This is a genomic window from Acrocarpospora macrocephala (assembly GCF_009687865.1).
Taxonomy (GTDB): Bacteria; Actinomycetota; Actinomycetes; order Streptosporangiales; family Streptosporangiaceae; genus Acrocarpospora; species Acrocarpospora macrocephala.
This window is the reverse complement of sequence record NZ_BLAE01000017.1, coordinates 114425-169286: the sequence shown is the minus strand read 5'-3', so window position 1 is coordinate 169286 and position 54862 is coordinate 114425. Positions and strand designations below refer to the sequence as shown.

Genomic DNA, 54862 nt, shown 5'->3' with positions numbered 1-54862 from the left:
GGGGGATGGTGTCGGGGGCGGTGGCCGCCGACTTCTCGGTGGTGAGGTACTGGTCGTCGGGGAGGGTGTCCCAGGGGTTGGGGAGGACGTCGGGGGTGACGTACATGTAGCCGGCGTTGCGTTGTTTGCCTAGGTTGATGGCCTCGGTGGGGGTGGGGGCGTCGTGGACGAGGTGCCAGAAGCGGCGGGGGTCCTGGGTGAGTTGCCAGGGTGGGGGTTGCCAGCCGCGGTAGGTGGCCAGGTCGCCTTCGAAGGAGAGGAGGATGTCGGCGGCGTCGGAGAAACATTCGGGCACGCCGGCGCCGGGGTTGGCGGCCGTGCGGGCGGCCGGGTCGTAGCGGCGGGTGAAGGTGCGCAGGTCGCGGTAGCCGGGGGCGGAGGGGCAGTCGTCGGCGACCTCGTCCAGGAAGATTCCGGCCAGGCCGTGAGCACCGTACAAGCGATACCAGGCGGCGATCTCCTGCTGGGTCTGGGCCAGCCAGGCGGCGGAATCGGTCTCGCCGAACCGGGTTGCCCGTCCGGTTCTGCCCAGGTATGCGGTTGTCACGTACCCGAGCACGGTGACGCCGCGCTCGTGCGCCGCGCGCATGGCGTTCGCGAGTTCCAGATCGACGGTACGCCCCGGTCCGGATACCGGATTGGCCACCGCGATTCCTGGGCCACTCAGGCGATCCCAGGTCTCGGGCGCGAAATACGCGGGAATTCCCAGCAACTGACCGATTTCCGCGCTAGGAATCGGCGGCAATAACAGGAAGAAGGATGCGATGACCCGCAGTAGCACCATGAGCACAGAAGGTTAGTGGCATAGGTCGCTCCACGAGCGAACAAACGAAAAGCCGATCGGGGACGGCATCATCAACTGGCCTCGGCTGGGGCGGTTGCTGTCCGTTGATTGGCCGCGAGGGCCGAAAGTGGTTCATATCGGCGCGACGAATTCCGATCGTCGGCTAACTTTGGCGCGTGCGCCCGACCATGGTGGCCTCCGTTGCCCTACTTCTTTCCGCTCCCGCTGTCGCCGGCTGCGCGCCCGAGGCGGAAGTTCCGGTCGCGAAGGCGGCCTCGTTCGTCTCCGCGGCCACGCCATCGCCCTCCCCGACCGCGCGCAAGCCCGTGCTCGTCCCCAAGGGAGTGACCGCCGGATACGTGGTGTTCGACCGCGAACTTCGCAAGGTGACCGTGTACCGGAACGTTCACAAACGGTTCCGCTCCGCCTCGGTGGTCAAACTTCTCATCGCCATCGACCACCTGGAAGACGTCGCCAAGCCCGACCTCGCCCTGCTCCAGCCGATGCTCCGGGTCAGCGACGACAACGCGGCCACCGCCCTCTGGCGCCGCGGCGGCCAAGGCAAGATCATCCTCCGGATGGCCAAGCGCATCGGCCTGACCGACACCAGCCCCCCGCCCGCCGACAAACCCGGCTTCTGGGGCTACACCGCCATCAGCGCCCTCGACATCGCCAAGGTCTACCGCTACATCCTCGAAAAAGCCGACCCCAAGGTCCGCACCACCATCCTCACCCAGCTCCGCAAAGCCGACCAATGCGGCAGCGACGGCTTCGACCAATATTTCGGCATCCCCCGAGCCGTCCCCAAGCCCTGGGCCATCAAGCAAGGCTGGTCCGGCTACGGCTCCGTCCCCCCCTCCAAATGCGTCCGCGCCAGAACATCCTCCGCCGACGTCGACTTCACCAACCCGGTCCTCCACACCACCGGCGTCCTCGGCAACCGCTACATCCTGGTCCTCCTCACCACCCAGACCACCCCCTGGCACGACGCAACCAAAAAGATCACCAAACTCACCAAGGACATCTACCGCGCAGCCGTTCCCTGAGTCTCAGTGTTTCTCAGCGATCCGGCCGAAACGATCTGGAACAGATGCGTGCCACCTCTCTCCCGCCCCAACCAAACAAACGCGGGCCGTCAACTTCCGAACGCGTACCGAAGCTCGTACAGGTGAGCGGCCTTTGCCATGATCGTTACCTCGATGGGTCGCTCGTCGTCGCTGTAAACGACGCGGAAGGTCCGCAGGATCGGCAGCTCACTGGGCAGTTGCAGGAGCTCGTATTGCTCCTGGGTGGGGACCCGCGCCGAGACCAGGTCCACGCACTGGCGGGGCGGATAGCCCAAACTCGCCAGCAGGGTCGGCGTGCCGCCTCGAATCTTGCGACGTTCCATCATGGCGGTGCCCCGGGCAAGCTCGACCGGGTAATACGACGTCACCAGTTCCGCCGACTCCCCATCGAGAGTGAGCAGTTGGCCACGCAGAAGCGCGGTGCCTCCGTCAGCTAGTTCCAGGGCCGATGCGACATCAGGCGGAGGTTCCACTTCGCCGACGTGCAGCAGCGTGCTGCTGGCCTGCCAGCCACGCTGCTCGGCATCGGCGATCCACCGGTACGGCTCACCAGCCGCCGTTGGAGCTATGTGGTCGGCTGGCCGCATCGTGCGCTGCCGGTGCGGCCGCACGCTGACGTTCGCCCCCGCCCGGCCTACTACCAGCCCTTCCTCTTTCAACGCCTTCAGAGCCTTCTGAATCGTGGCATTCGAGGCGCCAAAACGCGTTGTGAGCTGGAGAGTTGAGGGCAAATTCTCTCCTGGCGCGAGTTGCCCCGACAAGATCTCATCGCGAAGATCTGCAGCAATACGCTGATGTATCGGGCGCGGATCGACGAACCGAGCACTCATCCGATCACCATCTCGTACCGCAGACGCTGGGCACGCGCAGGGGCGATCATCACGTCGGCTTGGATCGGCTCGTCGTGGCTATCGAAGACAACACGGGTAAGCATCAAGATCGGATCACCGGTATCGATGGTAAGGACATGCCGCTCCTGCTCGGTGGGGAGCCGCGCTGCTACCTCCTCGACCACACGCCGACCAAGGTGTCCGAGGCTGGCTAGCAACGTGACCGCGCCTCCACGGATCGGCTGCGGGTCGGTCAACGCGGACCCGCGGGCGATGGCGGCCGGATAGTACGAGTCGGTCATTTCGATGGGGGTGTCATCGAGGTAGATCACTCGTCGCCGGACCACCGCTGCCTCACCGGAGCGGAGCCGGAGCAGCTCAGCTACAAGATCGGAAGGGGTGACCTCGCCCGCCTCCACGATGCGCTGAGTACCGCGACGACCAGCTGAAGCCGCCTGCTCGGCCCACGCCTCCCTCTGCTCAAGCGTTCGGGGGCGTAGGTAGGGCACCGAAGTGCTTACCCACTGGTCACTAGTCACAGTTCCCCACTCCTTTGGTGATCAGCACCGCTGAATACCTTACTGCTTTTCGCACCATGCGATCAGGATCCACTGCCTTCATATGCTTGATGCTATTCGCGAAAAGTAATACGGTCTAGCGAGTAGTGGAACGGGAGGCCCCACCAAGCCACGAATCCACTCGACCGCCTGTATGTCCGCGTTGCACCGTGCTCGCCTAGCCCTTGACAAGAATCGAGGTCCAGACCTATGGCAGAGACCAAATCCATCCAGGGATCACCCATCACCTTGCTGGGTGTCATCGACCTTCCCGGGCAACCGCACGCGGCGCCGAGCGCGCGGAAGTTCGCTCGCGCGCTGTTCGCCGGTGTGGCCGATGACCGGCTGGATGACCTGGCACTGGTCGTCACCGAACTGGTTTCTAATTCGGTGCGCCACTCGGACTCGGGCCGCAACCCGAACGGGGAGGTCACCGTCGCGGTCGCGAGCTACCAAGACACCATCTATGTCAACGTGACCGACGACGGGTCGGCCACCAGCGCCCCGCACCTACGGCTTCCCACCGACGTGGAACGCCTCGGCGGGCGCGGACTGCGCCTGGTCGACCAGATCGCCGACAACTGGGGCTACCGCGACCAGGACACGAGACGGGTGGTCTGGCTCCGCCTGAACGCGCGAGACCACAACCCCGACGACCCTCCGCCATGGCCGCCGCCCTGGTCACAAGCCATCCGCGAGATGTCGCAGGGACCGTCGTACGAGATCGTGCCGGGTCTGCACTTCGAGGTCCCGCCCGGGCTCATTCCCGATCTCGCGCCCGGGACGGCCGAGCCCGAACCCCGACGGCCGGTGCGGAGCGGCGGTCCTCGCGGAGCCGTGGTGAGGATGCGCTGCCAGGAGATCATCGAGCAGACGGCCGGGCAGATCGCCGGCGGTGAACTCGCTGAGGGCACACGCGTGGACAGCGTCCGGCAGTTGATGAGGGAGCACCGCATTCCCGGCTCAGCCGCCACCTACATCCAGCGCGCGCTTCGGGAGCGAGGGCTCATCCGCTTGGTCCCCGGCCTGGGCTATGTCGTCGGCGCCCCCGGCAACACTCCGGTGCCGTCACGGCCGCCCGTCCACGATCAGATCACGATGATCGCCATGGCCGTGGCCGAGAGGATCCGTACTGGAGAGATCGTCGCGCACCAGCGGCTGACCACCCGCCAACTGATGGCCGAACACGGCATCTCCCGAGGCAACGCCTGGTCGATCCTCCGGCGGCTCGTTTCCAAATGGTGGGCGTACGACACCGAACGCCAGGGCGTCCGGGCCGCGCCCTACCGCGACTGGCCTCGGCAGGGGGCCTCGATGGCCCTCATGCCGGTACCCGTCGACCACGTCCCCAACTCCCGCCACCCCACGCCGGAACAATCGCCCGGACAAGGCAACGAAGCGGCCGAACCTGGCGATGTTCGCCCACCGGTTCTGCAGACGGTCTCCTCAATCGCGGATGCCGATGGCCGTCGAGCCGACCGCGGCTGGGCGGTTCGATGACCGGCTGCGTTATGCGGTGCTGCTGGTTTCCGAGCTAGTGTCGAACGCGCTTCGTCACTCCGATTCCGGCCGGGATCCGGACGGGAAGATCACCGTACAGGTCGCCGACGTGGATGGTCATCTTCACATCAGCGTGCTTGACCAGGGGTCGGCCAGCAGCGTGCCCTACCTCGTCCCCGACTCCGGCGGAGGGCGCGGCAGCCGGTTCGGACTGCGCATCGTGGCGGAGTTCGCCTCCGAATGGGGCCACGAGTACTACGGCGAGGGCCGCCGCATGGTCTGGTTCGACCTGGCCCCGCCCCTGGTAGGCGGACAGGAGGCCGGCTGGATCGGCCGTGGTGAGCTCGTCGGCGGCGCGACCGCCACCCAGCGCGTGGCCACCTGCCCTCAGCTGATGCTGGGATACGGAATCTCCCGGTGGACCGCCGGGCGGGTGCTCTCCCGACTGACAGGCAAAGGGTACGCCTACAACGCGCACCGCAGGGGCACCCGGGCGGCGGCGTTCGACCGGTGGCCGCCCCCGGGCACCTCAATGGAACAGCCGCCTCCCCCCGACGACCACGTTCCTGCCTCCCGCCCCAGACTGGCGTCCGGTCCCGACGACCAGGGGGCACGGCTCGGTGCGGTAAGAGGCAGTGCCAGGTGAACGGCGGGCAGCCAGTCGAGCTTTCTATGGGTCGTTTCTGGTCAGGGCCTTTTCGATGCCGGAGACGTGGTCGGCGAGGAGGCCGATGGCGCCGACCGCGCGGGTCATCGGGTCGTCGGTGGTGCCGCCGAGGGCGCGTTCGCGGAGGTAGCCTGCCTTGACTTCGGTCCAGCGGGCGGCCTGGGCGGGGGTGAGGGTGCCGCGTAGTTCGGCGAGTTTCAGGAGGTTTGATTCGGCGCCGGAGGTGAGGGTCTGGGCCTCGCCCAGGTAGTGGTCGTCGATCATGGCGTTGAGTTCGGTCTCGTTCATGACGGGGACGACGCGTTGGGCGAGTTTGTTCATGTTGCGGTAGGAGCCCTGGAGCAGGAACGGCGGTTCGGTACGGCTCGCGTCAGATTGGGCCGCGGAGGCGATGTAGGCGCGGTTGACCGCGAGGACGATCTCCTGGACGCGTAGGAGGTTGCGCAGGACGCCGAGGATCTGTTCCAGTTCGGTGGCGCCGTACGGGTGGTCGAGTTGGTCGGCGTTGCCTTCGCCGCGCGCGAGCCGTACCAGCTGGGAGATGTCGCCGCGGTCGGCGCCGGGGGCGAGGATGTCGTTGGAGGTCAGGGCGTTCTCGATGTAGCTGAGAGCGAAGAGGTCCTCCTTGCCGGACAGGACCTCGCCAAGGTTCCAGACGTCGGCGCGGTTGGCCAGCATGTCGGGAATGCGGAACCGCTGCCCCGACTCGGTGTACGGGTTGCCCGCCATGCACACCGCGAAACGTTTGCCCCGCAGGTCATACGTCCGGGTGCGCCCGTTCCAGACGCCCTCCATGCGGCGCTGGGCGTCGCACAGCGAGATGAACTTCTGCAGCAGCTCCGGCGAGGTGTGCTGGATGTCGTCGAGGTAGAGCAGCACGTTGTTCCCGCATTCCAGCGCGAACGAGATCTTCTCGATCTCCTGCCGGGCGGTCGCGCCGGGTGCCTCGCCGGGATCCACCGAGGTCACCGCATGCCCCAGCGCGGGCCCGTTGACCTTCACGAACACCAGGCCGAGACGGCTGGCGACATACTCCATCAGGGTCGTCTTGCCGTATCCGGGCGGCGAGATGAGCAACAACATGCCCATCTGGTCGGTACGGTTCCCATCCCCCAGCTGCTTCGCCAGGTTGTCCCCGATCAACGGCAGGTACACCTCGTCGAGCAGCCGGTTGCGTACGAAGGCGTTCATGACGTTCGGCCGGAACTCCTCCAGCCGCAACCGCCGCCGCTCGGCCGCGACAAGCTCACCACGCTGCCGCTGATACGCCCGGTACGCGGGCATACGCTCATCCCGGAACCGCCGGGTCCGCGCGAGAATCTCGTCCAGCCGGATCTCCAGCCGCCGCCCTTCGATCCGGGGATGCGACCCCAGCAGCCCTTCGGCCGTCCCGCTCAACACCGCCGACGACTCCTGCCGCGGCAGGTCGCACAGCAGCACCGCCACCGCCTCCCGCAGCACGTCCCCCGATTCGATCGTCGCCGCGAACGACGTCAGCCAGGCCAGCGCGAGCTGGTACCGAGCCCGCAGGTCAAGCCCCGCCAGCTCGTCGGTGAGCGCTTTGACCCGCTCTGGCCCAAGCGAATTATGAAACTTGTCCAGGAATGAGCGGACTCCCGCGCTGGTAACGAACCCTTCCGCGGTGTCGGCCAGCTCCTCGAAGAGGTAATCGGCGGCGTCGATCCCCACAGCCGACGCTGCTGGAGGGCCGGCCGCACCCGGTGTCCCTGGTGCCGACGGGGCGGCCTGGCGGCTGGGAAGCCCAATAGAACCTGCGAGCCCGGAATCAACGTGTGTTTCGGTGAATGTGGTGATGGCCTGGGCGAGTTCCTTCTGGAGTTCCGCGATGGCCGAAGGGTTCCCGCCGAACATGTCCCGTGCCCGTGCGAGCGACCGCGCCCGCGTCGTCCACCGCCCGCGCGCCGCGTCATCCGTACCGAACGCCCAGAAGAACTGAGCGGCGGCGCGCGCCTCCGCCGGATACCGGAGCAGCCCGGCTCCGGCGTGCAGGCGCAGCACCACCTCCAGGATCGCGGCGGCGTCGTGGTCGTGCACCCCCCGCTCGTACCCTTCGTCGAAACGCTCTTCCGCGGCTCGCCGGACGGCAGCGAGCAGGTCGCCCTCATGCAGGTCGGCGGCCAAGACCGAAGTGGCCAGGTGTTCCGCGCGGTAGACCTCGGCGGTCTCGGAGACCAGCAGCTGGTTCCAGAACGGCCGGGTCGCCTCGAACGCCGGGTCGGCGACGGGCGATCGATAGTCGGTGCCGGTGATCGTGAACGACATGCCGCCTTCGTGCGGCACCAGGGTCAGGTCGGCGGGCTGGGTGTTGACGGCGAAACGGTGCCGCCCGAGCTTCACCGCATCGCCGTCGAACAGGTCAAGACGGTCACGCAGGGATCGCCCGGCCTCCTGGCGGGCGGCGCGGACGCGACCGTCGAGCTCCTCGGCCCGCACCTGGTCACCGAGCTCGCGCAACTCGTCCGCGACGGCGCGCAGTTTGGCCACCATCGGATCGGCGGCGAAGTAGGTGTTGACCTCGTCGAGCGTCCCCAGCCCGGCCGAGCGACGCCGTACGCTGCCAAGAACGCGGTCCGCGGACTCGACGAGACGATCAGCCCGCCGCGCCCGCTCGTCCAGCAGCGTCTGCTTGCGCGCCGAGAACGCCTCGTAGACGTCCTCCCGCTTCTGCTCCAGCTGGGCCAGGAAGTCATCGAAATCGGTGAACCGCGACTCCAGCCCCTCCAGCTGGAGCAGCAGCCGCCCGAGCTGCTCGTCGCAGCGTTCCGGCGTGTTCGCCCCGGCGAGCGCGGCGGCGACGGCCTGCCCGAGCAGCGCGAACTCGGCCGCGAAGGCCGCCCGCCCCTCACTCCCCAGCAGTTCGCGCCGGCGCGCCTCCAGCGTGGCCCGAGCCCGGTTGACCCCGGCCAGCACAGCCCCGATCTGCTCCAGGATCGCGGTCCGCACAGTGGCTTCGACAGTGAGCGTGCCGACGATTTCGACCAGCGTCTCCAGCCCGGTGGCCTGCCGGTCAAGCCGCTCGGTCACCGGCCCGGCCCCGGCCACGGTGGTGATCGCCTCCGCGTCGCCGGCCAGCCGGTTCACCTCGTCGTGATAGCCGGTGAACGCGTCGGCGCCCTTCAGCTGGTCGACAACCACCTGGGCGGTCCTGGCCAGCTCATCCGCGAGCCCCGCCGCCATGCCGTCCAGCCGGGCCAGATCGATGTGCCGCCGCTCCCGCAACGTCACCAGATGCCCCTGCGCCCGCCGCAACTCGGCCAGCCGGGTCACCCCGTCCCCTTCGATGCCCTTGATCCGCGCGGCGGCCTCGTCCAGCGCGAGCACAGCCTGCGCGGTCAGCTCCTGCACGTTCTCGAACTCGTCGAGCACCTGCTCCGCGGTGGCCCGCAACGCCGTCAGCGGCTCCCGCAGATCATGCTCACCCAGCCAGTGATAGGCGTCGAACGCCCGCTCACACGTCGCGATCAACGCCTCGAACACCGGCGCGGCGGGCGACATCTCCCGCACCATCCGGGTAATCGACAAACAATCGGAGATGCCCCGGACCAGCTCCCCGTTCCCGATCCGCTCCAGCTGCCCGGTCCCGGTCGGCGCGGCCGCCTCCGTCGTGTACGGCGTCTGCCACACCTGCATCGGATGAACCCGAGTCGGCTCATCCGACACCGCCTTGAACACCACCAGCGTGCCATCGTCGAACAACGAGTACCCATGACAGGAGATCGGCGTCGCCACTTCCTTACGGATCACGTTGTACGGCAGCAGCAGCGACCGCCCCTCTTCCCGGGCATGAAAGACGTAAAGCACATCCTCCTCAGCCCGGATAACCCGCTCATACTCCAGACTCGCCACATCGGTCTCAAAGGTCTTCACAACCCCGGTGGTCAGGTAATAACCCCCCGGAAAGATGATCCCCTGATCCTCCGGCAGCCGCCGGCACGCCTGCCCGATCCCGTCCAGCCGCACGACCTCCCTGGTCCTGGTGTTGAACACCAGATACCGCCAGTCGCTCTCCTTGTACGGCCTGATCTTCAGCAACACCAGCGGCCCCACCCGCGCATGCCACACATCCGCGTCGGCCAGGCTCTGCAACGGCTCCGCGACCGGCTCGGTGTAGATACCCTCCCCGGTCTCCGTATTGTTCTCGATCTTGATGGTGAGATCCCCGCCGACGGTCTCGACGAACAGCTCACCCCCGATCGAAATGTGCGGATGCCGCCCCAGCACATGATCGTCCCGCGTGGTCTCGACCCACTCGAAGTCATGCGCGGGCGGGAACACGTGATCGCGCTCCCCCCGGTTGTCCAGGTACGTGAGCGTCCCGTCGTTGCCCACCGCCCACCGCAGCACCCGGATATCCTGCGGCCCGGTCTGGAAGACCGCCAGCAGCCGCCCCTCGATCCGCCGCAACTGCAGCAGCCGCGTCCCCTTGTAATACCGGTACAGCTCGCTGAAGTCCCGCTCGAACTGCGGGTCGGTGAACAGCCCTGGCGCGTCGTCGAACCGGTACGCGTCCCCGTCCCGCGAGAACCGGTGGAACGCGAACACGTCCGCCACGGCCGTCTGCGGCTTGAGCCCGATGAACACGTTGTAGCCGAACACCATGGTGTCCCCGGCGGACACGATGTCCCTGGGCACGCAGTTGTTCTCGGTCCTGATCCGCTCGGTCCCGATCAGCCGCAACTCGGAGCTGCCGAACACGCCCAGCCGCCGCTCGTTGAGCGCCTCCGCCGCCGTGGCCAGCGCGCCGGCCTGCTCAGCCAGCCGGGCACGCAGGATCTCGTACGTGCCCGCGTCCAGATTGACGGTCACGACGTTGAGGAAATTGACTTCGCGGGGGCGAGCGCGGCCACCGGCGCCTCGGCAAGCCCGAGCCGCTGCGCGGTGCCGAGCAGCTCACGCAGCTTGTCGGCGTCCGCGCCGCCGGACTGGATGAGCTTGACCAGGAACGCCGACAACGTCAGATTCCGCACATCCGCGCTGTCCACCCCGCCGACGATCTTCGCCAGATCCTCGACCAGACTCCCAGACCCGTTCAGGTACGGCTCCGCGATCGCCCGCGCCGCCTCCGAGCCGTCCAGGAACCCGTCCACGCTCTTGCCCAGCGCCACCGACCCGACCAGCTTGTCCAGGAACATGGAGTCCCCGCCGACGATGTCGATGTTGGCCTTCTGCAGCCCGGCGGAGAGCACGGCCGCCTGCGCCTCGGCCACCTCGCGGTGCGCCTTGACCCCGGCCAGCCGGATCTCCTTCTCGGCCTCCAGCCGCAGCCGGTATTCCTCGTGCCCCCGGCTGGCGTCGGTCATGGCGGCCATCGCGGCGGCCTTCTCGGTCAGACCCTCGGCCTCGGCCTTCAGCTTCTCGCCCACCATCATGGCGGCCGACAGCGCCTTGGCCTGCTCGCCGTCCGCCTCGGCCTTCAGCCGCTCCCGGGTGCCCTCGGCGCTGGCCAGCGCCTTCTCCCGGTCCACCGCGGCCTGCGCCCGGCCCACCTTCTCGATGGCGACCGCGTCCCGCTCCTTGACCTGCACCTCGGCCAGACCGGTGGCGGCCGCCTCGGCCTGCACGCCCTCGGCCAGCCGGATCTTGGCGCGGGCGTCCAGCTCGGCGGCCTGCTGCCGGGCCTCGGCCAGCACCAGCTCCTCGCGGGCCCGGAACTTGGCGGCCTGCTCGGCGGCCTCGGCCGCCTTGATGTCCTTGACCAGGTTCTCCTGGGCTTCGGCCTCGGCGCCGATGATGACGGCCTGGCGGGTGCGCTCGGCCTCCTCCACCACGCGCAGCCGCTTGATGTTCTCCTCCTGCTCGGCCACCGTCTTGTCGACGGCGATGCGCTCCCGCATCACCTCCGCGATGGCCCGCTTCTCGACCTCCAGCTCCTTGTCCTTGGCGATCGTGGACAGCTCGGTCTCGCGGTCCCTGGCGATCACTTCCAGCAGGCGGTCCTTCTCGATCCGCTCGGTCTCGATGGCGATGACCCGCTCGCGGTTCTTCTGCGCGACCGCGATCTCCCGGTCCCGGTTCTCCCGCTGGATGCCCAGCTGCTCGTCGGTCTTCACGGCCGCGGCCTCGGCCTTGAGGCGTTCCTCGGCGCGGACCTTGGCGGTCTCCGCCTCCTCGCGGGCCTGCATGGTCTCGACCTCGCGCTTCTGCTTGGTCTCCGCGTCGGCCTGGCGGCGTTCCAGCTCCAGGATGGCCTCCCGGGCGTCCACGTTCTGCCGGGTGATCTCCTTCTCCTCGTTGCGCTGGAACTCGTTGGTGCGCACGTGCTCGATCGCGGTCAGCTCGGTGATCTTGCGGATGCCCTGGGCGTCCAGGATGTTGGCCGGGTCCAGCTTGGCCAGCGGGGTCTGCTCCAGGTAGTCGATGGCCGCGTCCTCCAGGCTGTAACCGTTGAGGTCGGTGCCGATGACGCGCAGGATCTGGTCGCGGAACTCGTCCCGCTTGGTGTAGAGGTCCACGAAGTCCAGGTGCTTGCCGACGGTCTTGAGCGCCTCGGAGAATTTGGCGTTGAACAGCGTCTGCAGGGTGCCCTCGTCGCTGGCCCGGGCGGTGCCGATGGCCTGGGCGACCTTCACCACGTCCTCGGCGGTCTTGTTGACCCGTACGAAGAAGGTGATCCGGATGTCGGCCCGGATGTTGTCCCGGCAGATCAGCCCCTCGTTGCCGGAGCGCTCGATCTCGATGGTCTTCACCGAGATGTCCATGACCTCGGCCTTGTGGACCACCGGTAGGACCACCGCGCCGGTGAACGTCACGTCCACCCGGCGCACCTTGGAGACGATCAGCGCCTTACCCTGCTCGACCTTGTGAAACAGGCGGCTGATGACGAACACCAGGCCGATGACGATCAGCAGGATGACGGCCAGTAAGATTCCGGCGCCTGCCGAGATGACATCCATCTACAGTTCCCCCTCGTAGGGCATGACCCAGAAGAACTCGCCTTCCGCGTCATAGTCGAAGATCAGTGCGGTTCCGCCCGCGCGGAAGGTGTCGGTGCCGGTCTGGCGGACCTGGATCACCGCCGAGGAGCCGTCCTCGGCGTGCACTTCGGCTTGGCCGAAATCCCGGGTGACCGTGCTGGTCCGCAGGACGCAGGTGCGGCCGACGAAGTCCGTACGGGAAGGTGCTGTGACCGCGGGCAGCGCTTTGCGCACGGCGGTCAGCAGCAGGCGCGCGCTCAGCCAGCCCCCGGCCAGCGCGACAGCGAGTGCGGCGGTCCTGGCCAGGCCGCCGGTGAACAGAGCTGTTCCGGCCAGGGTGACGAACCAGGCTACGGCGACGAAGAGCGAGACCGCGGCGGCCACCGGCACGCTCAGGAGCTCACCGTCGTCCAGCCCGACCACGCCGGTCACCACCAGCACCCAGAACACCAGTACGACCAGCAGCGCGAACGTGAAAAGGACGGCCGGAAACTCCAGCGCCGTCTGCACCAGTTCGCCCATCAAGCCTCCAGCCGCCACCAAGCCCCCTAGGCAGCTGAACGTGAAATCTAGCTATACAGGTTCCGGAGATCAATATTTCCGCACATATCCGCCCGAAAGCGGGCCGCGCGCGCCAGACAAGCACCCGCGAGCCCACCCCACCTACAGTTACCGCATGGGCATGGTGAGCACGGTCGGCATCGTCCTGCACCCGCGGCGGGACTCCAAGGAAGCCATCGAGACGATCATCGACTGGGCCCGCGCCCGCCAGGTGACCGTGCTCGGCCTGCGGGAGGAGGTCGACCGCATCGACTGCAGCGCGGTCGCCGTGGACGCGGCCTCGCTGGCCGGCCGGTCCAACCTCCTGGTCAGCCTGGGCGGCGACGGGACGATGCTGCGCGCGATGCGCCTCAACGCCGGCCGCAGCACCCCCGTCCTCGGCGTCAACCTCGGCAAGCTCGGCTTCCTCGCCGAGATCGACGTGCAGGAGCTGCCGCCCGCGCTCTCCGCCATCGACAACCGGCAGTACACGATCGAGCCGAGAATGGCCGTGCAGGCCATGCTGCCCGGCATCGGCGCGGTGCGCGCGTTCAACGACATCGCCCTGGTCCGCACCCCCGGCGACGGCCTGGCGGCCGTGTCGGTCTCGGTGGAGGGCAACCCGTTCGTCCGGCTCGCCGCCGACGCGGTGATCGTGGCCACCTCGACTGGCTCCACCGCGTACAGCTTCTCGGCAGGCGGCCCAATTGTCTCGCCAACGGTCGAGGGCTTCTTGGTGGTGCCCGCCGCCGCCCACTCCACCTTCAACCGGGCCCTGGTCCTGTCCATCGACGAGGAGGTCACCCTGGACGTGCTGCCCTCCAGCGGCCGCCTCGCCGTCGAGGTGGACGGCCAGATCGCGGGCCACCTGAACCCCGGCCAGTCGGTCACCGTCTCCGCCCAGCGTTCGGCCGCCCATGTCGTACGGCTCGGCACCACCACCTTCTACGAGCGCGCCCGCCGCAAGCTCCGGGTGAGCGGCAGCGCCGAAGCCGACTAGATTTTTCCGGAAAACGCCAGCACCCGCCCCAATCGTTTGGTTTCGTTATGGAGTGACATAGGCACACAGGGTGACAACGGAGGGCCGGATGGTCGAAGACCCGCGCACGCCGACCGTCCCCGGCGAGTTCACCGCTCTCGCCCACGACCACCGGTTCCACCTGCTCAAGGCCCGGTTCCGACGGCTGGCCACCACCCTCGTCGCCGCTTTCCTGGGCTGGTATTTCCTCTACATCGCGCTGTCGGCGTTCGCCCGCGATTTCATGGCCCGCCCGGCCTTCGGCCACATCAACATGGCGCTCCTGCTCGGCGTCCTGCAGTTCGTCTCCACCTTCGTCCTGGCCTGGCGCTACACCCGCTACGCCCGCCGCATGCTCGACCCCCTCTCCGCGCAACTCCGCGACGAGGCGCAACGCCGCCAGGCCGAACGCGAGCACATCGAACAGGTCATGGCCGAGCGCCGGCGCATCGAGAACTGGACGAGGGGCTGACATGCCGGGCGACGGGCGGTTCCTGACCTTCGGCCTGTTCCTGGTGTTCATCCTGATCACCCTCGGCATCACCATCTGGGCCCGGGCCAACACCCGCAACGCCGACGACTTCTACGCCGGCGGCCGGGCCTTCTCGGGACCGCAGAACGGCCTGGCCCTGGCCGGGGACTACATGTCCGCCGCGTCCTTCCTCGGCATCGCCGGCATCATCGCCCTGTCCGGCTACGACGGCTTCCTCTACTCCATCGGCTTCCTGGTCGCCTGGCTGCTCACCCTGCTGCTGGTCGAGCTGATGCGCAACGCGGGCCGCTTCACCATGGCCGACGTGCTCTCCTACCGGGCCAGGCGGCAGCCCCGGGTGCGCACCGCCGCCGCCGTCTCCACGGTCACCGTCTCGGTCTTCTACCTGCTGGCCCAGATGGTCGGCGCGGGCGCGCTGGTCTCGCTGCTGCTCGGCATCCACCCCGGCCAGAGCTTCCTCGGCCTGTCCGCCGGGGCCGCCAAGGTGCTCACCATCATCATCGTCGGCCTGATGATGGTCTTCTACGTCACCTACGGCGGGATGAAGGGCACCACCTGGGTGCAGATCATCAAAGCCGTGCTGCTGATGGCCGGCACGCTCGTGCTCACCGTGCTCGTGCTCGCCCGGTTCGGCTTCAACCTCAGCGACATGCTCGGCGCCGCCGCCAAGGCCAGCGGCCGTGCCGCCGACTTCCTCCAGCCCGGCCTCAAGTACGGCCGCGAGATCGAGGGCGACCCGCTGCGCACGCTGATCAACAAGCTGGACTTCATCAGCCTGGCCGTCGCCCTCGTGCTCGGCACCGCCGGGCTCCCCCACATCGTCAGCCGGTTCTTCACCGTCCCCGACGCCCGCGCCGCCCGCACCTCCGTCAACTGGGCGATCGGCCTGGTCGGCGTCTTCTACCTGATGACGCTGGCGCTCGGCTTCGGCGCCACCGCCGTGGTCGGCCAGGCCGCCATCGCCGCCCAGGACCCGGCGGGCAACACCGCCGCCCTGCAACTGGCGTACACCCTCGGCGAGTTCGCCGGCGGCCCGATCGGCGGCGACATCCTGCTCGCCTTCGTCGGCGCCGTCGCCTTCGCCACCATCCTGGCCGTGGTCTCCGGCCTGGTCCTGGCCTCCTCCACCTCGCTGGCGCACGACTACTTCGGGCACGTGCTGATGTTCGGCCGGCCGCGCGAGTCGCAGGAGGTCGCGGTGGCCCGGTTCTCCGCCTTCCTGGTCGGCGCGCTCGCCGTGGTGCTCGCGGTGGTGGCCCGCAACCTGAACGTGGCCTTCCTGGTGGCGCTCGCGTTCGCGATGGCCGCCTCCGCCAACCTGCCCGCCATCGTGCTGTCGCTGTTCTGGAAGCGGTTCAACTCCACCGGGGTGGTGGCCGGCATCTACGGCGGCCTGTCCGGCTCGCTGCTGCTGATGGCGCTGTCGCCGGTGGTCTCCGGCAAGGTCGACCCGGACACCGGGGCCAGCCTGTCGTTGCTGCCCGCGGGGATCGACTTCCACCTCTTCCCGCTGGAGAACCCCGGCCTGGTCTCGATCCCGTTCGGATTCCTGTGCGCGGTCGCGGGGACCCTGCTCAGCCGGGAACAGGCCGACCAGGAGCGCTACGACGAGCTCTCGGTCCGCGCGCTGACCGGCACCGGCTCACATCGCGCCGCCCGCCGGGCGGGGAAACGTCCGTCAGGGAGATAACCCCGCAAGCTGAACCAGCCGCGCTTGCGGTCCGTTGTGACCAACGAGAGTTCTGCTGCGCCGAGCCGACCTGGCAACAACCTGGCAACTACAGAACCTCACCCTGGTAGGGCGTTCCACTCCGTTCCATCACGTGTCACGGAGCTCGGTGTGAGCAAGCGGCCGTCAAGGAACGTGCAAGCGGTTCCCCTATCACTTGTCTCATACGGGAGGACCGAAATCGAGCTGCAGGATGAGAGGAAGCCGTGAGCTTGGTACAGGGGCTGGAGACCTACTCAGCTGACTTCGGCGACGGCATCGAATTCACACTCGTCGCCGGGGAACGAGCGCTGTATGTGGACGGCGACCTGCAGGCGGCACGGCGGTGGTTCGACGACGCCTACCGGATGGCCCAGGGCGAGAACAACGCCCCCGCGATGGCCCGCGCCGCCCTCGGACTCGGCGGGGTCTGGGTGCACGAGCACCGCACCACCGTGGAAGCCGGCCTGATCCGGATGCGCCAGCGGCACGCCCTGTCCGCCATCGACCCGCGCTCGACGCTGGCGCTGCGGCTGCGCGCCCGGCTCGCCGGCGAGGAGGACTACCGCACCGCGGAGCACGCCGCCATCATCAAGATCGTCGCAGAGGCCCGCCGCGCCGGGGACACGCAGGCCCTCGCCGAAGCGCTCAGCCTCGCCCACCACTGCCTGCTCGCGCCCGAGCACGGCATGCTCCGCGCCGACCTGGCCGAGGAGCTCGTCTCGACCGCCGGGAGCACCGGCCGCCGCGGCGACCTGCTGATGGGCCTGCTCTGGCAGACCGTGGACCGCTTCCTGGCCGCCGACCCGCACGCCGAGCGCGCCCTCGAGGAGCTGCGCTCCCGCCTCGACCTGCACGACAACCGCGCCGTCGGCTTCGTGGTGAGCGCCATCGACGTCATGCTCGCCGTCCGCACCGGCCGCTTCGGCCACGCCGAGAACCTCGCCAACGTGGCCGCCGAGCGCGGCGCCGTAGCCGGCGACGTCGACACCACCGGCTGGTACGGCGGCCAGCTCGGCACCATCCGCTGGTACCAGGGCCGGATCGCCGAACTCGTCCCGGTGCTGCTGGAGATGGTCAACTCGCCGATGCTGAGCGCCGTCGACAACTCCTACTTCGCGGCCCTCGCGGTCGCCTCCGCCGCCAAGGGCGACAAGCGCCTCGCCGCCGGCATGCTGGCCCGGCTGCGCGGCCGCGACCTGGCCGACCTGCCCCGCTCCAGCAGCTGGCTGTCCACCATGTACGGCATCGTGGAAGCCGCCCACCTGCTCGACGACGCCGAGACCTCGGCCGAGGCCTACCAGCTGCTGGCCCCGTTCGCCCGGCTGCCCATGATCGTCAGCCTGGGCGTCTCCTGCTTCGGCTCGACCCGGCACGCGCTCGGCGTGGCCAGCCTCACCACCGGCGACCTGGACCGGGCGGTGGATCATCTGCGCGGTGCCGTACAGGACAATCTGGCGCTCGGGCACTGGCCGGCGGCGGTCTTGTCGCGGTGGCGGCTCGGGCAGGCGCTGGCGCGGCGGAACGGCCCGACCGACGACGCCGCCCAGGAGATGGCGCAGGCGACCGAGGAGGCGGCCGAGCTCGGCATGGTGCTGCCCTCAGTGCCCGAGTCGCGCGTCCCGATCAAGTCCAAGGACGTCGGCAAGTGCCGCCGGCACGGGCGGCACTGGCAGATCGACCTGAACGGGCGGACCGTGCTCGTCGACCACAGCGTCGGCATGCGCCACCTGGCCACCCTGATCGCCAACCCCGGCTGCGAGATCCGGGCCACCGACCTGGCCGCCGGACCCGGCATGATCGACGGCGAGACCGAGACCGGGCAGCCCGTCCTGGACGAGCAGGCCAAGCGCACCTACAAGCAGCGGCTCGCCCAGCTGCAAGCCGAGATCGACGAGCTGGAGTCGCAGCACGACCTGGGCAGGACCGAAGCGCTGCGCGCCGAGCGGGACTGGCTGGTGGACGAGCTGGCCGCGGCCACCGGCATGAGCGGGCGGGTGCGCCGGTTCACCGGCAGCGAGGAGCGAGCCAGGATCGCGGTGGGCAAGGCCATCCGGCGCGCCCTGGCCCGGATCACCGAAGCCGACCCGGTCATCGGCGACGAACTACGCACCACCGTGCAAACGGGCTTGCGCTGCTGCTACCGCCCCGCAGACCGATGAGGTTCCACCGGATGGAACGGGATGTCACGCCTTCCTCATGAGGGGGCAGCCGATGAGGGCGGCCCACCGCCGTCATCGGCGCCACTTCGCGAACGGGGGGACAGGATGCGTAACCCGCAAGGACTACGCGTACCGATCCGAGTAGACCGGAGCCTGCCCACACCGCTCCACGACCAGGTGGCCCACCAGCTCCGGCAGGCCATCGACTCCGGCCAGCTGGCCGCGGGCACCCGGATGCCGTCCACCCGGACCATGGCGGAGGTGCTCCAGGTCTCCCGGGGCGTCGCGCTCGCCGCCTACGAGCTCCTGTTCGCCGACGGCTACGTCACCGGCAAGCACGGCTCCGGCACCTACGTCGCGATACGCACCCGCGCCGACGAGCACGGCACGCCCCGAGCCACCGCTCCGGCCCCCGCGCAGGGCCCGGTCGACCTGACCCCGGGCCAGCCCACCTCCGAGGCGTTCCCGATCGCCGCCTGGCGCGCCGCCTGGCGCCGCGCCAGCCACCACGCCCCGCCCATCGACGAGCCACCCGCCGCCGGCCTGCTAGACCTGCGCTTCGCCATCGCCGCCCTGCTCCGCGACACCCGCGGCCTCGTCCTCGACCACCACGAGGTCATCGTCGTCTCCGGGTACGCCGACGCGCTCCGGCTGGCCCTCCCCGGCGCCGGCGACCGCCCCGTGACCGTAGGCCTCGAAAACCCCGCACCCCCCGAGTTCCGCAACGCCATCGCCCGGCACGCCACCGTACTCCCCATCCCCGTCGACGGCGCCGGCGCCCGCGCCGACCTGATCCCACCCGGCTGCGACGCCGTCATCGTCACCCCCGAACGCAACGACCCACTCGGCGCCCGCATGTCCCTCGACCGGCGCCACGCCCTCTCGGCCTGGGCCGCCAACCACGACGCCCTGATCATCGAACCGGCCTTCGACGGCGTCTTCAACCCCAGCATCAACCCCCGCCCCAGCGTGCTGGCCACCGCGGACCCCGCCCGCACGATGATGTACGGCTCGTTCCGCGACCTGCTCACACCCTCGCTGCGCCTCGCCTTCCTGGTCGTCCCCCGGCCGCTCCTGGCCGGCATCGAGGCGCGACTGCCGTACGGCCCCGAGCCGCCGTCCCACATGTGCCAGCAGGTAGCCGCCGACCTGCTCAGATCCGGCTGCCCCACCCGCCGCGTGGACCGCCTCTCCAGCCTCTACGCCCAGCGCCGCACCCTGCTCCACCAGTCCCTCGGCGCCTACCCCGACACCAGCCTCCTCGGCTCCGACACCGGCTCCGCCGCCACCCTCCTCCTCCCTCCCGCCCTCCCCGCCACCCGCCTGACCCACACCCTCCGCGACCGCGGCGTAATCGTCACCACCCTCGCCGACTACTACCACCCCCACAGCCACCCCAAAAACGGCATCGTCCTCGGCTACGGCCACCTCGACGAAATGACCCTCCGCCGCGCCCTCCGCACCCTCACCACCACCCTCGACAACCAGGGCCTCACCCGCCGCACGGCGGGCCGCACCAGAACAGTGGCCTGACAGAGGTGGCCGTCAGGGCCGAGGTAGTCGATGTCGCGGGTGTAGAGCCAGCCGTCCTGGAGGCATCCGACCCTACGCTTACGGGGATGGTCTTTGGGCACCGTCTTTGAGACCAGTATTAGGTGTCGGCCCTGCGCTCATAGGGGGAGGGTTCGGGCGCACTCGCCCCGTGGGGCCGCTGTATCGTTCAATCCAGCTCTACCACGAAGACCGTTTCTGAAGGGCAGCATAGTTGGCAAGCGAGCACCCACCCGCTAGGCAACTAAAGAATTCCAAGACCTTCCGCCGCTAAGTTCCCAGGTCAGCAAGTGTCGGCCCCGCGCATGCGGGGATGGTTCCTTCTCCTGGGAGGCAGCTCCGGCCAAATACGCGTCGGCCCCGCGCATGCGGGGATGGTTCGAGGACGCGTTCGATGGCGGTGGGGTAGCAGACGTCGGCCCCGCGCATGCGGGGATGGTTCCTTCTTCCGTCATGGCCGCGATAAGCCGCCCGCGTCGGCCCCGCGCATGCGGGGATGGTTCCTCTCGACAGCCATGGACGCTGTGTTCGCCGGCGTCGGCCCCGCGCATGCGGGGATGGTTCACCTGACGATGTCGTTCGACGCGCCACGAAGGGGTCGGCCCCGCGCATGCGGGGATGGTTCCCGTTACTTCATGACCATGGACTCGACCTATCCGTCGGCCCCGCGCATGCGGGGATGGTTCCTGCTTCAGCTCCATGCCCATGATCTGCGCGGCGTCGGCCCCGCGCATGCGGGGATGGTTCTGCGGGAGTCTCCCGGGTCTCCGGGGGTACTGCGTCGGCCCCGCGCATGCGGGGATGATTCCGACGCGTCGGAGCTGCTGGCGTTCCTCGCGCCGTCGGCCCCGCGCATGCGGGGATGGTTCCCCCGGCATCGAGGTGCCCGAAGAAGCCACCAAGTCGGCCCCGCGCATGCGGGGATGGTTCTTTGGGGTATCACCCAAGACGGCACGTCGCGCGGTCGGCCCCGCGCATGCGGGGATGGTTCTCCCTACGGTCACCAGGGGGGCTGATCATTCCGGTCGGCCCCGCGCATGCGGGGATGGTTCCGCGACATCGACGACCTCCGCAAAGAAGTCGACGTCGGCCCCGCGCATGCGGGGATGGTTCTGCAGGGCCCCGACCCGACATCGGAGCCCCGCGGTCGGCCCCGCGCATGCGGGGATGGTTCTGCGCCGGGGACGATGATCCGCCGCTGGCAGGTGTCGGCCCCGCGCATGCGGGGATGGTTCCTGGACCGGCTCGTAAAGCCAGTGCGGGAGCCGGTCGGCCCCGCGCATGCGGGGATGGTTCGCGGTGCCAGGCCAGGAACCCCACCCCGGCGGCGTCGGCCCCGCGCATGCGGGGATGGTTCTCCGGCACCACCGGCGATGCCCGCGATTTCCGCGTCGGCCCCGCGCATGCGGGGATGGTTCCCCGGATCACCCGGCAGATCGCGTCCCTTGTCGGCGCCAGGAATGATCCCATTCTTTCGAGCCGGGGAACAATCTCACAAAGGCATCGGTCCAAGGTCTGCCAGGAGGGTGGTTCGGGACCGGGCAACCACGAATCATGGGCTGAGGAGCGGGAGAAGGGCTGCCAAGGCGCGCATGTCGGGCTTGCCAGCGGGGGTGGTGGGGACGGATGTGAGGACGGTGATCGTCTTGGGGGTGTGCGCTTTGCTCAGGGATGACTGGATGAGGGACTGGAGGACCGCGTTGTCTATTTGGTGGCCGGGGGTGGGGACGACGAAAGCGTGGATGGCGTCGCCGGTGGTGGGGTCGGGGGTGCTGGTGACGTAGGCGGCGGAGACGGAGGGGTGGGTGGTGAGGACGCGTTCGATGGCGGTGGGGTAGCAGACTTCGGCGTTGACGAGGATGACGTCGCGGCTGCGGCCGGTCAGGCGGAGGAGGCCGTCGGGGCCGACGTAGCCGATGTCGCGGGTGTGGAGCCAGCCGTCTTGCAGGACCTCGGCGGTCTGGTCGGGGTCGTTCCAGTAGCGGGTCATCATGTGAGGGCTCCGGACCCAGATCTCGCCGGGGGTGCCCGGGCGGTTGTCGTAGTTGCGGACGCTTAGTTCGACGGTGGGGAGGGGGCGGCCGACCGTGGTGAGGGCGTCGGGGCAGGTGGTGATGTCGGTCGGGGTGAGCATGGAGATTACGCCGCCTTCCGCCTGGCCGTACCCCTGCCAGATGATGGGGCCGAGGCGGTCCATGGCGGCGGTGAGGAGGCCGGGGTCGGCTGGGGAGCCGCCGAGGACGACGGCGCGCAGGGTGGAGAGGTCGGCGGGGCGTTGGTGGAGGGTGGCGAGGAGGACGTGCAGGCGGGGCGGGGGCATCATGGTGGCGGTGACGCGGTGGCGATCGATGAGGTCGGGGGTGAGGGGCTCGCTGGTCATGATGGCGGTGCCGCCGGTGACGAGGCAGCGGCCTAAATAGGTCATCATGACGGGGCTGGCCAGGCTCTCGTGGACGAGGCAGCGCTGGAAATGGGTCATCAGTGCGGCCAGCTGGGGTGGCCAGTCGTCGCGCTGGTAGGCGAGGCTGAAGGCGCGGTAGGTCTGGGCGCAGCCTTTGGGCTGGCCGGTGCTGCCACTGGTGAAGGTGAGCCGGGCGATGTCGCCGGGGCGGGCGTCGATGGTGAGCGGGTCGGCCGGGTGGTCAAGCAATTTAGCGGTGTCGAGGACAGGGACACGTAAATCGCCAAGGCGGGCGTCGAGGTCCGGGACTTTCAGGTCAGTGGAGCGGACGCCAGGGTCGCCCATGCGGGGACCGGAGTCGGGGCTCGGGACCTTCAAGTCAGTGGAGCGGACGCCAGGGTCGCCCATGCGGGGACCGGAGTCGGGATTCGGGACCTTCAGGTAGGCGGCGTGGGTGCCGGGGTCGACGATGAGGGCGTCGAATTGGTAGGCGAGGGCGTGGGCGATTTGGTCGGCGCTCCAGCGGGGGCGGAAGGCGGCGACGCGGCAGCCGAGGGCGTGGGCGGCCAGGTGGGCGGCGTAGGCGTCGGGAGAGGTGCTGGTCATCATGGCGACGCCCTTGCCGGGGCCGAGGCCGGCGGCGCGTAGGCCGGTGGCGATGCGCGCGACGGCGGTGAGCAGGTCACCGCGGGTGATCTCGCGCCCTCCGTGCTCGATGGCGGTACGGCTCGGCGATATCCGCAGCGCGTCAAGTACGGGGGCCGGGAACATCGATCTCCTCCTGAGGGGTCGTCGGTAATACGGCAGGGGAAAAGCCACGGGATTCAAGCCACGCCGGGGAATCTCACCGCCACCTATTTCCCGTACAACAGAGTGCCAAGGTAGACAATTACCAAGGAGACGCCGATGACGGCTATTCCGATCCGTGGAGGTAGGTGGCAGTCCCTCAACGCGGGGGGTCACCGCACAGCGCTCAATGTCTTCCTGTTCATCGTCATCGCCCACTGGGCCGAGCACATCGTCCAGGCCATCCAGATCTGGGGTCTGGGCTGGCCGGTCCCCGAATCGCGCGGCGTGCTGGGCCAGTTCTTCCCGTGGGTGATCAAGTCCGAGGCGCTGCACTACGGGTACGCGTTGATCATGCTCGTCGGTCTGATCGTGCTTCGCAAGGGGTTCACGGGAACGGCTCGAACGTGGTGGAACATCTCGCTCGGCATCCAGGTCTGGCATCACCTGGAGCATCTGCTTCTGCTCTTCCAGGCGCAGTCGGGGCTGTTCCTGGCGGGCAAGCCCGTGCCGACCAGCATCGTGCAGCTGATCGTGCCCCGGGTCGAGCTGCACCTGTTCTACAACACGCTGGTCTTCATCCCGATGGTGGTGGCGGTGATCCTGCACCGTAAGCCGTCCGACGACGCCGCGTGCACGTGCGCGCGCGCCTGAGCGGGCCGTCGGGGTTCACCGTCGCCGTGGCGACCGCGGCGGCGGTGCTCCTGCTGGCGCTGGCCGTGCCGGCCATCGGCCCGGCCTTGCGGGCGGCCCGGGCGGAGGGCGTTCAGGGCACGTTCACCGCCGGCTTCTCCCGGTGTGTCTCCCACCTCGGCCACGAGGCCTGCTCCTGGTACGGCACGTTCACGGCCGACGGCGAGAACCGCGACGTCTACCTGTACGGCAGCGCCGCCCTCACCCAGGGCCAGCGCGTGCCCGCGATCGACATCGGCCGCCGCGCCTACGTCTACGGCCCCGGCGGTTCCAACGAGTGGATCGTGACCTCGCTGCTGCTGCTCGCGGGGGTCGGCCTGCTGTGGCCGCTGGCGGCGAAGTGGCGCTCGCACAGCCGTTCCCGCCGGGCGTCCCAGACCATGTAGGTGCCCAGGCAGAGCTGGACGAGCCCGCGCCCGACGTCCTCCCAGCGATCCCTGACCCTGATGAACGCCAGGGCGAGCGGGGACGGCCGGGAGCCGCGCGGCAGGACGAGGCAGGGTCCGCGGTTGGGCAGCGAGCGGGTGTGGGCGGCTGTGCTGTGGAAGCGGTAGCGCCGGAGCAGCTCGGCGATCGCCGCGCGCAGGGCGATCGGGGAGAGCCGCCAGGCGGGGCAGGGGCGGTTGGCGGCGATCCCGTACGGGATGTGGTTGGCGTGCTTGACGGACAGGCGTTCCCACCGGCTGGGGTCGAACTCGTCGGGGCGCTCGAATCCGGCCCGGTGGAAGGCCGGGTAGTTGAAGCAGAGCACGGATCCGGCGGGCAGCACCGTGGTCTCGTCCACGGTGATGTCGGCGGAGGTGACGCGGTGGGCGATGCCGAACAGCGGGTAGAGCCGAAAGGTCTCCTCGATGATGTGGGCGAGGTCGCCGTGGGGATGCCTGGCCAGGGACATGAGGATGTGCGCGGACGCCTCCGACTGCTGCACGACGGCCGTGTTGAAGAACGTGCCCTGCAGGTAGAGGGCCTGCTCGTGGCGGGTGAGGCCGGCGGGGAGCGGATGCCGTACGTCGTCGAGGCGGGTTTCGAGGTAGGCGGTGAGGCGGTGGCGGCGGTCCATGTGGCGCAGGCCGCAGAATTTGAGCGCGGTGACCACATCGTCGGCGTTGGCGACGATCAGGTCGCGGGCGTGGCGGGGGCAGCGTTCGGCGAAGACGAGTTCGTAGAAGAACTCCGCCCAGACGGGCATCATCAGGTCGCGTAGCCGTACCGAGCGGCGGATCTGGGCGCGGCCGGCGCAGCGGACGGCGAGGGCGGTGACGTCGGCGGTGGGCAGGGAGAGGAAGCGGCGGGTGGCGCGGGCGACCTCGTCGTAGCGTTCGCCGGGTTCCAGGTGTTCCTGGTGGATTTCGGCACCCGGCGACAGCCAGTACCAGAACAGGTCGGACAGCTTGGCGCCGTGGCTTCGCCCATTGGCGGCCGGATCTGCGTAGACCTGGCGGAACCGCTCGATGGGGACGAGTTCCCCGGGGACCGGGATGCCTTCCTCGCCGTTGATCCTGGCGAAGATCCACATCCGCAGGGCGATCACCGCTCTCGGCACCCAGTACGGCAGGCTCGCCACCACCAGCACGCCCCCGATGAGCGGCACCATCAGCCCTCCTGGAGCGCTTCCGCCATCCGCGCCGCCACCCGCCCCCAGAACCGGTCGGGGTCGTTGAGATGCGGGTACGGTTCGACCGGCACCGGCAGCCCGAGGAAGTCGCACAGCGGCTGCCAGCCGTCGCCGGGCTGGACGACCAGCAGCCGGTCGGTGGGGACCTCGCGCCTGACGGCCGCGTTGTGCTGCTGGTAGACGGCGATGGCGTGGTCGCGGTCGGCGAACCTGCCGCCGAAGAAGCCGTTCCAGATCATGCGCCGGTGGAAGGCGGTGAACACGTCGAGTCCGGGCACGACGCGCAGGGCGTGCTGGGCGCGGGGGTCGGCGCCGCTGCCGAACATGGGGTAGATGGTGCGGTTGACGCTTTCGTACCAGCCGTCGGGTTCGCGGACGGTGAGGATGATCTTCGCGTCCGGGAAGGCGGCGCGCAGTTCCCGCCAGTAGGCCGCGCCGGGCCAGTCCACGGTGGAGCGGTAGCCGCGGAACACGGCCGTCCAGTCGACCGGCCGGCCCTCGGCCGCCGCTTCCCACAGGGGGAGCCGTTCCGGGTGGTCGAGCACGTGGCGGCCGTGGAAGCAGGGCCCGAGGCCGAGCACCTCCAGCGCCGACTTGAGCGAGAGTGTCCCGGTCCGGCCGACGCCGGCCCCAATGATCTTCACATGGCTCCTTGGCTGACGAGATCGCGTGGCACCGACTCGACCGAGTCGCAGCCGCATAGCGTGAGCGCGTTGAGCAGCTCGATTCGGAGCAGGTCGAGCACCCGGGCGACGCCTTCCTCGCCGCCCGCGGCCAGACCCCACAGCACGGGGCGGCCGATCGCGGCGGCGGTCGCGCCCAGGGCGAGCGTCTTGACCACATCGGTGCCCCGCCGGATGCCGCCGTCCACCAGCAGCGGGAGCTCACCGCCGACCACGTCCGCGATCACCCGCAGCCGGTCGACGGCGGGCGGGGTGCCGTCCAGCTGCCGCCCGCCGTGGTTGGACACGATGATCGCGTCGATGCCGCGGCGCTGGGCAAGCTCCGCGTCGGCCGGGTGCAGCACGCCTTTGAGCACGATCGGCAGCGTGGTGATGCCGCGCAGCCAGTCGAGGTGCCGCCAGGAGATCTCCGGGGAGAGCACCACGCCGCGCACGTCCCCGCCGGCCTCGCGGAGGTTCTCGCAGCGGATACCGGGCGGCAGGTCGTGGAAGTCGTTGCGGTCGCCGCGCTCGTTGCGGCCGAGGGCCGGGGAGTCCACGGTGACGACCAGCGCGGCGACACCCGCCGCTTCGGCGCGGCGGACGATCGCCTCGGTGAAGCCCAGGTCGGGCTGGAGGTAGAGCTGGAACCAGAGGGCGGGGTCGTCGGCGACCTTGCGGGCCTCGTCGGCCATGTCCTCGATCGCCACGGTGGCGAGCATGGCGGCGATCATGATGACCCCCGCCTCGGCCGCGGCCCTGACGCTGGCCCGCTCACCGTCGGGGTGGGCGAGCCGGTGGAATGCGGTGGGCGCGATCATGATCGGCATGGAGGCCTGGCTGCCGAGCACGGTGCGGCCGAGACGAGGGGGTTTGTGGCCGCGCAGGATCCGGGGCACCAGGGCGAGGCGCCGGAATGCCGCCTCGTTGGCCCGTACGGTGAGTTCGTCCTGCGCACCGGACGCGAAGTAGTCGAAATGCACGGGGTCGAGGACGGCTTTCGCCGCAGCCTCGAAGTCCCGCACGTTCACGTTGGCCTCCACGCCCGGTAATACGGCGAAAAATCAGTAAAAGATTCACTGAACCGGTTGGCTTCGGGATTCGTCGTAGGCGTGTGGCACTGTCGGATGAATCTCTCGTCGCGGGGATGGCTTCGGGCGACGCGGAGGCCGCCGCGGCCTTCGTCCGGAGGTTTCAGGCCCGGGTGTTCGGGCTGGCGTTGAGCGTGGTGGGCGATACCGGCCTGGCCGAGGAGGTGGCGCAGGAGGCGTTTGTCCGGGTGTGGCGGCATGCCGCGACCTACGATCCCCGGCGGGGGCGGGTGGCGACGTGGCTGCTCACGATCACCCGTAATCTGGCCGTGGACGCCATCCGGCTGCGCCACAAACATCGCGCCGACCCCGAACCGCTGCTGCGGGCGCTCCAGCCCGCCGCGACCGAGGATCCCTTCGAGACCGATCCGTACGGATCCGACCAGCTCCGCGCCGGATTACAGGCGCTGCCCTTGGAACAGAGCCGCCCCATCGTGATGTCAGTATTTTACGGATTGACCGCCAAGGAGATCGCCGACCGGGAGGGCATCCCGCTCGGCACCGTCAAGACCCGGATCAGGAGAGGCCTGGCGAAACTGCGGCACGAGCTGGGGGTGAGCGATGACTGAGACACCGGAGTGCGCGGCCGTCCGGGAGCTGATCCCCGAACTCGCCGCCGGGGTGGCCGCGGGCGACGAGCGGGCCCGCGCCCTCAGGCATCTGGCCACCTGCACCGACTGCCACCGCGAGCTCGAGGCCGCCGCGTTCGTGGTGGACGAGCTGCTGCCGCTGGCGCCCGCGGTGGAGCCGCCGCCGGGATTCGAGCTGAAGGTGCTGGCCGCGCTGAACCCGCCGCGCCGGCGCTGGCGGGGCAGGCTGCGGCTGGCGGCGGCGTTCATGGTGGCGGTGGTGCTGGGCGGGGTCGGGATGTGGCAGGTCACCGCCGACGACCGCCGGATGGCCGACAGCTATCGCCGTACGCTGGCGGCCGCCAACGGGCGTTACATGACGGCCAAGACCTTCGCCGCCCCGGACGGCAGCACCGCCGGGCGGATCTTCGCGTATCAGGGCAAGCCCTCGTGGATCTTCATTACCGTGCAGTACGGCACGACCGGCGGGCCGTACACGGTCCGGTTGACCACACGGGACGGGCGGAACGAGACACTGGGCACGATCATGGTGCAGGCGGGGACCGGGGCCTGGGGGCGCACGATCGATGTGCCCGTGTCGGGGATCGCTCAGGTCAGCCTGACCGGCGCGGATGACCTGAACTACTTGATCGCGGGGTTCGGCCCGCCGCGATCGACCTGACCACTTCGCCGCAATTTCGACCCAGAAGTGGAACTGTCGCGTCTTGCCGTTGCACCGGTCCAATGGGGACCGGAGGTGAGCCGATGTCGCGTCATCAGTCGAGTGTTTCCGCGCCGGCCAAACAGCACGGAACCGGTCGGCGTACGCGCGCGGCCGGAATGGTTTTCCTGATGGCCGCGACGGTCATCATGAGCACGGCGGCGGGTGCCCCGAAGCCGAACGCCCCGGGCGGGTGGACGCATGCCGCCGCGTGGGGTTTCGGCGCCTCGGGTCAGCTGGGCGACGGAGGCACGGTCAACCGGATGACTCCGGTCGGCGTGCGCGACCCTGGCCTGGGCTTCGTCGAGGTCGCCTCGGGCGGCAACCACAGCGCGGCCATCGCCGCCGATGGCACCGTCTGGACCTGGGGCGGCGGTTCGGTGGTGCCCGTCCAGGTGCCGGGCCTGACCGGCGTCACCAGGATCGCCGCGGGCAGGGACCACACGCTGGCCGTGCGATCCGACGGCACCGTCTGGGCCTGGGGCGCCAACGAGGAGGGCCAGCTCGGGGACGGCACCCAGGAAGCCCGGGACACGCCGGTTCAGGTGCCGGGCCTGGAGGCGATCGTGGAGGTCGCCGCGGGGACCTCGCACAGCCTTGCCGTACGGTCCGACGGCCGGGCTTTCGCGTGGGGCTGGAATCAGTTCGGGCAGCTCGGCGACGTGAGCGAGGTGACCAGGCTGAGCCCGGTCCCGGTGCACCTGCACGGGGGGCACGGAACCACCATCAAGGTGGTCAAGGTGGCGGCGGGCATGGCGCACAGCATGGCCCTGACGTCCGGTGGCTCCATCTACACCTGGGGCCAGAACGGCTCCGGGCAGCTCGGTGACGGCACGTCGGAGAACCGCAACGTGCCCGGCTACGTCTACGGCGGGAGCGGCACGGCGACCGCGGCCGACATCGCGGCCGGGGAGAACCACAGCATCGCCGCGCTCGCGAACGGCACCGTCCTGACTTGGGGTGACAATTTCGGCGGCCAGCTCGGCGACGGCACGACGACCGCGCGGAACGTGCCGGGCCCGGTGCCGGGGCTGACCGGCGTCACGCAGGTCACGGCCGGGTTCTGGTTCAGCGCCGCCCGGCGCGGCGACGGCACGGTGCGGTCGTGGGGCCTCAACTACCTGGGCCAGCTCGGCGACGGCACCACGACCAACCGGCTGACCCCGGTCCCGGTCCCCGGCCTCACCGGGGTGACGGAGATCGACGCCGGGCTACGCCCCGCGTTCGGCACCTCCTCGCACACCCTGGTCGTCCGCCCGGTCCCGCCGCCGGGATTCCGGCTGGAGGTCGAGCGGGATGCCATCGACCTGCCCGCCGGTGGTTCGGTCACCCTCAACGTGACCGTGGTTCCTGTCAACGGCTCGCATCAGGTGGTCAGCCTGGGCACGGCGCCGCCCTCCTCCGCCCTCGCGCTGCCGGCGGGTGTGACAGCGACCTTCGGCTCGGGGTCGATACCGGTCGGCGAGACCGTTAATGTGACATTTACCGCCGACCCGCAAACCATGCCATCACATGGCGAATCATCTACCGTTGCCCTCATCGGCACGGCCAGCCTCCCCGCTTCCACCGCCACCACGACTCTCGACATCCTTATCACCGATCCGGTGTCGTGAGCCTGCGGCGACTGGCCGTCCGTTGAGATGAGCGGGCGGCCGGTCGTCGAAAGGATCCACCCATGCCAGACCTCGACCCTCAGCTCCTGGCCGCGGCTCGGCGTGTCCGGCCCGTGGATCCCGGGCTTCGCGACTGCTGGAACCACGTGGTCTCCGCCATCGAGCACGGCTGGCTGGACAGCACGGGCGTGCACGATGTGATCACCCGGATCAGGGCCGGGCACGACATCGGGTTCCAGGAGCTCTCCTTCGATCGGCTGGGCAACCGGCTGCGGGTCAGCCTGGGCGACCAGGAGGCGTGGTGCGTGCCGGAGGAGCTGCTGGAGCAGCTGGCCGCGCTGGTCGAGGGCAGGTCGCCGCGTGACTACACGGCGACGGCGATCGGGTGGGCGCACACCGGGGACGGCGAGTTTCCGTACGAGGCGTCCGCCGGTGCGGACGCGCTGGTGATCCGGGTCAACGATTTCCCGGCGGAGCCGCTGTACACGCTGATCGTGAACGGGCACGAGCATCTCGACCTGGAGGACTGGCCGGCCGCGTGGGCCCGGCCGCCGGTGCCGCGGCATCTGGTGGAGCTGGCGGAGGCGCGGGGGCGGCGGCGGTCGGGGGTGCCGCTGGACGCCGGGCTGCTGCTGTCGTGGGCGCAGACGCTCTGCCGGTTGAGCATGGACGATCCCGTGCTGGTGGCGGGGTCGCTCGGGTTGCTGGGCGAGCTGGTGCCGCGCCGGGGCGAGGTCGCGGTGGAGCCGCCGCCGCCCGGGGCCGCGGAGCTGCTGATCAGCAGCCGGGGCGGGCGGTTCAAATACGTGAAGATCCAGCCGTCGTCCACGTCGCTGATCCGGGCTGATCTGGACGCGTTGCTGGGGGTGGGGTTCGTGCCGCCTCGGGTGCATTGGGACAGCCCGCATACCCGGGTCTATCGGGTGGAGGTGCCGGGCGCGCCGTACTGCTGCGACGTGACCGCCGAGTTCTACTTCACCGAGGAACCCAAGGCGACGGCGACCGTCCTGGAGGTCAGCCTGCACCGGATCCCGGTTTTCCCGACATTCTGAGACTCATGGGACTCAACGAGTCGTACTTCGACCAGCGGGCCAGCACATATGGCGATTTGAGCTGGCATGTCGGATATGCCGAGCGATTGGTGGAGCTGGCGGAGCTGCCGCCGGGGAGCTCCGTCCTGGACGCCGCCACCGGCACCGGGCTGGCCGCGCTCGCCGCCGCACGGGCGATCGGCCCGGTGGGCGAGGTGGTCGGTGTGGACATCTCCGCGGGCATGCTCCGCGAGGCCGAAGTCCTGCTGGCGAAGTCGGGGTTAGGCAACATCCGCTACCAGAAGGCGGACGCGACCGCTTTGGTGGAGTTCTCCCCCGAGTCGTTTGATGTGGTGTTGTGCTCGTCGAGCGTGCTCTACCTGGACGCCGGGCGGGCGCTGGCCGCCTGGCATCGGGTGCTCAAACCGGGGGGCATGCTGGCGTACTCGGCCATGCGAGCGGGCTTTCCTGTGTCGTCGCGGGTGTTTCGCGAATGCGCGGCCGAGGTGGGCGTGCCGGTCGCCGACCCGATGGCGGCGCTCGGCAGTGAACGTGCCAGCCGGGACGCGTGCGAGAAGGCCGGGTTCCGGGTCGATCGCATCGTCAGCGACGTGGTGCGCCGGCCGCCGCTGCCTGCGGCCGAGCTGTGGCGGAGCAACGCGCGCAATCCGCTCAATCCGGAGGTACCGGCGGCGGAGGCTCGCTACCTGGCCCGGATGGCCGAGTTCGCTGACGATCCGAGCATCTGCGACATGCCCGTTCTATTTGTCATAGCCAGGAAGAAATAGGTGTTATCGCTCACAAGAGAGTTTGTTCGGCGGCATTCGAGCGTTCTAAAGAGCCAATGTCGCGAACGGCGATCCGGTGAATGTTTCATTCGCGGCCGATAAAGCGGCTGGCGCGGCGAACGGGTAGTTCGGGGTCATTGACAGGCCATGGTTGCCGGGCCGACCATCCCAGGCAAAACATCGGAGCACTTTCCGGCGCATGAATGGTTGCGCTAACACAAGGAGGAGTGGTGATCCGAAAAAGCCTGGTCGTGCTGGCCGTGCTGCTTCTGGGGCTCGTCCCCGGGCTCCCCGCCTCGGCGGCCACGTCGTACACCAATCCCATCAAATCCCAGAAAGGGGCAGATCCCTGGCTGCGCTACTACAACGGCAACTACTACCTGATCACCACATCGTTCACGAACACGCTCGTGATCCGGAAATCTCCGACTTTGGGTGGGCTTGCTAATGCGCCCAGCGTGCAGGTCTGGCAGGACGGGACCGCGTCCCGGGGGACCAACATCTGGGCGCCCGAACTCCATATGTTCAACAACCGGTGGTATCTGTACTACTCAGCCGGGGCGATCGGGGCGGCCTGCTGTGACAGCCAGCGCACGCATGTCCTGGAAAGCGCGGGGAGCGACCCGCTCGGGCCGTACACATACCGGAATATCCTGACGGGTTCGAATCTCGCGCCCGGGGGATGGCTCATCGACGCCAGTCCGATGCAGCTCAACGGGTCGCTCTACCTGCTCGGCAGTGGCTTCGTGAACGGCAGCGCGCAGAGCCTGGTGATCGCGCCGATGAGCAATCCGTACACGATCAGCGGTAGCACGTTCAGCCTGATCTCCAGTCCGTCCTACAGCTGGGAGACCCAGGGCGGCACGGTCAACGAAGGCCCGGAAGCGCTGCAACGGAACGGGCAGACCTTCATCATCTACTCCGCCAGCGCGTGCTGGGGGCCCAACTATCGTCTGGGCCAGCTCACGTACAACGGCGGAAATCCGCTCAGCGCCGCGTCCTGGGCCAAGAAGTCCACGCCGGTGTTCCAGCAGTCCGGCAGCGTGTACGGCCCTGGCCACAACGGCTTCTTCACCTCCCCGAACGGCACCGAGAACTGGATCGTCTATCACGCCAACAGTTCCGCCAGTGGGGGTTGCGACAACGGCCGTACCACGCGGGCGCAGCGGTTCAGCTGGAACTCCGACGGCAGTCCGAACTTCGGCACGCCGGTCGGGACCGGGGTTTCGCTCGCCGCGCCGGCCGGTGAGACGGCGAGCACTCCCAGCGCGTACACGCTGGTCAACCGCAACAGCGGCAAGTGCCTGGATGTCAACGCGAGCTCCGGCGCGGACGGCGCGAACGTGCAGCAGTGGGCCTGCACGGGCGGCAACAACCAGCGCTGGCGGGTCGAGGACCAGGGCGACGACACCAGCAGGCTGGTCAACGTGGCCAGCGGCAAGGTCCTGGACGTGAGCAACTGCGGGTCCGCCGACGGCACCAACATCCAGCAGTGGAGCTGGCTCAACAACACCTGCCAGCGTTTCCGCCTCGTGCATACGACGGGGGGTTTCGTCAGGTTGGTCAATGCCGCGACCAACAAGGTCGCCGACGTCGCCGACTGCGGCACCGGCGACGGCGCCAACGTCCGCCTGTGGACCTGGCTGAACAACAACTGCCAGCAGTGGTCCCTCAACCCGGTCCAGTGAGGAACGACATGAAGACCATCGAATGGGGCGGAGCCCTCGTGGCCATCCTCCTGGCGTTCACCATCTTGCCCGTGAATTCCGCCACGGCGGCACCTCCGTACCCCGGGCCTGGAGTCGTCACCGGCAGCACCACCGCCCACGACCCCTCGGTCGTGAAAACCCCGACCGGCGGCTACCTCCTCGCGGCCACCGGCAACAACATCTCCCTGAAAACCTCCACAGACCGTACGGCCTGGCGGAACGCCGGCGTGGCCTTCCCCGGCGGAGCGTCCTGGACGCTGTCGTACACCGGCGGGAGTGCCACCCTCTGGGCGCCCGACATCTCCTACCGCAACGGCCGCTACTACATGTACTACTCGGCCTCCACGTTCGGCTCCCGCAACTCGGCCATCTTCCTGGCCACCAGCCCGACCGGCGCCTCCGGCACCTGGACCCACCAGGGCACGATCATCAGCACCACCTCGTCCAGCACCTACAACGCCATCGACCCCAACCTGATCGTCGACGGCTCCGGCGCCTGGTGGCTGAGCTTCGGCTCCTTCTGGACGGGCATCAAGCTCATCTCGCTCAATTCGACCACCGGCCTCCGGTCGGGCACCACGCTCCACTCGATCGCCCAGCGCACCGGCGGCTCCACCGCGATCGAAGCGCCCTTCATCGTCAAACGCGGTGCGTACTACTACCTGTGGGTGTCCTTCGACACCTGCTGCCAGGGCGCTTCCAGCACCTACCGGATCATGGTCGGCCGCTCCACCAGCATCACCGGCCCGTACGCCGACCGCAACGGAACCGTCATGACCTCCGGCGGCGGCACCCAGGTCCTGGCCGGTCACGACTCCATCCACGGCCCCGGCCACCAGGCGGTCATCGCCGACGTCGACGGTGACATCCTCTTCTACCACTACTACGACAACGCGGGCACCGCCCGCCTGGGCATCAACAAGATCGCGTACGACGCCTCGGCCTGGCCCTTCGTCTACTGACCCTTAAACAGGTCCGGGACGCCCTGACCACGCCCCGGCCCACCCGACTCCCGCCCCGCCCGCCGGGGCGGGACTCCACTTGCTGGTCGGGGGCGTAAATCCTTCCCGTCAAGTTCTTGAGGCTTCAAGTAACGTCCGATAGCTTGAAGCGTCAAGTTTCAAGGGAGCCTAATGTGAACGTTTTCCTGTGGGTCCTGCAGGGCCTGCTCGCCGCCCTCTTCGGAGGCGCCGGAGTCATGAAGATCACCCAACCCAAGGAGAAGCTCAAGGCGGGGTTGCCGTGGACCGAGGACTTCTCTCCCGGTGCCATCAAGACGATCGGCAGCCTCGAACTGCTGGCCGCGATCGGCCTCATCCTGCCCGCCGTCACCGGCATCCTGCCGATCCTCACCCCGCTCGCCGCCACCGGCCTCATCCTCGTCATGATCGGCGCCGCCCTCACCCACCTGCGCCGCAAGGAGCCCCCGGCGATCGTCATCAATCTGGTCCTCCTCGCCCTCGCCGCCGTCGTCGCGTGGGGAAGGTTCGGTACGTACGCTTTCTGATGTGGAACCACGGGGCGGATGGCTGGACGAAACAGAGCAACGGGCATGGCAGGGCCTTCTCGCCTTCGCCATGCTCGCGCTGCCCGAACTCGAACGCGCCCAGCGCCGCCACGGCCTCGTCCACATCGAGTACGGCCTGCTCGCCGCCCTCACCGAACGTCCCTTCCGGCTGAGCGACCTGGCCTCGATGCTCAACATGTCGCAGAGCCGCCTCAGCCACCGCATGAACAAGCTCCGCGACCGCGGCCTGGTCACCGTGCGCCCCTGCCTCGAAGACGGCCGGGTGACCATCGCCGAGATCACCCCCAGCGGCCGCTCCCTGGTCGAGAAGATCGCCCCAGAACACGTCGAAGACGTCCGCCGCCTCGTCTTCGACAGCCTCAACCCCGACCAGACCCACGCCCTCGCCGACGCCCTTCAAGCGGTGATGTCCGGCTTACGCATGTGCTCCCCGGACTGACTAGTGTTCTGAGCCGTGTACGTGAAGATCTGTGGCCTGCGGGAACCCGCCCATGTGACCGCTGCCGTCGAAGCGGGCGCCGACGCGATCGGCTTCGTGCTGACGACGAGCAAGCGCCGGGTCACTCCGGCCGAGGCCAGGGCTCTTGGGGAGGCGGTTCCACCGCATGTGCTCACGGTCGGGGTCTTCGCGGGCGAAGCGCCGGAGATCGTGCGGGCGGTGGCGGTTGAGGCGGGAGTGCGGGCCGTCCAGCTGCACGGGAATCACCCGCATAGCGACTTCATCGCTCTCAAGGGTCTCACCCTGGTGCGGGCGGTCGCAGCGGACGCCGATCTGCGGTGCGGCGCGTTCGACGAGGAAATGCTGATCGTGGACGCTCCCAAGCCCGGGTCCGGCGAGCCCTGGAACTGGGCGGCCATTCGCGGCCGACCCTCGGGTAAGTGGATGCTTGCGGGTGGCCTCGACTCGCGGAATGTGTCCCGGGCCATCTCCGAAGCGCGGCCGTGGGGGGTGGACGTGTCCAGCGGGGTCGAACGCGAGGGCAGGAAGGACCCTGACCTCATCCGCGAGTTCGTCACCGAGGCCCGTCGATGATCGTGGCCAGGTGGTTCTGGAGATCGGGATCCACCGCGTAGAGCAGCGTTCCGCGCATGCCTCTGGTCAGGAGGACCTTGTAGACGTTGCGGACGAGCTGGTCGAACTCGGTGTCGGGGACAGAGCGGCGGCTTTTGAAGGCGGGGTCCCTGTTCGCCTCGCGTACCGTGGCCAGGCGTCCGTCCCGGATGGTGAGGTCGGGGCCGAGGATGACGCCGTTCCAGTCGTACTCGAAACCTTGGGCCGTGTAGACGCAGCCGACCTGGCCGAAACCGCCGGGGTCGCTCGCCCACAGCATGCTGGGGGGCGCGTCGCCGACGGCGCGGTCCTTCTTGACGTTCCACGGGCGGGCCCAATCGCCGATGGTCACGTCGTCGACGAGGGTGTCGTCGGAGCGCGGGTTGCTCCAGGGCCAGCAGTATCCGGCGGTCATCCTGGCCGTGCCGGGCTTGGCGCGGAGGGCGGCTTCCAGTTCGTGCGGGGAACCGGCCAGGCGTACCTCGAAGTCGTCGTCGCCGTCCCAGATCTCCGGTCCGCCGTCGGCCAGGCCGAGCAGGCGCAGCACCCATTGCTCGTACTTCCGGCTGCCGCCGCAGCGGAACTGTTCGTCGAGGGAGACGCGGTGCACGTCGTAGCCCTTGGCTCTGGCGACGGTCTCGATTCGTTCGACGGTGCCGACTTCGCCGGGGCGTACCACTTGGTGCTGGTCGAGCAGGAAGACGGGGACGCGCGCGGCGGCCAGGAGTTCGTCGAGTTGGCTGCGGCCGTTTCGTTTCGCGGCGGGGGTGAAGCGGTTGGTGGAGGTCTCGCGAATTCGGTGGGCTTCGTCGCAGATCAGCACTTCCAGGTTGTTGGGTTCGGCGTCGATGAAGCTGTTGAAATAGGTGAACAGGTTCTTGATGCGGGTGCTGCCGCGGCCGGGGTAGCGGCGCAAGGTCTGGGTGAAGGACTGGGAGCCGGTGGCGTACAGCGCGGTGCGGCCTTGCCGGTGTGACTCGCCCAGCAGGGAAAGGGCGATGACGCTCTTGCCGCTGCCGGGGCCGCCGGTGACCACGACGACCTGCTTGGTGTCGGATCGGCGGGCTCTGGTGACGGCGCGCGTCACCAGCTCGAACGCGACCTGCTGCTCGTCCAGCAGGGTGAACTGCTCGCGGTCGCGGATCTCTTTCGCCGCGTACGTCATGAGTTGCTTGCTTGGCGCCACGGCACTGTGCAGCAGGCGGTCCGCGGCGTCGGCGCCGGATTTTCCGGATAAACGTTCGGCCAGGTAGCGCAGGAAGTCGCCGCGGCGTTGTTTGGTGAAGAGGCGGCTGTGCTCGTCGCGTACCTGGTCGGCCAGGCCGTCGATGTCGAGGTCCATGGCGTTGTGCAGGTAGGCGGCGCCGTGCAGGGCATCCGGTCTGTCCTTGAAGACGCCGAGGAAGTCACGCATGTATTCGCAGTAGCGGCGGACCTGCTCGGCCGGGTTGAGCTTCTCCCCGCCGGGGACGCCCTCCACGATGACCAGGTGTTCGCCCAGTTCGGACGGCTCGGCGCGGCTCCACTGCTTCAGTTCGACCACCACGTACGAATCCGCGCCCGTGCGCGGGTGGACTCCCGCGAGGACCACGTCGGCGCGCCTGCTGGTCAGCGGGAGTTTGTATTCCACCAGCATCTCGACCTTGTCCAAGCCCGCGTCGGCCAGGTCGCGCGCGAGCGCGGGCAGGCTTCGCTGCCAGGACCTGACCTCCGCCGGAGACGGCCCGCGCCCGGTGGTCATCCGCAAATGTTCCGCGATCGCCGCCGCCAGCGCGGCCTCGTTCGGTGACGCGAGCAGGTTCTCGACAGACAGCCGCAACGCCGTCACGGACTTCCCCCAGGCAGCACGAGAAGACTCGTGCGGGTGGGGGCCTATCCGCAGGTGCTACGCGGAAGCCCGTCGGGCCGCATCACATGGTCATCACGAGGGTAGCGGGGGCGCCTTCCTGGCGGAACCGCGATAACGCTCGGGATCGTAGCGGCGGGCGTTCTCGTCCAGCTTGGCGTGGGCGGCCTCGATCAGGTCCACGCCGAGGACGTCGGCCAGGCGGATCAGGTAGAGCGTCACGTCGCCGAGCTCGGCGCGTACGCGGGCGAGGGTAGGGCTATCGAGGTGCTGGGATTCGGCCGGGGTGAGCCATTGGAACTCGGCAAGCAGTTCCCCCGCCTCCCCGGACAGAGCCATGGCCAGATTCTTGGGCGTGTGAAACTGCTCCCAGTCCCGCGACCGCACGAATTCCCGCAACCGCACGGCCAACTCTTCCAGGTCGGTAGTCATGCTTGGTGACCTTATATTCCCGGCGTCGCCTGGTAGTCGCAGTGTCAACCGGTGTGCAAGTGGCGCGCAACCAGGTGGCCGTACAACTAACGCAGGGGAAATACGAAAGGAATAAATCATGCGGGGGAACCTGAGGATGCGGTGGATCATGCCGCAGGAAGACCAGCGGCACCGTGCCGACGTTCGTGAAGGCATCCAGGACACGGGGAACCGTGGCCCGAAGCGGTCATCGCACCGGCTCAGTGCGAACTGGACTGTCGATCGCTGAACAGTGGTTACGCGCTCCTGCGGGAAGTCCTCCAGGAGCGCGACCACGAGTGTTTGGGGACTTAGCGGCGATTGTCGTCGCTTGGTGCCGATATTCCGCCGCCTGTAGTGCCCTCAAGATCTGGATGGCGAGCCTCCTTGGCTCCTGGCCTGACTGCGATCACGGGACCAGTGCCGTGACGGCGGTGGCCAAGTAGAGGCAGCCGCCGATGGCTACCGCGACGCCTGCCAGCGCGGGCGTCCAGGCTGCGGCCGAGCGCAATAGGCGTAGGTCCGGGGCGCGGCGGCTCACCAGCGCGGCCCCGCGTACGGTTACGATCCCGACGGCGGTTAGCGTGATCGCCATTCCGGCGCCGAATACCAGGACCAGGACGACGGCGTCGAGCGCGCGGCCGGTGAGAAGGCCGCTGACCAGCACGATGAAGGCTGAGGGCGAAGGGACCAGGCCGCCAGAGAGCGCGAGAGCGATAAGTCCGCGCCGGGACCACGGATCTGCGGGCTCTTCATGCCCATTCTCATGACCCTGATCGTGCCCATTCACATGAGCGCGACCATGCCCGTCATCGTGAGCGTGCCCATGGCCATGGCCGTGACCGTGGCCGTGGCCGTGGCCGTGGCCGTATGCGTGTGTTTTCCGGTTGCGGAGGTGGCGATAGGTCAAATGCGCGCCGACGCCGATTACGACCACGCCCGCGATCACCTGTAGCCAGCTGGTGACGGCCTTGGTGCCGACGGCGGTGCTGGTCAGGCCTGCCCAGGTCAGTGCGAGGGCGAGCACCGAGACCGTGTGCATCAGGGCGACGACCACGCCGAGGCGGAGGGCGTCGCGGTAGCGGCCGTGTGTGCCGATGAGGTATGCCGCCGTCACGCTCTTGCCGTGGCCTGGTGCGACCGCGTGCAGCGCGCCGACGCCGAGAGCGACGGCCAGCGCCAGCCAGAACGCGCCCGCGCCGTCGAACAGCGTGATCAGGTAGTTCTCCTGGTCGGTGGTGCCGTTCATGCGCTAGTGCCCGCGTGCCGTCGGCCCCGTACCAGGAAGGCGGCCAGCGCGCCGAGTGCGGCCACCAGCGCTATGGCGGGCACGGCGAGGGAGACGCCGCCCGTCGCTGACGGGTCGAAGCGGAGGCGCTGGGTGGCGGTCGCCGCGGTGAGCATCGCTTGCGCAGGTGTGGCAGGGGTCTCGGCGGTGAGCACAGTGCGGTATGCCTCGTGCAGGTCGGTCAGCGCGTCGATCCGGACGTCGACATCGACGACCGGGTTCGCGCAGGCGAAGCTGAACCGGGCGCCCTCGGCGAGTAACCGCTCCAATGGAGCCAGTTCGGCCGCGCAGGGCTGCCCGGCCTGGGTCACCCCGACCCGGGCCAGCAGGTAGTCGCGCACGGCGGTGGAACGGGCGAGTTTCTGCTCGCCGGTCAGCGTGGTGTCGACGCCCGCGGACGGATCGCCGAACGCGCCGACCGAGCGGCCGAGCGCGACCCAGTCGTCCTCGGCGGCCAGCCAGGCGATGGCCACGTGCGAGCCGTCGACGCTGATCCGCGCGGTGGACGGCGGGCCGAAGGGATGAGCGGCGGCCGGCGCCGCCGGCACGGCGGCCACCGCCGCCCCGGCGAGCAGCGCGCCCGCCAGACGGGTACGGAAGGTCACGGGATCTCCTGTCGAGCCGGCCGGATGGCCGGCCTGGGGCGGCCGGGCCGGCGCGGTACGCCGGCCCGGCCCGCGGGCGCGGGCCGCGCCCCGGTACCCGTCCCGGAGGACCGGTACCGGGGCGGGCCCGCATCCGGTGGGGCTACTACTTGACCGTGATCACCGGGCTGGTGATCTTCTGGGTGGCGCTCTCCAGGTACACCCGGTAGGTGCTGTCCTTGTTGAGGTCGGCCGGCAGCGTGAAGCTGTAGCTCAGCTTGCCCAGCGCGTCGGCGGTCTGGGTGCCGACGTAGGTCCGGCTGTCGTAGTCGCGGTCGCCGTTGCCGGCGTTCGCGGCCGTGCCCTTGGTACGGAGGAGGTAGACCTTCACCTTCTCGGCCGGGTCGAAGCCGAACGCGGTGGCGGTGAGCTGCTCACCCGGCTCGACACTGGTCTTGTCCACGATGACCTGCTCGCCGGTGTTGCCGGTGACGAGCTCGGTGACGGTGCGCTCACCCGCGTCGTTCTTGCGGATCAGGAAGCCGTCGTGGTGCTCGCCGTTGGCGTAGCGGGCCTCGAAGCGCAGCTGGTCCTTGTCGACGTCGATCATCTGGTACAGCTGCGTGTTCTCGCTGCTGCTGATCACCTCGGCGCCGTTGCCGGTCCAGTTCACGCCGCCGTTGAGCTCGTACATCTTGCCGCCGGAGACGGACACCACGTACGAGACGCCGTTGTGCGTGGTCGCGGACTGGCGGGCGGACTTCAGGTTGCCCCGGCCGTAGGAGTGGTCGTGGCCCTGCAGCACCAGGTCGACGCCGTACTTCTCGAACAGCGGGGCCCACTGGGCGCGGACCACCGGGTTGTTGCGGGTGCCGGTGTTGGAGTAGACGGGGTGGTGGAAGGTCACCACGGTCCACTTGTTCGGGTTGTTCTTCAGCAGACCCTCCAGCCAGGTGGTCTGCGCGGCCATCAGCGTGGCGTTGCTCTGCAGGTTGCTGTCCAGGCCGATGAACCGTACGCCCTGGTAGTCAACGCTGTAGACGGTCTGCTTGAGCTCGGGGTTACCCGGCCCGTTGTCCGGGTACGGGAACTGCGGCCGCCAGAAGGTGGACAGGCCGCCGCTGTACTCGTGGTTGCCGGGGACCGAGATGTTGTTGACCTGGCCGTCGATGAAGCCGCCGGCCTGGAACCACTGGCCCCACTGCTCCTCGCTGTTGGCGGAGTCGATGAGGTCGCCCGCGTTGACGATCGCCTTGGCCTGCGGCCGGTCGGCGAACGCCTGGCGGAACACGCGCGGGACCGCGGAGTCGATGTAGTTCTGCGCGTCGCCGTAGTAGATGAAGGAGAACGGCTGGAAACCGGCGGCGGCGGTGGTGAAGTCGGTCCACGCACTCCAGTTGGTGCCGTCACCGACGCGGTAGGTGTAGCGGGTGTTGGGCTTCAGGCCGACGAACTCGACGGTGTGGTAGGTCGAGGCGTACCCGAGCGTGGTGTTGACCGGGACGCTCGCCATGGCCATGACGTTGGTCACCGCGCCCGCAGCCGGCGCGACCTCACCGAGCGCGCGGGGCGCCTCCAGGATCTGGGCCTGGGCGGTCTCGGCGGTGGCCTCGGCCCGCCAGGTCACGCGCTGGCTGGCGGCCGGGGTGTTGGTGGGGATGAGGATCAGACGGTCGGGAATGGGGGAAGGCTTGTGCACCTCGGCGGCCGGGTACTTGGGAGGCGCCGCCGCACTGATTGCGGCGGGGGCCAACGCCAGGCCACCGACGAGCAGTACACCAGCGCCGATCGACGCGAGCTTCGCCTGCCGGGACCTGATCGGCCACGGCTTTCTGGGCTCATTCACTTCTGGTTCTCTCCACAAGAAATGGACTCGTCCACCCGCGAGTGCGGGGTGGACGCCAGCGAATTCACCCAGGCACCACTGACGCTCACCTGTACCTTGCCTGTCAGGGAGATGAATTCATGATCGTCAATGTGGTGGTCATCCGGAGTTGGCCTGGTGTTCCTCCGGATCCCTCTACCATCGGCCACGGATTGCGGGCGAACGCGAAAGGGTGAATCGGATGGCTCGTTTGGGGCTGCTCCCGGCCGTCGTCGCGCTCGGCACGCTGTTCGTGGTGCCGCCCATGGTCAAGACGGAGACCTTCATCACCGCCGAGACGACCGGGATCCTGATGATCGAGGGTGGCGAGTGTTTCAGCGACCCGGCGTACTCACCGGGGGCGGCGGAGCGGATCGTGCTCTACACGCCTTGCGCCGACGGCGCGGACAACCAGTCGTATGGCTTCACCCACATGCCCGACGGGCCGTACGACCCGGCTGGGCTGTCCGCGTTCGCCTGGCGGAGTTGCGGCGAGCGCTACGCGGAGCTGTGGGGTGGCGGTCGCGATGACCTGGACTTCTATCCGATCATGCCGACCGCGGAGACCTGGGCCGACGGCGACCGGGACGTGATGTGCGCCGTCTACCACCCCACCGGGCGGCTCTCCGGCTCAGCGCTGAAGACGTCGTTCACCTGATGCTCCGGTATCCGCGCATGGCCAGCCACGCACGAGCGCGGCCCAGCGTGCGCCACGTCAATAGGCGCGTCACAGCGTCTCCCCTTCGCGCGACTGAAGCTGTCGGTGGCACTCCTCCGCCAGCCTGGGGTACGCGCCGGCGATGGCCGCATAGATCCGCCTTCTGAGCAGACGCGTTCCTTCCGCACGACCCACCCTTCCGAACAGCCCTTCTACCTCGACCTCGTAGCCGGTGAGCTCGTGCCGGAGATAGTTGACGACCCACCGTTGCAAGGTCAGCTCATCCACATCGGCCACGCGCGCCGGAGTGGCGACATGATCGAGCCGCTGCCACGACCGTTCCTCATCCCGCCGGTTACGGTGCACGACCGCTTCGCGAACCAGGACATGCCAGTCCACGACCGGCACCGCGATGGACACGCCCTCCACCCGCGCGACCGTCTCACCACGCCTGCGCTCCGCGACGGCGAGGGCCGCCCTGGATCTCCGCTCCGCCTTGTCCCGCAACACGGCGAACTGCTCCGACGCTTCGGCAAGGATCACCCTTTCGACCTCATAGAGCCGCATCGGTGCCATGGTTCTGAACACCGGATTAGGCGCCAGCCGATCGGGGGACCCGAGAACCGCCCGGATCATGGCCGGACTCCATCCCCGCTCCCGCAGCTCCCCCACCTTGAAATACTCGCTCACGACGCTCCTTCCCACGACGCGGGACAAGCGTGACGGAACTCGACCGGCCTCCCTCCAACCGAATCCCATTCTGTGGATAACCCCAACCTTGTGGAAACGCCCACGGCTACGAGACCGACATAGAGGCGGCGCTGCGCCTGCGATTGCGGCGAGGAGACCTCCTGCTACGGATGCCTGCGGATCCGCCGCGACGAGCACTACCATGATCAGCTCAGCCGAGGGTTCGGCCATGCGGGTCTTACGCTCCTCGGCGACTTGGCGTAACTGTCGGTCGCTTACTGCATCCTGGAAGAGATGGACGAGACAGCGGTGGACCCAGAGACGGGCGGCGTGACCCCTCATGCGCCCGAGTCCGGCGCGTTCGGGATCGACGCGTTCACCCTCGACGACCGGATGCGGCTGTTCCACTTCGCCGCGGCCGAGAAGCGGCACGACTACCTGTGGCTGCTGCGCGCCTTCGACCGCGGCCGGGCCAACTACCAGGTGCTGCTGCACGCCTCCCAGGCGCGCGACCTGCTCGCCGCGCTGCGCGCCGAGCATCCGGGCTGCCCCGAGATCGACGACGTGCAACCGCTGCTCGACTCGCTGACCGACTGGCGGCTGCTGGACCGCAGCTACGACGGCACCCGCGCGGCCAACCTGGCCGAATACCGCAACCGCCATTACATCTACCAGTTCACCCAGGCGGGATACCGGGCCTACCGGGCGGTGGAGGAGGTGCTGGGCGCGGGCCTGGAGGATGCTCAGCTGTCCCGGCTGATCTTCCCCGACATCCTGGCCGACCTCAGGGCCCTGGCCGAGGCCAACCGGATGGGCGACGGCGAGGAGGTCTACCGCAAGCTCGGCCGGCTGGACCAGGTCCTGTCCGACATGGCGATGCGGGCCGCCCGCTTCTACCTCATGCTGGGCGACCTGGCCAGGACCAACGACACCCGGCCGGAGGTGTTCCTGACCCACAAGGACACGCTCCTGTCCCACATGCGGGAGTTCACCGCCGAGCTGGCCCGCTACCAGCCGATGCTGGCCGCCGCCGTGGCGGAGGTGGCCGAGACCGGGGTGGAGCGGCTGATCGCCTTCGCGGCCGGCGCCGACGAGCGGCTGTTCCGCTCGGCGGCCGACCGCGAAGACGACTGGCGGCAGCGCTGGGCCGGTCTCAACCACTGGTTCACCGGCGTCGCCAGTGAGGCCGAGCGGCTGCAGTCCGCGACCGTCACCGCCATCGCGGGCGTGCTCGCGCTGCTGCGCCGGGTGACCGAGGCCAGGCGCGGCGGGGTGAGCAGGGAGAGCCAGTTGCGGCACCTGGCCCAGTGGTTCGCCTCCTGCCCGTCCGAGGACGACGCGCACGCGCTGTTCCAGGCGACCTTCGATCTCGGTTCGCCCCGGCATGTCGCCGTGCCGTATGAGGATCCCGAGCTGATTCCCAGCCGCCTGTCGTGGTGGGAGGCCGAGCCGGTGCGGGTCGCGCGCACCCTGGTGCAGTCAGGCCGCACCCCCGGCCTGCACGGTCCTGGCAGGATCCAGCGCAACGAGGAGCAGCGCCAGCGACTGCGCGCCGAACAGCTCAAGGCGCAGGCGCAGCGCCGGTCCGCCGCGGCCTCGCTGGCCTCCGAGGGGGTGTATGAGCGGGTGCTGGACGAGCCGGAAACCCAGACCCTGCTCGGCCTGCTCGATCTGGCCCTCACGGCGCGGGTCCCGGTCTCGCGCGCGGCGAGCGGTTCGGCCCACGGGGTCCGGCTCACGCTGCGCCCATGCGAGGGATCGACCGTGGTCAGGACCGTCCGCGGCCGGCTGCACCTGGACGGCGTGCGGCTGGAGGTGTCATGAGGGTCGCGCACGAGGTCGGGCCGCTGGAACTGGCCGACTACCAGCGCGCGGTGCGGCTGCTGCTGCGCCACCCGCTGATCACGGCCGCCTACCCGGACCGGAGCGCGTTGCCGCTGGTCCGGCGCTGGGCCACGCAGCTGCGCGCCGACCTGTTCGAGACGCTCGGCTACCGGCTGCTGACCACAGGCGACACCGCCCGGCTGCTCCGCGTGCAGGACGAGCTTGACGCCACCCGCCCCGCGCTCACCCGTACCGACCGGCCGTTCGACCGCAGGCGCTACGCCTACCTGATGCTGACCCTGGCCGCGCTGGGCCGCGCCGGAACCCAGATCGCGCTCGGCGAGCTGGCCGACGCCGTGGCCGCCGACGCCACCAGGATCGACGGTCTCGGCATGGACACCGAACGTAAGCCCGACCGCGACGCCTTCGTCGACGCGGTGGCCTGGCTGGAACGGCGCGGGGCGCTGGCCCTGGCCGACGGGTCGGCCGTCGACTGGGTCAACAATCCCGACCGTGCCGAGGCGCTTTACGACATCGACAGGGAGATCGTCGGCGCGATCTACCGGCCGAGCCGGGTCCTGCAGCACATGCGTTCGGTCACCGCTCTGCTGGAGGGCGACTCAAGTCTCGCGCAAGGGCGGGAGACCACGCGCAGGACGGCGGCCCGCAAGGCGCGGCGGCTGGTGCTGGAGCAGCCGGTCGTCTACTTCGCGGACGTGGCGGAGTCGCTGCGCGGCCAGCTCCGCTCCCCCGCGCTGGCCGAGGATCTGGAGCGGCTGACCGGCCTGGGTGTGGAACGCCGTGCCGAGGGCGTCGCGATCATCGACATCTCCGGCCGCCTGTCGGATGTCCGCTTTCCCGGCGGTGGCACGGTCGCGCAGGCGGCGCTGCTGCTGGCCGCGCGTATCGCCGTGTATTGCGGGCCGAACAATCGGGTCAGCAGACCGGCTCTGCTGCCTGTCCCGACCGCGGCGGAACGGCTGGCTGAGGCGGCGGCCAGGATCGACTCGGCGTTGCCGTACCGGACTGTGCTGGAGGAGCTGGCGGGTGACGTGCCGGCGTCCGGCGCGGAGCAGATCGAGCCGGCGACCTACCCGTTCCTTCCAGACGCCTGGCTGCGTAGGGCTATGAAGGAGCTGGTCGGCCAGTATGGTGCGGCGTTCGGGGCGCAGTGGCGGGCCGATCCCGACCGGCTGCTCGGCCAGGCCGTGGCGCTGCTGGCCGGGCTCCGGCTGGTCGCCACGGTGGAGGGCGGCGTGCTCGCGCTGCCGCTGCTGGCCCGCTATCGGGGCGTCACCGCCGAGGTGAAATCCCGTACCCAACCCACACTTTTCGAGGATGCATGAGCAGGTTCGTGCCTACGCGGGCTGGGATCGTCAACCTGTGGGACTACCGGGATGAGGAGTTCACGTTCGCCAACGGGTGGCTGGTCCTGCGCGGTCCCAACGGCTCGGGTAAGACCAAGGCCCTCGAAGTGCTGTTCCCGTTCGTGCTGGACGGCCGGATCGACCCCAAGCGGCTCAACCCGTTCGCCTCCGAGGACCGGACGATGAAGTCCAACCTGCTCTTCCGCGGGCAGGACACCGCACTCGGCTACGTCTGGCTGGAGTTCCGGCACCGGGACACCGGGCAGGCCGTCACGGTCGGCGTCGGCCTGCACGCCCAGCGGCACCGCGACACCCCGGTGCGCTGGCACTTCGTCGCCGATGGCCGGATCGGGGAGGACTTCTCCCTCCTCACGGCGGACGACCGGCCGATGACCCGCAAGCAGCTGGCCGGGGAACTCGGCGAGCACGCGCTGCTCGGCTCACCGTCGGACTACCGTGCCGCCATCGACCAGCGGCTGTTCGGCCTGGGCCGGGAGCGCTACGAGCAGCTGATCACGCTGATCCTCACGCTGCGGCGGCCGCAGCTGGCCAAGAACCTCGACCCGGTCAAGCTGTCGGACACCCTCACCGAGGGCCTGCGGCCGATCGACGACGACCTGGTGACCGAGGCGGCGCGCTCGTTCGACGACATGGAGGCGGTGCAGCGGACGCTGGAGGGCCTGGTCGCCGCCGACGAGGCGACGGCCGCGTTCCTGTCCAGCTACACCACCTACCTGCGAACCCACGCACGCTGGGCGGCCGACGCCCTGACCCGCCGCCGCGACGACGTGACCGCGCACCGCACCGGCCAGGACACCGCGGCCGACCAGCTCGCCACGGCCGAGCACGACCGGGCCGAGTCCGAGCGTCGGCTGGCCGCGGCCGAGGACGCGCTGGCCGGGCTGCGGGCCCGGCTGGAACAGCTCAAGGCGAGCACGGCGTACGAGGCGCTGCAGCAGCTGGCCGACCTGGAACGGCTGGTGCGGACCTGCGCCGACGCTGAAGCCACGGCGCGCGCGGAGCTGGCACGGCGCGCCGCCGCCCGAACCCGGGCCACCGCCGAGCTGGAGACGGTACGGCGCGGCCTGGCCGAATTGGAGGCGGCGGTCTCCAGGACCGCGACCGAGCTGGCCGACGCGGCTGCCGCCGCCGGGATCGGCTGGGGTCCCGCCGACGCCGGCGAAGACGGCTTCACCGACCGGGTCGGCGCCCGGGTCGCCGCCAGAGACGACGATGTCATGGCCGTACGGGCCGCGCTGGCGGCCATGGGCAGAGCCGAGCAGGCCCGTGACCTGGCCCGGCAGGCGCTGGACCGAGCCCTGGAGATCGTGACCGCGGCCGAGGCGGAGGCCACGGCGGCCGAATCCGAGGTCGAGCGGAGCAGGGCGGCCGCCCGCGCGGAACTGTCCGGTTGGGCGGTCTGGCACCGGGAGGTCGTGCCCGATCCCGCGGCGCTGGGTGAGGCGCTGGAGCAGGTGGGCGAGCCGGACGCCCCGGCCTTGGACGCGGTGTTCGCCGAGTTGGTGGCGCCTGCCGTACAGGAGTTGCGGGAGGAGCGGGCGCGGCTGCGCGGGGAGCGGCGGCAGGCCGAGCGGGAGCGGGCCGCCGTCGAGGAGGAGCGGCAGCTGATCGCCGCCGAGCGCGACGACGCGCCGGCCGCGCATCCCGCCCGCACCGCCTCGCGGGAAGGCCGGGCGGGAGCACCGCTGTGGCAGCTGGTCCGGTTCCACGACCGGGTCTCGGAGGAGGACGCCGCCGGGATCGAGGCCGCACTTGAGTCAGCCGGGATGCTCGACGCCTGGGTCACTCCGTCGCCCGAGCCGGTGCTCGCCGGGGACTCCGACGTCTATCTCGCCGAAGGTCCGCCGTTCCACCAGTCGCTGGCCGACCTGCTCCGGCCCGAGGACGACGTTGCCGTCCCCGCCGAGCGGATCACCGCGATCCTGCGGTCGATTTCCGTCACCCCCGACGACTGGCAGATCGTAGACGGCGAGGACTACGGGCCGTTCTCCGGCGAGCTCAATCTGGACGACCCGTTCCCCGCCCCGATGATCACCAAGAGCGGCCGGTTCTTCCAGGGCATCCAGCTCGGCGCGCACCGCAAGGACCACGCCGAGTACATCGGCGCGACCGCCAGGACTCGCCGCCGCGCCATCAGGCTGGCCGAGTGCGATGCCCGCCTGGCCGCGATCGTCGAACTGCTCGCCGCTCTAGACCGGCAGGCTGCCGACGTCGAGGCCGGGCTGGACGCGATCGAGGCCGCCCGCTCCACGCTGCCGATGACGGGCGCCATCACCGCCGCCCAACGCGCTCGCGAACAGGCGGCGGGACGGCTGCGCGCCACCCGGGACGGCGCCGACGTCGCGCGGCGTGGCTACGACGAAGCCGTGGCCGCGTACGGCGCGGCTGAGCGGGCGCTGCGCCGCACCGGGGCCGAGCGCGGGCTCTCCCCCGAGACGGTGGAGGAGGTGGCGGCTGCCGTACCACGCTTTGAGCGTACGGCGGGCGCGTTGACCGGGCGGCGGCGAGAGGCTGCCCGGCAGGCCGAGACGGCGCAGATCGCGACAGACCGGCTGACTGACGCGGCCGAGGACGAGGCCGCCGCCGCGGAGACCGAGCAGGCCGCGCGCCGCCGCCATACCGAGGAAGCCGCCAAGCTGACGGCCCTGAAATCGACGGTCGGCGCCGAGGCCGAGCAGGTGCTGGCCGAGGTGGGGCAGGCCGAGAGGGCGATCACCGAGGCCGAACGGGAGACCGGCGCCCTGCGGAACGCCGAGCGGGAAGCGCTGTCGGCCGCCGCCGGGGCCCGCGCCCGCCTGGACGCCGCCCGCGAGGCCCTCGCCGTGGCGCGGCGCGAGGAGCGGGAGACCGCCCGCGAGCTGGGCCCCTACGCCAGGAGGGAACTGCTCGACGTGCTGCGCTGCCCGCCGGACCTGGTCTGGCCCGCGCAGGAGGCCGACTGGCTCGGTCCCGAACTGCCCGCCGGGGTTCGCGCGGTCCACGAGGCGATCTTGGGGGTCACCAGGGACCTCACTCCCACCGAGATCTCCCTCAAGCAGTCCACCACCCGCCTGACCAAGGCCCTGGACGACCTGCAAGCCCAGCTCACCGCCGCCGACCAGGACTACCGCCCCGAATGGGACGGCGCCGACGGCGTGATCGTGGTCCGGATCGCCGACGAGGAAGGGCCGCTGCCCGTCGGCGCGTTCGCCGCGAAGATCTCCGCGAGCCGTCGCGACCAGCAGGACTTACTGTCGGAGTCCGAGCAGCGCATCCTGGAGGACGCGCTGCTGACCCGGCTCGCCCAGCAGATCCACGACCGCACCGTCGACGCCCGCGACCTGATCCGCCGGATGAACACCGAGATGCGCTCGCGCCGCATGTCCTCCGGCACCACGGTCGGGGTGAGCTGGCTTCTCGCCGACAACCTGGACGAGGGGCAGCGCGCCGTCTGCGCCCTGCTCGACGGCGACGCCGCCCGGCTGGGCCCCGACGACCTGGGCCGGATGCGCGGCCACTTCGCCACCCAGATCAAGAACGCCAGGGCCCGGCACCGCGACCGCCCCTACCGGGAGCTGCTGGCCGAGGTGCTCGACTACCGCCGCTGGCGGCAGTTCGCCTTCCAGCTGGTACGGCCCGGCGCCGGTTCCGGGAGCACCGAGGAGCGGCTGACCCGGGCTCGGCACAGCCGCCTGTCCGGCGGCGAGCAGTCGGTCTCGCTACACCTGCCGCTGTTCGCCGCCGCCCACGCGATGCTCAACTCGGCCCGGGCGGACGCGCCCCGGCTGCTCGCGCTGGACGAGGCCTTCGCCGGGGTGGACGACACCGGCCGCGGCGAGCTGCTGTCGCTGGCCGCGCAGTTCGATCTGGACCTGTTCATGACGGGCTACGATCTGTGGGCCACCCACGCGTCCGTGCCCGCGGCGGCGCACTACGACCTGGCCCACTCCCCGGTCGATCACACCGTCAGCGCCCTGCTGCTGGTGTGGGACGGCTCGGAACTGCTAGCCGACGACGCCGGGGAACTCGCCACCGCACTGGGCTCCCCCGGCACCCGCCGCGTCCTCACCTCCGTCGGAGCCCCGCACACACCCGACACCCTCTCCCTTCCCGACCCCCTCTCCACTCCTGACGCCCACTCCGTTCCTGACGTTCTCTCCATTCCTGACGTTCTCGACTGATGGGCCATGCCGGGATGGACGAACTGCGTGGCGAAGGCTGGACCCGACTGCTCGCCGCCGCCCGTCGCAAGTTGGAACGCGGCGGCGACACCGGCTCCATCGGGCTGAACGACCCCTCAGAGGCCGAACGCCGCGTCATCATCGGCCTCACCGGCAAATACCGCCCTGAGTCGGTCAAACGACTCGCGGTACCGCTCCCCCAACTCGACGCCGCACTGACCGCCCGCTACGGCATGGGCCTCCGGGAAACGCTGACCCGGCTGAGCGGCCCCCTCCAGAACCGCCCCGCCGAACGCACCGCCCTCAACCTGGAACGCGACCACCTCCTGGCCACCGCCAAATCATCAAGCTTGACGGCCGAGCCATGGTTCACAGCCTGGCTGGACAGCCTCACCTCAGACGGCACGCTAACCCGCCTGATCCGACGCGGAGACGCCCACCTGCTGAATTGGGCAACCAGCATCCTCGATCTACTCCCCAACCTCGACGAGCGACCCACATCACGTACCGCTGAGAATCCCCCCGCTTCCCGAACCACGGAAGCACCCACCTCCCCCACCGCCACACCTGGGCAAACCATTCCTTCCACGGCTTCCCAAACCGCCACTTCCAATCCCCCACCCGGAGAAACCATCCGTTCCACCGGTGCCCGGACCGAGGGAGCACCCGCCTCCTCCACAGTCGCGCCCGGGCAGGCCGTCCCCCTGCCGGTGTTGTCGGAGCGGGCCACCGGCGATACCAAGGCGCTGGCTCCCGGCTCTCCGCTGGCGCTGCTCGTACTGCGGGCGCTGGCGTCACGCGCGGGTCTGCCCACCGTGCCGGGGAGCAGAGCGGGGCAGCGGGAACTGTGGGAATCCGCAGGGGTGATCGTCGACGACCTGGCCAGCCAGGTGCTGGTACTCAACCTTCAGACCCGCTCCGCGGGCGTCGTCTCCGGCTGGCTCGACGAGGCCGCTCGGCACGGCCTTCCCTTCCGGCTCACGCTGCAGCAACAGGCCGTCTCCCCGGTGATCCCGGCCGCGGCTGAGATCTTCGTCTGTGAGAACCCCGCGGTCCTCCGCACCGCCGCAGCCGAACTGGGCTCCCGCGCCGCCACCCTGATCTGCACCGAGGGCGTCCCCTCGATGGCCTGCCACCGCCTGCTGGACGCGGCCGTCGCCGCGGGCGCCCGCCTACGCTGGCGCGCGGACTTCGACTGGACCGGCCTGCGCATCGTCGGCCGCGCCATCTCCCGTTACGGCGCGACCCCCTGGCGAATGTCCGCCACCGACTACACGACGGCCCTGACGCAGGGCGAATCCACCCCACTCACCGGCCCGCCCGCCCCCGATCCATGGGACCGCGAACTCGCCACCCTGATGACCTCCCACGGCCGCGCGGTCATGGAGGAACGCCTCATCCCCTTCCTGCTCACCGACCTGAAACTCCCACCAGTGTGAAACGCCCGCTCACGACGCTGCCACAGTCCGCGTTCGCGGCTGATCGTGGGGCATCGCAGGAAGCCGGGAACGTTCACTCAGCGGTTCTTGATCATCCGTTCTCCGCCGAGCGCGAGGAGAAGGAACATGTCGAACTCTTCTTTTATGGCGCTGGTGTCGGGCTCTTCGCTCGTGTCCTCGGGCTCGTTCCGGGACGCGAAGTCCTCCTCGGTGAGGGGCGTGACATACACGTAGTCGTCGAGACCATGTTCCACCGCGAGCTGATTCACCCGCTTACGGAGATCGTGCGTGAACCTAGCCGACCACCCGTCATCCTCGGGCGCGTCCGTGATGACCACCGCTCTGAGCGCCGACTCGCCCTCCGAGTCCACATAGGGCTCAACCAACACCTGGCGGATCGCGGGCCCGTCCGGCAAGACTATTTCCCTGATCGCAGCGACCAACTCGTTCAGGGCTTCGTCCCGACGGTTCACACTCATAATGACCATCTTCGCACTTCCCGGCACGATTGGGCTGGAGGGCAGTAGGGCTTGGCTATCGTGCCATGCCACGGTGGGGCTCGCGGGTGTTCTTCGCGACATCCTCAACGGACGGGTGAGAAATCTCCGCTTCAGAGGACTTCTCGACACCATGGGCCGCTTCGTGTGGTGACGAATCGCCATCGCGAGCCTGTGGCGATGTGATTACCCTGATCGTCGATCGAGGAGGCAGTTATCTGTGGACGAGGCACCTGTTCCAGGCTTGTACGACTCGCTGCTCACGAGTCGGCTCACTCGTCGTACGGATTCCTGGCGTGATTCAGGTCATCTCGTTGAGATCTCTCCGGTCGACAAAGAGGAGACCGCCCACCTGCTCGGCCGTTTCATCGGCGACACTGCTGCTCGGGCGTTCGCCGCGCTCAAGAGCCCCGAGGAACAGGTGGAGCTGGCCAACCGGCTGCTGCGTCAGCTCGCCGATCCCGAAGTCGTCGAGAAAGGGCCGCGGCGGCTGCTGTCGGTCGTGCGGAACATGCCGGGTGCTTCCTCGCCCGCCCGTCCGCTGACCTCGCTTTCCGAAGCGGCGCTGCTCACCAATGCCCGCGAGGATCCGAATCTGGCCCATGAGCTGGCGACTGAATTGGCCAGTGCCGACCGGGTGGACTTGTTGTGCGCGTTCGTCAAATGGTCTGGGCTGCGCATTCTGGAACGAGCGCTGATCGAGTTGCGCCGCCGGGGCGTGCCGCTGCGGGTCATCACCACCACGTATATGGGCGCGACCGAACGGCGTGCCCTTGATCGGCTGGTGCGCGAATTCGGGGCCGAGGTCCGGATCACGTACGAGCAGAATTCCACCCGCCTGCACGCCAAGGCGTGGTTGCTGCGCCGCCGTACCGGCTTCGACACCGCGTATGTGGGCAGCTCAAATCTGTCGCGGGCCGCGCTCCTCGATGGGCTGGAGTGGAATGTCCGGCTGTCGTCGGTGACGACTCCCCGGCTGCTGGACAAATTCGAGGGCACCTTCGACTCGTACTGGAACCGGCCCCAGTTCGAGCCCTATGACCCTTCGGCGGACGGCGATCGCCTGGATGAGGTGCTGTCGCGGTCGAAGGCCGGTCAGCGGCTGTTCGATATTCCGGAGTTGTTGCCCCACCCGTTCTCGCATCAGCTCGAAATGCTGGATGATCTCGACGTCGAACGGACCGTGCACGGGCGGCACCGCAATCTCGTGGTCGCCGCCACGGGGACCGGCAAGACCGTGGTCGCCGCTTTCGACTACCGCGCTTTGCGGCAACGTCTCGGGCCCCAGCCGTCGCTCCTGTTCGTCGCGCATCGTCGCGAGATTCTCGGTCAGGCGCTCCGCACGTACCGGCAGGTGCTGGCGGCGCCCGACTTCGGGGAGTTGCATGTCGACGAAAGCCGGTCCAAGCACTGGCGGCATGTGTTCGCCTCGGTCCAGTCGTTGACGAGCAAGGGCATCACGGCCTTCGAGCCCGATCACTTCGACGTCGTGGTCATCGACGAGTTCCACCACGCCGCCGCCCGTACCTACCGCCAAATAATCGACCACCTCAAGCCCAAAGAACTGCTCGGCCTCACCGCGACCCCCGAACGCGCGGACGGCACCTGGGTCCAGGACGAATTCTTCGACAAACGCATCGCCTCAGAACTCCGTCTCTGGGACGCTCTGGACGCCGACCTGCTGTGTCCCTTCCATTATTTCGGCATCAACGACGAGACCGACCTCACCAGCGTCAAATGGTCACGCGGCTCCTACAGCAGCGCCGCCCTGGAAAACGTGTTCACCGGCGACGACGTCCGCGCCCGGCTGATATTCAACGCGCTCCGCGACAAAGTCAGCGACCTCGCCGCGATACGCGGGCTCGGTTTCTGCGTGTCGGTACGGCATGCGCGTTTCATGGCCGATTTCTTCACCGCGATGGGCCTGCGCTCTCTTGCCGTGGACGCGTCCACCGACGACGGCCCGCGCAAGGCGGCGCTGAAGGACCTGCGCGACGGAAAGGTCGTCTTCCTGTTCGCGGTAGACCTGTTCAACGAGGGTCTCGACGTCCCCGATGTGAACACCCTGCTCATGCTCCGGCCCACGGAAAGCGCGACCGTGTTC

Annotated in this window: 42 protein-coding genes and 1 CRISPR repeat array (1 of these 43 only partly in view); of the genes, 25 read left to right on the top strand and 17 right to left on the bottom strand. The window is 69.3% G+C overall.

The window, feature by feature from the left end:
• Positions 1–646, bottom strand: a 646-nt coding sequence (locus tag Amac_RS16960) for a spherulation-specific family 4 protein (RefSeq protein ID WP_246268398.1), incomplete at its 3' end; no start/stop codon positions are given.
• 314 nt (positions 647–960) lie between these two features.
• Here Amac_RS16960 and Amac_RS16955 point away from each other — a divergent pair.
• Positions 961–1830, top strand: a complete 870-nt coding sequence (locus Amac_RS16955; protein ID WP_246268397.1) for a serine hydrolase — start codon at positions 961–963, stop codon at positions 1828–1830.
• An 89-nt stretch (positions 1831–1919) separates the two neighbouring features.
• Here the strand turns inward: Amac_RS16955 and Amac_RS16950 are convergent, their stop codons facing one another.
• Positions 1920–2681: a GntR family transcriptional regulator gene (locus Amac_RS16950; protein WP_155355351.1), complete on the bottom strand. Its 762-nt coding sequence runs from the start codon at positions 2679–2681 to the stop codon at positions 1920–1922.
• The gene (locus Amac_RS16945) at positions 2678–3190 is read right to left on the bottom strand and encodes a GntR family transcriptional regulator (RefSeq protein WP_281356307.1); all 513 of its coding nucleotides are present in this window, start codon (positions 3188–3190) and stop codon (positions 2678–2680) included. The genes Amac_RS16950 and Amac_RS16945 overlap by 4 nt, the downstream gene beginning before the upstream one ends.
• 258 nt (positions 3191–3448) lie before the next feature.
• On the opposite strand from Amac_RS16945, the gene Amac_RS16940 reads away from it, so the two are divergent.
• Together Amac_RS16940 and Amac_RS16935 are read left to right on the top strand one after the other, a co-directional pair.
• On the top strand, positions 3449–4738 hold the full coding sequence (locus Amac_RS16940; protein WP_155355349.1) for an ATP-binding protein: 1290 nt from the start codon (positions 3449–3451) through the stop codon (positions 4736–4738).
• The gene (locus Amac_RS16935; RefSeq protein WP_170322523.1) at positions 4701–5384 is read left to right on the top strand and encodes an ATP-binding protein; all 684 of its coding nucleotides are present in this window, start codon (positions 4701–4703) and stop codon (positions 5382–5384) included. Before Amac_RS16940 ends, Amac_RS16935 begins: the two co-directional genes overlap by 38 nt.
• A 24-nt stretch (positions 5385–5408) precedes the next feature.
• On the opposite strand, the gene Amac_RS16930 is transcribed toward Amac_RS16935, so the two are convergent.
• The 3 genes from Amac_RS16930 to Amac_RS16920 are packed head-to-tail and all read right to left on the bottom strand — an operon-like array spanning position 5409 to position 12862.
• The gene (locus Amac_RS16930; protein ID WP_155355347.1) at positions 5409–10232 is read right to left on the bottom strand and encodes a DNA repair ATPase; all 4824 of its coding nucleotides are present in this window, start codon (positions 10230–10232) and stop codon (positions 5409–5411) included.
• The gene (locus Amac_RS16925) at positions 10229–12319 is read right to left on the bottom strand and encodes a flotillin family protein (protein WP_155355346.1); all 2091 of its coding nucleotides are present in this window, start codon (positions 12317–12319) and stop codon (positions 10229–10231) included. Before Amac_RS16925 ends, Amac_RS16930 begins: the two co-directional genes overlap by 4 nt.
• The gene (locus Amac_RS16920; RefSeq protein ID WP_155355345.1) at positions 12320–12862 is read right to left on the bottom strand and encodes a hypothetical protein; all 543 of its coding nucleotides are present in this window, start codon (positions 12860–12862) and stop codon (positions 12320–12322) included.
• 154 nt (positions 12863–13016) lie between these two features.
• On the opposite strand from Amac_RS16920, the gene Amac_RS16915 reads away from it, so the two are divergent.
• The 5 genes from Amac_RS16915 (at position 13017) to Amac_RS16895 (ending at position 19794) form a co-directional block, all read left to right on the top strand.
• Positions 13017–13880 carry an NAD(+)/NADH kinase gene (locus Amac_RS16915; protein ID WP_155355344.1) on the top strand — a complete coding sequence of 288 codons (864 nt, stop codon included), beginning with the start codon at positions 13017–13019 and terminating at the stop codon, positions 13878–13880.
• A gap of 88 nt (positions 13881–13968) precedes the next feature.
• The gene (locus Amac_RS16910) at positions 13969–14370 is read left to right on the top strand and encodes a DUF485 domain-containing protein (protein WP_155355343.1); all 402 of its coding nucleotides are present in this window, start codon (positions 13969–13971) and stop codon (positions 14368–14370) included.
• A 1-nt stretch (position 14371) separates the two neighbouring features.
• Positions 14372–16081, top strand: coding sequence for a monocarboxylic acid transporter (locus tag Amac_RS16905; protein ID WP_155355342.1), 1710 nt, complete (start codon positions 14372–14374; stop codon positions 16079–16081).
• 245 nt (positions 16082–16326) lie between these two features.
• Positions 16327–18261 carry a hypothetical protein gene (locus Amac_RS16900; protein ID WP_246268396.1) on the top strand — a complete coding sequence of 645 codons (1935 nt, stop codon included), beginning with the start codon at positions 16327–16329 and terminating at the stop codon, positions 18259–18261.
• A 105-nt stretch (positions 18262–18366) separates the two neighbouring features.
• Complete coding sequence (locus Amac_RS16895; RefSeq protein WP_170322522.1) at positions 18367–19794, top strand: aminotransferase-like domain-containing protein; 1428 nt, start codon at positions 18367–18369, stop codon at positions 19792–19794.
• A gap of 310 nt (positions 19795–20104) precedes the next feature.
• Positions 20105–21230: a CRISPR direct-repeat array (repeat unit 28 nt; unit sequence GTCGGCCCCGCGCATGCGGGGATGGTTC).
• Between the two features lie 134 nt (positions 21231–21364).
• Here the strand turns inward: Amac_RS16895 and Amac_RS16890 are convergent.
• Positions 21365–22984, bottom strand: coding sequence for a class I adenylate-forming enzyme family protein (locus Amac_RS16890; protein ID WP_155355340.1), 1620 nt, complete (start codon positions 22982–22984; stop codon positions 21365–21367).
• Between the two features lie 135 nt (positions 22985–23119).
• Here Amac_RS16890 and Amac_RS16885 point away from each other — a divergent pair, with 135 nt between their 5' ends.
• Positions 23120–23653, top strand: a complete 534-nt coding sequence (locus Amac_RS16885; protein ID WP_155355339.1) for a hypothetical protein — start codon at positions 23120–23122, stop codon at positions 23651–23653.
• A gap of 292 nt (positions 23654–23945) precedes the next feature.
• On the opposite strand, the gene Amac_RS16880 is transcribed toward Amac_RS16885, so the two are convergent.
• Genes Amac_RS16880 through Amac_RS16870 form a run of 3 tightly spaced genes read right to left on the bottom strand, consistent with a single transcriptional unit; the run spans position 23946 to position 27000 of the window.
• Positions 23946–25286 (bottom strand): cytochrome P450, encoded by a 1341-nt coding sequence (locus Amac_RS16880; protein WP_155355338.1) that lies wholly within the window; start codon positions 25284–25286, stop codon positions 23946–23948.
• Positions 25286–25951, bottom strand: coding sequence for a sulfotransferase family protein (locus Amac_RS16875; RefSeq protein WP_155355337.1), 666 nt, complete (start codon positions 25949–25951; stop codon positions 25286–25288). The genes Amac_RS16880 and Amac_RS16875 overlap by 1 nt, the downstream gene beginning before the upstream one ends.
• The gene (locus tag Amac_RS16870) at positions 25948–27000 is read right to left on the bottom strand and encodes an alpha-hydroxy acid oxidase (protein WP_218041131.1); all 1053 of its coding nucleotides are present in this window, start codon (positions 26998–27000) and stop codon (positions 25948–25950) included. The genes Amac_RS16875 and Amac_RS16870 overlap by 4 nt, the downstream gene beginning before the upstream one ends.
• Before the next feature lie 116 nt (positions 27001–27116).
• On the opposite strand from Amac_RS16870, the gene Amac_RS16865 reads away from it, so the two are divergent.
• From Amac_RS16865 to Amac_RS16820, 10 genes are all read left to right on the top strand, one after another.
• Positions 27117–27629 carry an RNA polymerase sigma factor gene (locus Amac_RS16865; protein WP_155355335.1) on the top strand — a complete coding sequence of 171 codons (513 nt, stop codon included), beginning with the start codon at positions 27117–27119 and terminating at the stop codon, positions 27627–27629.
• Positions 27622–28311 carry a zf-HC2 domain-containing protein gene (locus Amac_RS16860; RefSeq protein ID WP_155355334.1) on the top strand — a complete coding sequence of 230 codons (690 nt, stop codon included), beginning with the start codon at positions 27622–27624 and terminating at the stop codon, positions 28309–28311. The genes Amac_RS16865 and Amac_RS16860 overlap by 8 nt, the downstream gene beginning before the upstream one ends.
• Positions 28312–28481: 170 nt before the next feature.
• Entirely contained in the window at positions 28482–29963 is a 1482-nt protein-coding gene (locus tag Amac_RS16855; protein WP_170322520.1) for an RCC1-like domain-containing protein, read from the top strand.
• A 62-nt stretch (positions 29964–30025) separates the two neighbouring features.
• Entirely contained in the window at positions 30026–31015 is a 990-nt protein-coding gene (locus Amac_RS16850; RefSeq protein ID WP_155355332.1) for a hypothetical protein, read from the top strand.
• 5 nt (positions 31016–31020) lie between these two features.
• Positions 31021–31782: a class I SAM-dependent methyltransferase gene (locus Amac_RS16845; RefSeq protein WP_155355331.1), complete on the top strand. Its 762-nt coding sequence runs from the start codon at positions 31021–31023 to the stop codon at positions 31780–31782.
• 230 nt (positions 31783–32012) lie between these two features.
• A complete protein-coding gene (locus tag Amac_RS16840) occupies positions 32013–33470 on the top strand; it encodes a family 43 glycosylhydrolase (RefSeq protein ID WP_218041130.1) in 1458 nt (485 codons plus the stop codon).
• A gap of 8 nt (positions 33471–33478) precedes the next feature.
• Positions 33479–34453, top strand: coding sequence for an arabinan endo-1,5-alpha-L-arabinosidase (locus tag Amac_RS16835; RefSeq protein ID WP_155355329.1), 975 nt, complete (start codon positions 33479–33481; stop codon positions 34451–34453).
• A gap of 173 nt (positions 34454–34626) precedes the next feature.
• Entirely contained in the window at positions 34627–34998 is a 372-nt protein-coding gene (locus Amac_RS16830) for a DoxX family protein (protein WP_155355328.1), read from the top strand.
• Between the two features lies 1 nt (position 34999).
• On the top strand, positions 35000–35458 hold the full coding sequence (locus tag Amac_RS16825) for a MarR family winged helix-turn-helix transcriptional regulator (protein WP_155355327.1): 459 nt from the start codon (positions 35000–35002) through the stop codon (positions 35456–35458).
• A gap of 15 nt (positions 35459–35473) precedes the next feature.
• The gene (locus Amac_RS16820; protein ID WP_155355326.1) at positions 35474–36052 is read left to right on the top strand and encodes a phosphoribosylanthranilate isomerase; all 579 of its coding nucleotides are present in this window, start codon (positions 35474–35476) and stop codon (positions 36050–36052) included.
• Here Amac_RS16820 and Amac_RS16815 read toward each other — a convergent pair.
• From Amac_RS16815 to Amac_RS16795, 5 genes are all read right to left on the bottom strand, one after another.
• The gene (locus Amac_RS16815; RefSeq protein ID WP_246268395.1) at positions 36033–37898 is read right to left on the bottom strand and encodes a DUF2075 domain-containing protein; all 1866 of its coding nucleotides are present in this window, start codon (positions 37896–37898) and stop codon (positions 36033–36035) included. The genes Amac_RS16820 and Amac_RS16815 overlap by 20 nt on opposite strands.
• A gap of 93 nt (positions 37899–37991) precedes the next feature.
• Positions 37992–38348: a nucleotide pyrophosphohydrolase gene (locus Amac_RS16810; protein WP_155355325.1), complete on the bottom strand. Its 357-nt coding sequence runs from the start codon at positions 38346–38348 to the stop codon at positions 37992–37994.
• 427 nt (positions 38349–38775) lie between these two features.
• Positions 38776–39615, bottom strand: a complete 840-nt coding sequence (locus Amac_RS16805; RefSeq protein WP_155355324.1) for a nickel/cobalt transporter — start codon at positions 39613–39615, stop codon at positions 38776–38778.
• On the bottom strand, positions 39612–40259 hold the full coding sequence (locus Amac_RS16800) for a hypothetical protein (protein ID WP_155355323.1): 648 nt from the start codon (positions 40257–40259) through the stop codon (positions 39612–39614). Before Amac_RS16800 ends, Amac_RS16805 begins: the two co-directional genes overlap by 4 nt.
• A 145-nt stretch (positions 40260–40404) precedes the next feature.
• Positions 40405–42084 carry a purple acid phosphatase family protein gene (locus Amac_RS16795; RefSeq protein ID WP_155355322.1) on the bottom strand — a complete coding sequence of 560 codons (1680 nt, stop codon included), beginning with the start codon at positions 42082–42084 and terminating at the stop codon, positions 40405–40407.
• A 220-nt stretch (positions 42085–42304) separates the two neighbouring features.
• On the opposite strand from Amac_RS16795, the gene Amac_RS16790 reads away from it, so the two are divergent.
• The gene (locus Amac_RS16790) at positions 42305–42760 is read left to right on the top strand and encodes a hypothetical protein (protein ID WP_155355321.1); all 456 of its coding nucleotides are present in this window, start codon (positions 42305–42307) and stop codon (positions 42758–42760) included.
• 69 nt (positions 42761–42829) lie between these two features.
• Here the strand turns inward: Amac_RS16790 and Amac_RS16785 are convergent, their stop codons facing one another.
• On the bottom strand, positions 42830–43450 hold the full coding sequence (locus tag Amac_RS16785) for a hypothetical protein (protein ID WP_155355320.1): 621 nt from the start codon (positions 43448–43450) through the stop codon (positions 42830–42832).
• Positions 43451–43744: 294 nt separating this feature from the next.
• Here Amac_RS16785 and Amac_RS16780 point away from each other — a divergent pair, with 294 nt between their 5' ends.
• Genes Amac_RS16780 through Amac_RS16765 form a run of 4 tightly spaced genes read left to right on the top strand, consistent with a single transcriptional unit; the run spans position 43745 to position 52261 of the window.
• Positions 43745–45274 carry a TIGR02677 family protein gene (locus tag Amac_RS16780; protein WP_218041129.1) on the top strand — a complete coding sequence of 510 codons (1530 nt, stop codon included), beginning with the start codon at positions 43745–43747 and terminating at the stop codon, positions 45272–45274.
• Positions 45271–46620 (top strand): TIGR02678 family protein, encoded by a 1350-nt coding sequence (locus tag Amac_RS16775; RefSeq protein ID WP_155355319.1) that lies wholly within the window; start codon positions 45271–45273, stop codon positions 46618–46620. Before Amac_RS16780 ends, Amac_RS16775 begins: the two co-directional genes overlap by 4 nt.
• Complete coding sequence (locus tag Amac_RS16770) at positions 46617–50822, top strand: TIGR02680 family protein (protein ID WP_155355318.1); 4206 nt, start codon at positions 46617–46619, stop codon at positions 50820–50822. Before Amac_RS16775 ends, Amac_RS16770 begins: the two co-directional genes overlap by 4 nt.
• Positions 50823–50836: 14 nt before the next feature.
• Positions 50837–52261: a TIGR02679 family protein gene (locus Amac_RS16765; protein ID WP_218041128.1), complete on the top strand. Its 1425-nt coding sequence runs from the start codon at positions 50837–50839 to the stop codon at positions 52259–52261.
• 77 nt (positions 52262–52338) lie between these two features.
• Here the strand turns inward: Amac_RS16765 and Amac_RS16760 are convergent, their stop codons facing one another.
• Positions 52339–52740, bottom strand: a complete 402-nt coding sequence (locus Amac_RS16760; protein WP_155355316.1) for a hypothetical protein — start codon at positions 52738–52740, stop codon at positions 52339–52341.
• A gap of 238 nt (positions 52741–52978) precedes the next feature.
• On the opposite strand from Amac_RS16760, the gene Amac_RS16755 reads away from it, so the two are divergent.
• Positions 52979–54862, top strand: partial view of a DEAD/DEAH box helicase gene (locus tag Amac_RS16755; protein WP_155355315.1) — the 5' portion only. 1203 nt of this gene lie beyond the right edge of the window; only the first 1884 of its 3087 coding nucleotides appear in the window; it begins with the start codon at positions 52979–52981; its stop codon lies off the right edge, out of view.

What these genes read in the sequence shown, in the direction of transcription:
- Amac_RS16950 (WP_155355351.1), bottom strand. Translation starts at nt 2,681, where the DNA reads ATGAGTGCTCGGTTCGTCGATCCGCGCCCGATACATCAGCGTATTGCT.
- Amac_RS16940 (WP_155355349.1), top strand. Translation starts at nt 3,449, where the DNA reads ATGGCAGAGACCAAATCCATCCAGGGATCACCCATCACCTTGCTGGGT.
- Amac_RS16935 (WP_170322523.1), top strand. Translation starts at nt 4,701, where the DNA reads ATGGCCGTCGAGCCGACCGCGGCTGGGCGGTTCGATGACCGGCTGCGT.
- Amac_RS16925 (WP_155355346.1), bottom strand. Translation starts at nt 12,319, where the DNA reads ATGGATGTCATCTCGGCAGGCGCCGGAATCTTACTGGCCGTCATCCTG.
- Amac_RS16920 (WP_155355345.1), bottom strand. Translation starts at nt 12,862, where the DNA reads ATGGGCGAACTGGTGCAGACGGCGCTGGAGTTTCCGGCCGTCCTTTTC.
- Amac_RS16915 (WP_155355344.1), top strand. Translation starts at nt 13,017, where the DNA reads ATGGGCATGGTGAGCACGGTCGGCATCGTCCTGCACCCGCGGCGGGAC.
- Amac_RS16910 (WP_155355343.1), top strand. Translation starts at nt 13,969, where the DNA reads ATGGTCGAAGACCCGCGCACGCCGACCGTCCCCGGCGAGTTCACCGCT.
- Amac_RS16905 (WP_155355342.1), top strand. Translation starts at nt 14,372, where the DNA reads ATGCCGGGCGACGGGCGGTTCCTGACCTTCGGCCTGTTCCTGGTGTTC.
- Amac_RS16895 (WP_170322522.1), top strand. Translation starts at nt 18,367, where the DNA reads ATGCGTAACCCGCAAGGACTACGCGTACCGATCCGAGTAGACCGGAGC.
- Amac_RS16890 (WP_155355340.1), bottom strand. Translation starts at nt 22,984, where the DNA reads ATGTTCCCGGCCCCCGTACTTGACGCGCTGCGGATATCGCCGAGCCGT.
- Amac_RS16885 (WP_155355339.1), top strand. Translation starts at nt 23,120, where the DNA reads ATGACGGCTATTCCGATCCGTGGAGGTAGGTGGCAGTCCCTCAACGCG.
- Amac_RS16880 (WP_155355338.1), bottom strand. Translation starts at nt 25,286, where the DNA reads ATGGTGCCGCTCATCGGGGGCGTGCTGGTGGTGGCGAGCCTGCCGTAC.
- Amac_RS16865 (WP_155355335.1), top strand. Translation starts at nt 27,117, where the DNA reads ATGGCTTCGGGCGACGCGGAGGCCGCCGCGGCCTTCGTCCGGAGGTTT.
- Amac_RS16860 (WP_155355334.1), top strand. Translation starts at nt 27,622, where the DNA reads ATGACTGAGACACCGGAGTGCGCGGCCGTCCGGGAGCTGATCCCCGAA.
- Amac_RS16855 (WP_170322520.1), top strand. Translation starts at nt 28,482, where the DNA reads ATGGCCGCGACGGTCATCATGAGCACGGCGGCGGGTGCCCCGAAGCCG.
- Amac_RS16850 (WP_155355332.1), top strand. Translation starts at nt 30,026, where the DNA reads ATGCCAGACCTCGACCCTCAGCTCCTGGCCGCGGCTCGGCGTGTCCGG.
- Amac_RS16845 (WP_155355331.1), top strand. Translation starts at nt 31,021, where the DNA reads ATGGGACTCAACGAGTCGTACTTCGACCAGCGGGCCAGCACATATGGC.
- Amac_RS16835 (WP_155355329.1), top strand. Translation starts at nt 33,479, where the DNA reads ATGAAGACCATCGAATGGGGCGGAGCCCTCGTGGCCATCCTCCTGGCG.
- Amac_RS16810 (WP_155355325.1), bottom strand. Translation starts at nt 38,348, where the DNA reads ATGACTACCGACCTGGAAGAGTTGGCCGTGCGGTTGCGGGAATTCGTG.
- Amac_RS16805 (WP_155355324.1), bottom strand. Translation starts at nt 39,615, where the DNA reads ATGAACGGCACCACCGACCAGGAGAACTACCTGATCACGCTGTTCGAC.
- Amac_RS16790 (WP_155355321.1), top strand. Translation starts at nt 42,305, where the DNA reads ATGGCTCGTTTGGGGCTGCTCCCGGCCGTCGTCGCGCTCGGCACGCTG.
- Amac_RS16780 (WP_218041129.1), top strand. Translation starts at nt 43,745, where the DNA reads ATGGACGAGACAGCGGTGGACCCAGAGACGGGCGGCGTGACCCCTCAT.
- Amac_RS16775 (WP_155355319.1), top strand. Translation starts at nt 45,271, where the DNA reads ATGAGGGTCGCGCACGAGGTCGGGCCGCTGGAACTGGCCGACTACCAG.
- Amac_RS16770 (WP_155355318.1), top strand. Translation starts at nt 46,617, where the DNA reads ATGAGCAGGTTCGTGCCTACGCGGGCTGGGATCGTCAACCTGTGGGAC.
- Amac_RS16765 (WP_218041128.1), top strand. Translation starts at nt 50,837, where the DNA reads ATGGACGAACTGCGTGGCGAAGGCTGGACCCGACTGCTCGCCGCCGCC.
- Amac_RS16760 (WP_155355316.1), bottom strand. Translation starts at nt 52,740, where the DNA reads ATGAGTGTGAACCGTCGGGACGAAGCCCTGAACGAGTTGGTCGCTGCG.